We start from the raw sequence: 55,026 nt of genomic DNA, 5'->3' as shown, positions 1-55,026 counted from the left end.
CGTGGGCGCCGCCCCGCGGATAGGTGCACAGCAGAAAGACGGTGGCGAGCACGGCGACGGCCTCCGCGACGACCGTCAGCCGCTTCTCGCCGAACCAGACGGGCTCGTACATGTTGGGGAACGGCCCCAGCCCACCCACGTCGATGTAGCGGTACACCAGCAGGAGCGCCAGGCCGCCCGCCGCGACCAGCCAGGCGAAGACATCGCCGGGCACCCGGCGCCAGACCAGCACCAGCAGCGCCGCGAGCGCCGCCAGCCCGGCCTCGACGCGGAACAGGTCGCCCTGGCTGATACCGGCGGAGACGGTGTCGTACCGGTCCGCGAGACGCGCGTGCAGATACGCGTCCACCGCCAGCCCGGCCGCGGCCAGCAGCCTGGCCACGACGCGCAGCAGACGCAGGGTCCGCCGCGGACGCGGGGGCGCGGTGAACTGGCTTGAGGACATCGTTCCTCCCGGGCTCGGCCGTCCGCACCTCCCCGCACGGCACCTCCCACTACACGGCACGCCCCGCCGCCGGGCCACCGGGGCGGAGCCGTCCGGCGTACCGGCCCGCGGACAGTTCCCGTCCCGCCGAGGTACGTACGCGATGGCCGTGCCCAGCGGGCCCGCTCCGCTGTTGACCTGATGGCCGGTCCGCGCGGCGACGCGCTGACGCGGCGACACCGCAGTGACGCAGTGAGGAGTCTGACGCAGTGAACCCGAGCGACAAGAGCCTGGTGTGGACCCTGCCGGCCCCGCGCCCCCGCCGCCGGATCGGCCGCTGGTTCGCGCTGGCGGCGGCGCTCGTCGTCCTGGGCGCGGCCACCACGGGCGGCTGGATCTACACCCGGCTCAGCGGCAACATCCACGGCGCGGGCGTGGCCGGGGCACTCGGCGACAACCGGCCGCGCGCCACCAAGGGCGGTGAGAACATCCTGGTCATCGGCTCGGACAGCCGGGCGGGCTCCGGTGACGCCTACGGCAGCGGACTGACCTCGATGCAGTCCGACACGCTGATGCTGCTGCACCTCGGCGGCAGCGGCCGGTGGGCCACCGTGGTCTCCTTCCCCCGTGACTCCTGGGTCCCGATCCCCGCCTGCGACCAGGGCGGCGGCGCCACCTCGGCCCCCCACCACTTCAAGATCAACGAGGCGTTCGCGATCGGCGGCTCCGGCGGCGACACGGCCAGGGCCGCCGCCTGCACGATCAGAACCGTCGAACAGAACACCCGGGTACGGGTCGACCACTTCGTGATCGTGGACTTCCGGGGGTTCACGGGCATGGTCGACGCCCTCGGCGGCGTCGAGGTCTGCCCCGTGGAGCCGATCCACGACACGCGGGCCCGGCTGGATCTCGAAGCGGGCTGCCAGACGGTCAGGAACGAGCAGGCGCTCGGATACGTACGCGCCCGCTACAGCCTCGGCGACGGCACGGACCTCGGCCGGATCGGCCGTCAGCAGGAGTTCATGCGGGCGCTCGCCACCAAGGCGAAGGCCGCGCTCCACCGGCCGACCGCGCTCTACCGGTTCCTCGACTCCGCCACCGGGGCGCTCACCACCGACCCCGAACTGGCCGGCCTCGCGCCGCTGCACGAACTGGCCGCCGGGCTCAGGGGTCTGCCCACCGACCGGATCTCGTTCCTGACCGTGCCCAACTACCCCCGGCAGCGCGATGTGCCACAGGACACGGCCAATGTCCTGTGGCACCCGTCCGCCGCCCGGACGCTCTTCACCGCGCTCACCCACGACCGGGAGCTGACCCGCGCCCGGCTCGCGGCGGCGACGCCGCCGCTGCCCCCGGCCGCGGGCGCCGTGGCGGTGACCGTCCTCAACGGCACCGGCGTCCCCGGCCGGGCCCGCGCGACCGCCGACCGGCTGCGGGCGCTCGGTTTCCGTATCGCCGCCACCGGCAACGCCCCCGTACCGGCCGGGAGTTCCTCCCTCACCTACCCCGAGGGGCTCGCGGAGCAGGCGAGGACGCTGGCCGAGCGGTTCCCCGGGATGGAACCGCTCCCCGCCGGCCCGGCGGCCCCGGGGACGGTGACGCTCACCGTGGGCCCGGACCTGCCCGAGCCCGTCGGATGAACGGGGCGCCGGTGGTCAGCCCGGCCGGTGGAGGGTGACCAAGGTGGTGTACGCGAGCTGGAGGAACGCCTGGTCGACGGCCGGGGTGGTGTTCGCCAGCGCGACCACGGCGGTGCGCCGCTCCGGGACGAAACCGGCGAAGGCGGTGAAGCCCCGGGTGCCGCCGGAGTGGTGGTACGCCGCCCCCTCCGGCCGGACACGGATGTTCCAGACCAGTGCCAGCCGCCGGGTGCCGCCCCGCAGGGCGAGCCGGGGCCGTACCGCCTCCGTGAGCGCCACGCCCAGGGGCCCGTCCGCCGCCCCGCGCGCCGCCCCGTCCGCCAGGGCGTCGAGGAGGGCCAGCAGATCGGGCGCACTGGAGCGGAGCGCGCCCGCGCCCGGGAGGCCGGGGATCCGCCAGGACGGGCGCGGTCTGCCGTGCCAGTGGCCGGTGGCCTGGGGGAGGCCGGGATCGCTCCCGGTGCCGTGCAGCCCGAGGGGGCCGAGGACGCGCTCCGCGAGGAGTTCCCCGTACTCCGGGCCGTCCGGGGCGGCCCGGGTGAGGAGATGGCCGAGCAGCCCCACACCGAAGTTGGAGTACCGCACCCGGTCGCCGGGGCGGGCGCCCGGCCGGGTCCTGGCGAGGGAGCGCAGCAGGTCCTCGGTGGAGAACGCGGCGTACGGGTTGGAGAACCAGTGGGACGCCGCCCCGGCGAGCAGACCGGGCGGCAGCCGGGGCAGCCCCGCGGTGTGCGTGGCGAGATGGAGCAGGGTGATGGGGGCGCCGCGCTGCTGTGGCAGCGCCTCGGGCGGCAGGAAGCGGGACAGCGGATCGCCGTAGGCGACCTCGCCCCTGGCGGCCTGCTCGGCGAGGAGCAGCGCCGTGAAGCACTTGGTGAGCGAGCCGATCTCGAACCGGGTGTCCGCCGTGACCGGTTCGCCGCCGCCGAACGCGGTGGTGCCGTACGGCACGACGGCCCGCTCCTCGCCCCGGCGCAGCGCGACCACCACCGCGCAGGCGCCGCGGGCCGCGCGGGCGAGGGCGTCGGCGGGGGCGCGCGCCCACGCGGGCGGTGGCGCGGGCGGCGGCTCGCGCTCGCCCCCGCCGTCCGCGGGCCGGACGGCCGGCGCCGGTGCCGTCACCGGTCGCCGCCGAGGGCGCGCGCGACCGTGAGGGTGCCGGCGACGGCCGCCACCACGGTGGTGTGGTGGTGCGTCTCGAAGCGTTCCCCCGGGTCGCCTTCGACGGGAGCGCCGTCCCTGGGCAGGAGCCCGTCCTCCTGCTGGACGGCGGCGAGCCGCGCCCAGTCGGCCGGGTCGATGTGCGGCTCGGGCAGACAACTGCCCACGATCATCAGCTCGGCCACCAGGTCCCATTCGCCGATCTCGGCCCAGATGTCGATCCAGGCCGGCAGCCAGCGGGCGAGGTAGCCGGACAGATCGTCGGGGAGGTCCCCGGGCAGCCGTCCCCAGTCGGTGATGTGGAAGACGGTGTGCGTCATGTGGTACGCGGTCATCCAGTCGATGAGCCACGGCTCGGGGAGCGCGCCCAGCCAGGTCTCCCGGGTCAGCCGCTCCCAGTCGGCGGCGCGGTCGCCCCCGTCGAAGCCGCTGATGCGGGCCGCGTTGGCGACGGCGAGACGCCGGTTGGGCACCATCTCCATGGCGCGCGCCGAGCGCAGCGAGGTGGTGTGGTCGAGCAGCCGGTCCAGGGCGTCGTGGCGGTAGCCGCTGCGCGCGAAGTGCGCGTACGTCTCCAGCGGGTCGCTCATCAGCGGATAGCGCAGCAGCCGCTCATGGAGCATGTCCCCGCCGCCGAGCTGCTTCCAGGTGAAGTCCAGCAGCTCGCGGGCGAGCCGTAGCTCCGTACTGCCGGCCACCGCCTCCCGCAGGACCAGCGAGGCGGCGAGCGCGGTCTCGCCCAGCGGCTTGTAGACGGTGTTGGGCTCGGCGAGCTCGGCGGTGGTGTCGGGCGGGAGCGCGCCGTGCTCGCGATGGGTGTGCAGCCAGCTCAGGGCGTGCAGGCTGACGCGGTGGGCGGTCTGTGTGACGGACATGGCCATCGGGTCTCGGTCCGATCGGGGCGGTTCGGCGGGGTGCGGGTCGGACGGCGGCGGGGCCACCGGAGTCATACGGTGAGCAGCCTGCGGGCGATCGCGGTGTCCAGCGCGAGCCGGTCACCGCCCGCCAGCAGGGAGATGTGCTCCACGAGCGGCGCCGGGTCGAGCGGTGTCCGTACCCCGACGCTGTGCAGCCAGGCGAGCCAGCGGACGATCCGGGCGGCGGTCGGGTAGTCCCGGCGCAGCACGGCGCGGGTCGCGCCGCGCGCCAGGCCGAGCGGGGAGCTGCGCGCCGCGTCGTGCACCGGTCCGTCGAGTCCGGGCAGGGCCAGGGTGGAGAGCTGTCCCATCGTCACGGACCAGGCGGCCCAGGCGTCGTCGTTCCCCGAGGCCGGTCCGGCGGGCGGGGGAGGCGCGGGCTGAACGGCCGTGAGCCGCCCGTCCGTTCCGCGGACCCTGGCGCCGGTCTCGTCGGACAGCACGGCCAGCAGGGTGACGGTGCCCCAGTCTCGCCAGGCCATCAGCCAGGGGTTCGCGGGCCCGGCGGGCGGCGGTGGGGTGACGTCCCGGGCGGGCGGCAGAGCGCTGAAGGCCAGCGCGACCGCCTCGGCGTCCCGGGGGTGCACGGTGGCTCCGGAGAGCAGGGCGGGGGCGAGGGCGTCCGCGCCGAGGATCCTGATGGCGGCCAGCGCCGCCCCGGGGTCCGGTGCGCTCTCGACGTGTTCGGCGACCATGGCCGTGCCCCCGGCGCCCCGAAGGGCACCGAGGGCACGTCGTGCCAGGCCGGCCGCTGATTCTTGATAGGAGGTCTGCGACCGGTCGGGGCTCATCGGCCCTTCGGCTCCTTGGGCTCCTTCGGGGACAGAAGGGCCAGCAGCAGCAGAACGCCGCCCGCTTCCGGCGCGTACACCGGGGCGTCGCTCAGGGGTGCCTCGGGTTCGGCCATCGCCATACCCAACGCGTCGGTGTCCAGAGTGATTTCTGTCGGCCTCATGGTCTGAGAAAGCATGGTGGGCTCCTCATGTAGATGCCATCGCCCTTTGTGGGCTATGCCGAAGCCAACTTTAGGCATGTATCGACAAATCAACCAGTTGGGACAAGAGTTTGATACTTCATTCCGTATGTCCGTTCTAAGTCGATCGTCCGTCAGGGACGTGGAAGGGAACCGTGGTCACCACGATTTTCGGCAGCGGCCGGAGCGCGCGCCGCAGCCGCCCCGCCAGCCGGCTGTGCAGAACACGGTGCCACCAATGGCGTACGACGAGCTCCGGAATGATGACGGTGATGGTCAGATCCGGGCGCTGACGGTGCAGCGACTCCACATAGCTGATCAGTGGTGTGACGATCGCTCGGTACGGAGAGACGATGATCCGCAGCGGCAGATGGTCGCCCCACAGCAGCCATGCCGCACGGAACCGCTCGGCGTCCTCGTCGCTCGGGCTGACGTGCAGCGCGAGGACGGGCTGCTGGAGCGAGGCGGCGTAGGCCAGAGCGCGCATGCTCGCCCGGTGCAGCGAGTCCAGCGCCACGACGGACAGATGACGCATCTCCTCGGGGGACTCCTCCGGCTCCGCGTCCCGCGTGCTCTCCGTACCTTCCCCGCCTTCCGTACCCTCCGCGTTCCCCGCCGGCTCCCGCGCCCCGCCCGCCAGGGGCGCGATCGTACGGCTCGGGATCTCGATCTTCTGGGGCCGCAGCCGCAGCGCCTCGGCCACCCGCGCGTAGTGACGGTGGATCCGCGTCGTCACCAGCAGGAACACCCCGACGGTGAGGATCGCGAGCCACGCGCCCTCGGTGAACTTGGTGATGCCCGCCGTGATGAAGACGAGCGCCGACAGCACCGCGCCGGTGGCGTTGAAGCCGAGGCTCTTGCGCCAGTGCCGGTCCCTTCGGCGCCACCAGTGCACCACCATGCCGCTCTGCGACAGGGTGAAGGCGAGGAACACCCCCACGGCGTACAGCGGGATCAGCGCCGCCGTGTCGCCGTCGAACGCCACATAGACGAGCGCCGCCGCCACGGAGAGCACGATGATCCCGTTGCTGAACGCCAGTCGGTCGCCCAGCCGCAGGAAGATGCGCGGCGCGTGGTTGTCGCGCGCCAGTAGGAACAACACCCGGGGGAAGTCGTTGTAGGCGGTGTTCGCCGCGAGCAGCAGCACCAGCGCCGTCGCCGCCTGCGTGAAGACGTACATTCCGCCGGAGCCGAAACTGCGGTGGGCGAGCTGCGAGAGCACCGTCTCGCCCGACCGGGGGACGACCCCCTCCAGATGGACCATCGCGATCGTGCCGGCGAACAGGGTGATCAGCAGACCGATCATCCACGACAGCGTCGTTCGCGCGTTGCGCCAGGGGACGGGCTTGAACGCGGGCACGGCGTTGGAGATCGCCTCGATCCCGGTCATCGCCGTCGACCCCGACGCGAACGCCCGCATCACCAGCAGCAGCCCCACCCCCTCCACCGCGTGCAGCGGTGGATGCGGCACCGGCTCGAAGCCGCGCCCCGCCGCGTCGTACAGCCCGAACGCCACCAGCGCGAGGATGGCGGCGATGAAGGCGTACGTGGGCGCAGCGAACAGCGCGCCCGCCTGTCTGACCCCCCGCAGGTTCCCCGCCAGCAGTACGGCGATGACCAGCACCCCGATCAGCACCACATCCCCGGACAGGCCGGGGAGCGCCGAGGTGACCGCGGCCATCCCGGACGACACCGACACCGCCACGGTGAGGATGTAGTCCGTCATCAGCCCGGCCGCCGCCACCAGCCCCGGGATCCGCCCCAGATTGTCCGTCGCGACGATGTACGAGCCGCCGCCGTGCGGGTACGCGCGGATCGTCTGACGGTACGACAGCCCCACGGCCAGCATCAGGAAGACGATCGCCAGCGACACCGGCACCGAGTAGGCCAGCCCCGCCGTGCCGCCCAGCACCAGCACCGCGAGCAGCGCCTCGGGGCCGTACGCCACCGATGACAGGGCGTCCGCCGAGAGCACCGGCAGTGCCACCAGCTTGCGCATCCGCTCCCGCACGATCGCCGTGGACCGCAGCGGCGCGCCCAGGACGGCCCGGCGCAGCCGGGCGCCGAACCCGCCGGCCGCGGCCGGTCCCTCACGGCTCGTGCCCGCCACCGCCGCCGGCGGCCCGCCGACCGTGGTGACATGGACGAACCTGCTGAAGCGCGGCGGCACGATCTGCTCCGGCTCGGGGTAGCTGCCCAGGTCCGGGTCGACGGGCAGCGCGCCACGCCACGCGGCGGGGGCGGCGGACGCCCGCCCCCACTCCTGCCCGATCAGGCGCAGCGTCTCGTCGTCTCTCCCGGATGCCCGGGACGCTTGAGGATCCGTCACGCCGACGAGTCTCCGCGCAGGACCGCGCCCACAGCCCCGGCTGACACCCGCGACACCCGCGCGTACCCGGCGACAACCCGTACGGCCGAACCGAACGGATCCGGTCACGCTGGGTGAGTGAATGGACGCGGGGTGACCGGAAACCTTGGTTTAACGGGAGCGCAACCGGCCGGACCCGGAGCGCCGCGACAGTGACTGGCAACTGTTTACAGAACCTCCTGAACAGGGAGAACGCCAGTAGGGAGCAGTCCGGTGAGAGTTGGAACCACGCGAACAGCCGCGGTGTGCACGGCTGTTGTCCTGATGGCCGTCCTGTCCGCCTGCGGCGGGTCGGGGACGGCCGCGCCGGCCACCCCGGCCGAGGTCGCACCCCCGAAGAACCTCGCCTCGTCCGGCACCCTCACCTACGGCACGGCGGCCACCTTCCCGCCCTTCGAGTCCAAGGCGGCCAACGGCGATCTGCAGGGCTTCGACATCGACATGATCTCCGCCCTGTCGAAGTCGATGGGGCTGAAGGCCAAGCCCCTGGACATCGACTTCGACGGACTCATCCCGGCGCTGGCCGGGAAGCGGACCGACGTCATCAACTCGGCCATGTACATCACGCCCGAGCGGGAGAAGCAGGTCGACTTCGTCCCGTACATGATCATCGGGGAGACCCTGCTCACCCCGTCGGGGAACCCGAAGAAGATCTCCCGGGTGCCCGAGGACCTCTCCGGCAGGACCGTCGCCGTCACCCGGGGCGCGATCGGCGAGACGTACATGAACGAGTTCAACAAGGACCTGAAGAAACAGGGCCGCCCGGAGATGAAGATCATGTCTCTGCCCAACAACCAGGACGCGATGCTCGCCGTCCAGAGCGGCCGGGCCGACGCCTTCGACACCTCCACCCCGGGCGCGGCGGCCACCCTCGCCGGGACGAAGGGCAGGTTCACCCTCGCCGCGACCTTCAAGAACGAGACGAAGATCGGCATAGCCGTCCGCAAGGGGGACACCGCGACCGCCACCGCCGTCAGGAAGGCGCTGGACCGGTTCGTCCGCAGCGGCGGCTACGCCGAGCTGATGGCCGAGTACGAACTGCCCAAGTCCTCCGACTACTTCACCGCCTCCGCCCCGTCGTCCCCCGCCACCACCGCCCCGGCCGGTGGGTCCTGATGGGATTCCTCGACAAGGCGCTCTCCGCCGACTTCCTCACGGCCTCCCTGCTGACCTTCGCCCTGACGGTCCTGTCGATGGCCCTCGGCATCGCGGGCGGAATGCTGCTCGCCCTGGTCAAGGGGGCCCCGTTCGCCCCGCTGCGGTGGCTCGCGGACGCCTACATCTGGTTCTTCCGCGGCACACCCGTCCTGCTCCAGCTCATCTTCGTCTTCAACGTGCTCCCGCTGTGGGGGCTGAGCCTGTCCCCGTTCACCTGCGCCGTGATCGCGCTCAGCCTCAACGAGGTCGCCTACATGGCGGAGATCGTACGAGGCGGACTGCTCGGCGTGGACAAGGGCCAGCGCACCGCCGCCCACATGCTCGGACTCTCCGAGACGGGCATCCTGCGCTGGGTGGTCCTCCCGCAGGCGACCCGGCTGATCCTGCCGCCCACCGGCAACCAGTTCATCGGGATGCTGAAGACCTCGGCGCTGGCCTCCGTCGTCAGCGTCCAGGACCTGATGCTCACCGCCCAGCGACAGGCCGCCGCCGACTTCGACTACGTCGGCTCCCTCGGCGCCGCCGCCGTCCACTACCTCGTCCTGACCACGGTGTTCACCCTCGCCCTGCGGCAGGTGGAGCGACGCCTCGACGTCAACCGGCGCGCCTCGGCCCGCCGCGCCAAGGACCCCGCCCCCGGCCGCACGGCGGCCCTCGACCCGGCGGCCCGATGAGGGCCGCGCGGCCGGCGACCGGGGCCGCCATCGCCACCGGCCACACAGCCGGGACCCGAACCGGAAAGGGCACCGCCATGAGCACCACCGCACCGGGCGCCGCCGTGACCACCAAGGGACGGACCGTCCTCGTGGCGGAGAACCTGGGCCGCAGCTACCACGGCAACGCCGTGGTCAGCGGGGTGGACCTGACCATCCCGGCCGGCCAGACCGTCGCCGTCCTCGGCCCCTCGGGGGCCGGCAAGTCCACCATGCTGCGCTGTCTCGCCGGGCTCGAACCCCTGGAGACCGGCAGCGTGGGCTTCCAGGGCGAACTGCTGTCGAAGGCCGGTACGAAGCCGCGCTCGGTCGGCGGCCGGATCGGCATGGTCTTCCAGCAGTTCAACCTCTTCCCGCATCTCACCGCCACCGAGAACGTCGCGCTCGCCCCCGTCCGGGTGCGGGGCGTCCCCCGGCAGCGGGCCAGGGAGGAGGCGCACACCCTGCTGGAGCGGGTGGGGCTCGCCGAGCGCCGCGACCACTATCCGTACGAACTCTCCGGCGGCCAGCAGCAGCGCGTCGCCATCGCCCGCGCCCTCGCGATGAGCCCGGAGCTGATGCTCTTCGACGAGCCCACCTCGGCCCTCGACCCCGAGTTCACCCGTGAAGTGCTCGCCGTCATGCGGGATCTGGCCGACAGCGGCATGACCATCGTCGTCGTCACCCACGAGATGGGCTTCGCCCGGCAGAGCGCCGACCGCGTCGTGTTCATGGCCGACGGCCGGATCGTCGAGGACGGACCCGCCGAGACGATCTTCAACACGCCCCGGCAGGAGCGAACACGCGTCTTTTTCGAGCAGATCCTCGGAGAGTAGGACCATGACCACCCCACCTCCTCCGGGACGCCTCAACACCACCCGCCCCAACGCCCCCTGGAGCCTGCGCAAGCAGGACTGGGCCTACCAGCAACTGCGCGAGCGCATCCTCACCGGTGCTCTCGCGCCCGGCGAACAGCTCAGCCAGGAAGCCCTCGCCGGTGAACTCGGCATCAGCCGCGGCCCCTTGCGCGACGCCCTGTCCCGGCTGGCCGCCGAGCACCTGATCGTGGACCGCCCGCACCAGAAGTCCATCGTCGCTGAGGTCTCCGTCGCGGACGCCAGGGACATCTACAACGGGCGCGCCGCCCTGGAGAGCGTCCTCGCGGCGGCGGCCGCCCAGGCCGCGTTCGGTGAACGCGGCTCCCTGGCCGCCGACTTCGGCCTGCTGCTGGAACGTCAGCGCATCGCCGTCTCCCTCGGCGACACCGCACAGGTACGGCTGCTCGACCGGCAGTTCCACGACGCCCTCTACGCCCTGGCCGCCATGCCCGCCACGCTGGCCGCGCTCGACCAGCTCCGCGCGAAGAGCGACCGCTACGTGGCGCTCTACCTCGCGGACGCCCACCGCGCGCAGAACTCCGTGGACGAACACACCGCCATCCTCGACGCCTTCCTCGGCGGCGACGCCGAACAGTCCGCCGCGCTCACCCGCGCCCATGTGCTGGGCGGCCTCGGCGTACTGACCGGATCCATCGACCGCCAGCCCGCCACCCTCTCGGACCGGGGCTGACCGCGTCACCCCGACCCGCGTCACCTGACCCGCGTCCCCCGACCGCGTCAACCCCGACCCGCGTCCCCCACCGCCCCCGACGCACGCACAACAGTGAGGAACCAGATCGTGATCAACCAGCCCGAGGCCATCGCGCGACTCTCCCTGCCCGAACACACCGAACGGCTCGGGATGTCCGTACGCGACGCCGAACGCCAGTTGGAGAACGGCCCGGGGCCGGACGTCCTCCTCGACGCCACCTACGCCGACACCCACCGCTTCCCGGCACCCGAGTGGGCGCTGCCCACCTTCACCGCCGCAGCGGGTGGCGACGGCATGACGTACACCCCCTACCGCGGCGACCGCGCCGTACGCGAGGCCGTCGCCCACAACGTCTCCACCGGACTCGGCATCCCCGCCGCCGGGCCCGCCGACGTCATCCTCACCCCCGGCACCCAGGGAGCCCTGTTCACCGCGCTCGCCGCGATCCTCTCGCCCGGCGACCTGGTCCTGCTCCCCGACCCCGACTACCTCTCCACCGAACGGATGCTGCGCTACTTCGGCGCCCGCGTCCGCCGCATCCCGATGATCTGGCCGGACGAGTCCACCGGCGGCGCCAGGACCCGCCCGACCCTGGACCTCCAGGCGCTGGAGGACGCCGCCGCCGAGGGGCCGCGCCTGATGGTCTTCTCCCACCCCAACAACCCGACGGGCGCCATCTACGGCGAGGAGACGATCGAGGCCATCGCGGACGCCGCCCGGCGCCACGACTTCACCGTCATCGCCGACGAGCTGTACTGCCGGCTGGTGTACGAGGGCGAGCGCTTCCACCACCTCGCCGCCTTCGACGGGATGGCCGAACGTACGGTCACCCTCCTCGGCCCCTCCAAGACCGAATCCCTGTCGGGGTACCGGCTCGGCGTCGCCGTCGCGCCCACCGCGCTGGTCGACGCGATGGAGGACGTGCAGTCCTGCACCGCGCTGCGCGCCCCCGCCTACGCGCAGCACCTGCTGGCCCGCTGGATCGCGGAGGACGGCGACTTCCTCGACCGGCGGCTCGTGGAGTACCAGGCGCTGCGCGACACCACCGTCAAGAAGATCAACGCCTCCTCCGTCCTGCGGGTCAACGCGAGTTACGGCACGGCGTACCTCTTCCCCGAGGTGCTGACCGGAGCGAGCGACCAGGCCGTGGCGCTCGCGCTGAAGGAGCACGCGGGAGTCGTCGTCAACCCCGGCTACCAGTTCGGCCTCGCGGGCACCGGCCGTATGCGGCTCTGCTTCGCCCAGGAGGAGACCGTGTGGGACGCGGCGCTCGACCGCATCATCGAGGTCGTGGGCTCGTTGGACCCCGCATGACGCCCGGCGGCCGGCCCACCGCACCACCGGCGGTGACCGGGGCGGAGTACGGCGTCGTCGGGCTTCCGCTGCGGCTGAAGCTCCGTCACCACTCCGTGGACACGGCGGAGTTGACGGAGGTCTTCCTCCGCGTGCGGCTCGCGGACGGGTCGACCGGCTGGGCCGAGACCCGGGGAAACGGCGCGTACGCCACCCACCACACGGCCGACTCCATCAGCGCCGCGCTGGCCGGGCTGCCCCCGGTCGGCGACCCGGCCTGGGCCGACCCCGCCACGCTCGCCACGGGCCTGGCCGCCCACTGCCCACCGGCCGCCGCACTGCTGGACATCGCCTGGCGCGACGCGGCGGCCCGCTCCCGGGGCCTGCCGCTCTGGGCGACGCTGAGGGCGCCGGACGAGCGGGACGACCGGGGCGGCCCGGGGACAGGAGCCGTCCGTATGGAACCGGCCCCCGCGTCCGTTCCCGTACGCGTCGCGCATCCGCCGCTGCCGACCCACGCCCCGATCGGGTTCGGCACACCGGAGGAGGCCGCCGCGCTGGCGGTCGCCGCCGCTGAGGCCGGCTTCGGCCGGGTGAAGATCCGCGTCGGCGGCGACCAGGACCGCGACCGGGCCAGGGTGAGCGCCGTACGCGGCGCCGTCGACCGGGTCGCGGGCGCCGGTGCGGTCGTTCTCGCCGCCGACGCCAACGGCGGCTGGGACGTGGACACCGCCCGCGCCGCCACACGCTGGCTCGCGGACCACGGCGTCGCCTGGCTGGAACAGCCCACCCCGCCCGGCGACCTGGCCGCGATGGCCGCCGTACGCGTCGCCTCGCCCGTGCCCGTCTGGGCCGACGAGTCGGTGCGCGACGCGGCCTCGGTGCACGCCGTCGCCGACGCGGGCGCCGCCGACGGCGTCCATCTCAAACTGGAGAAGGCGGGCACCGTCGAAGCGCTGGCGGCGGCCTTCGGCGCGGCCCGCTCCCGCGGACTCGCCGTCGGCCTCGGCCAGATGGACTGCGGACGCCTGGGCTGCGCGACCACCGCCCACCTCGCCGCCGGCCTCCGTATCGAGGTCGCCGAACTCTGGGGCTGCGCCCATCTCGCGCACGACGTCACCGACGGCCTCACCCTGCACCGGGGCGCCGTCCGGCTGCCGGACGGCGCGGGTCTCGGCGTACGCGTCGGTGTGGACCCGGCGGCACTGACCCCTGTGGGCACGGCCCGCGCCCCTCTTCCGAGCCCTCCGGACCGAGCAAGGACATACTCGCCATGAGCACCACCAGCACCACCAGCACCACTGTCAGCAGCCGCGGGACCGCCACGGTCGACGTGACCGCCCTCCTCACCGCCATGGTCGCCTGCGACTCCACCACCCCGACCGGCGAGGAGGAGTCCACCGCCGCGCTCCTCGCCGACGTGCTCTCCGCCGCCGGATTCGCCGTGGAGACCGAGCAGTTGGCCCCGGGACGCGTCAACCTCACCGCGCGCCGCCGGTTCGGCGCGGGCGGGCCCGTCCTCATGCTCAACTCGCATCTGGACGTCGTCCCCGCGGGCGGCGGCTGGACCAGCCCGCCGTTCGTCCCCACCCTGCGCGACGGCAGGCTGTACGGCCGGGGCACCGCGGACGCCAAGGGGCCCCTGGCCGCCATGGCCTGCGCCGCGATCGAGGTGGCGCGGGCGGCCGACGCCGGCACGGGCCCCGTACGCGGGGAGATCGTCTTCTCCGCCGTGTCGCAGGAGGAGGGCGACTCCCTGGGCGCCCGCCATCTCGTACCCCTGCTGGCGGGTGAGGGCCGGCTGCCCGACGCCGTCATCGTCGGGGAGCCCACCGGGATGCGGCTGCTGACCGCGCACAAGGGCTCGGTCCGCCCGATCGTCGAGGTCGTCGGCCGGGCCGCGCACGCCGCCACCCCGGCGCAGGGCGTCAACGCCGTGACCGCGGCCGCCACCGTGATCGCCCTGCTGGAGCGGTACGCCGACTCCCTCGCCGCCCACGGCCACCCGCTGCTCGGCGCGCCCACCTGCACCCCCGTACTGATCGAGGGCGGCGAGGCACCCAACGCCGTCCCCGAACGCTGCCGGATCACCCTGGACCGGCGACTGCTGCCCGGCGAGACCCAGGAGTCCGTGCTCGCCGAGGTCGGCGCGGTCCTCGCGGAGTTCAACGCGGGCGCGGCGGACGGCGGGCACGGCGCGAGCGCCTCCGTCGTCGCCTGCGCCCCCAGCACCGGCGGCCCCTCCGAGACACCCGACGACCACCCCTTCGTGGCGCTGTGCCGCCGGGCGCTGGCGGCGGCGGGGGCCGACGACAGCCTGGGCGGACTCACCGTCAACTGCGACATGACGCACTTCAGGGCGGCGGGTGTACCGGCCCTGGTCTGCGGACCCGGCCGGCTCGAAGTGATGCACGCGGTGGACGAGCACATCGTCGTCGACGAACTGGTCGACGCCGTCGGCCTCTACCGGGCCGTCCTCACCGAAGCGCTCGGCACGGCGGACGGGACCGGGGCGGAGACCGGGGAGGGACCGGTATGGAGCTGAGGATCGCCCTCGGCCAGGCGCCGAGCACCCCCGGAGACCTCCCCGCCAACCTCGCCCTGGCAGCCAGGCTGACGGCCGGGGCGGGCCGGCGCGGAGCCCGTGTCCTGGCCCTGCCCGAGCTGTTCGCCTGCGGATACGACCCGGAGTCGATCGCCGCCGACCCGCACGGGTGGTCCCTGACACCGCCGCCCGACGGTACGGCGCCCGCCCCGGGCTCGCCGCTCGCGCCCCTCGCGGAGGCGGCGGCCACGGCCGGGGTCTGGGTCCTCCTCGGCGCCGCCGTCGCCACGGCGGGACGGCCGCACAACGCCCTGCTCGTCATCGACCCGACCGGCACCGTGCGCGGCCACTACGGCAAGTCCCACCTGTGGCAGGGCGAAAGCGACGCCTTCGACCCCGGCACCGGACTCGTCCTGATCGAGGACGGCGGAGTCTCCGTCGGGCTCGGCATCTGTTACGACGCCGGCTTCCCCGAACTGACCCGCGCCTACGCCCGGGCCGGGGCCCACGCCGTCCTGTTCGGCTCGGCGTTCGCCACCGGACCGACCGAGTACCGCTACGGGGTCTACCACCCGGCGCGGGCGGTCGAGAACACCGTCTGCGTGCTCGTCGTCAACGCGGTCGGCGACCTCGCGGGGGAGCACTACTTCGGCCGCAGCGGGGCCTGGGGTCCCGACGGCAGGCCGCTGGCCCGGTGCGCCGACGACGTGAGCGAACTGCGCGTCGTGACCGTCTCGGCCCCGGAGACGGCCGCCGTACGGCGCGAGCTCCCGTACCTCGGCGATCTGCGCACCGACCTGCTGGGCGAGCCGCCGACGCCCCCGCTCACCCGCATCCCCATACCGGCCGGCTCCGTAACGGCCGCACCCGCCCCCGCTGTCCCGCACCCCGACCACCACACCACCCCAGGAGCCCTCCATGTCTCCCGTCTTTCCCGCGACTGAGTACGACCGGCGGCTCACCGCGCTGCGCGCCACGCTCAAGGAGAAGGAGCTGGACGCCGTCGTCGTGCACACCCCGGAGAACGTCTGCTACCTCTCCGGCCACGCCACGCCCGGCTACTACACGTACCAGTGTCTGATCGTCACCGCCGACGGCGAAGCGGCCCTGCTCATGCGGGAGACCGAGACCGTCAACGCGGCCGGGACCACCTACTTCGAGCGGATCACCGGCTACCCGGACAGCTCCGACCCCGTTCTGGCCACCACCGCCCTCCTCGCCGAACTCGCCCCCGGCGCACGGGCGGTCGGGGTCGAGGCACGCTCCTGGTTCCTGCCGCCCGAGCCCTTCCTGCGGCTCGGCGCGCTGCTGGACGCCGCGGGCGCCCGGGTCACCCACATCGACGACGCGCTGGCCGCGGCCCGGCTCGTCAAGTCACCGCTGGAGATCGAACAGATCAGGGCCGCCGCGCGGAGCACCAACGCGGGCATGGCCGCCGCTGCCGCCGCCGCGGTCCCCGGCGCGTCCGAGCGCGACGTGGCCGCCGCCGCGTTCGGCGGGCTCATCTCGTCCGGCTCCGAGTACTTCGGCATGGAGCCGTTCGTCGCCTCGGGGCCGCGCGCCGGCACCATCCACGCGAGCTGGACCGACCGGGTCATCGGCGCGAACGAGGCCGTCCTGCTGGAGATGTCGGCCACCACGGGACGCTACAACGCGCCCCTCATGCACACCGTATGGACCGGCGCGCTGACCGGTGAGGCTGCGGCCATGGCCCCGGCCTGCGCGGCGGCCAGGGACGCGGCCCTGGCCGAGGTCGTGCCCGGCGGCTCCCCGGCCGCGGCGCACGCGGCGTGCAAGGCGGCCATCGCGGACGCGGGCCTCGCCCACACGTACCGCAAGCGCAGCGGTTACTCGGTCGGCATCGCCTTCGCGCCGGACTGGGGCGAGGGCCACCTGCTCTCACTCGGCGAGAACGAACAGCGCCGCTTCGCCCCCGGCATGGTGGTCCACGTCGTCCCCACGCTGCGGCTGCGGGACACCGCGGGAATCGGCTTCTCCGCGACCGTCCTGATCACCGAGACCGGACACGAGGTCCTCACCGCCTGCGACACGGAGCCGGGCCGGTGACCCGTACGGTCCCGGACGCGCCCGTCCCCGCGGGCGACTACGCCGCCGCGCGCGTCGCGGGCGGGCTGGTCTTCACCGCCGGGATGACCCCGCGCGCCGGTGGCGCCGTCCTCACCGCGGGGACGCTCGGCGCTGACCTCTCCGTCGAGGACGCCGTCCCGCTGGCCGCGCTCGCGGCGGAGCGCGCCGTCGAGGCGGGCCGGATCGCGGCGGCCGGGGCGGGGCTGCGGCTCGGCCCCGCGGTCTCCATGACCGTCCATCTCGCCGCGACGCCCGCCTTCACCGCGCACAGCAGGGTCGCGGACGGCGCCAGCGCCCGCATCCGCCACCTGCTGGCGGGCCCGCCCCCGGCCCGTACGGCCGTCGGCGTGGCGAGCCTGCCGTCCGGGGCGCCGGTGGAGGTGACGCTCGTTCTCGCCACGGAGACCCTTTAAGTCCGCCCCGTCAGCCCACGCGCTCCTCGGGACCCCGGCTGCGGAAGGCGTGCGGCGCCTCACCGGTGACCCGGCGGAAGACCCGGCTGAAGTAGGCGCGGTCGCGGAACCCCACCGACCTGGCGACGCTGTTGATGGAGTCACCGCTGTGCCGCAGCCGGATCCCCGCCCGCTGGATCCGCAGCCGCGTGAGGTACTCCCACACCGTCACCCCGTACTGCTGGTGGAAGAGCCGGCCCAGGTGGTCGGCGCTGACCCCGGCGGCCTCCGCGATCTGCCAGCGCGAGATCCGGTGCCGGTAGTGCTCGTACAGGAAGACCAGCGCGGCGTCGACCGGGGTACGGGAGCGGGCCGGGCAGGGCGGATGCTCCCGTACCGTACGGCCGAGCAGGGCCGCCGCCCCGTCGAAGCCGAGCACCGCGTGGTCCAGCAGGAGCAGCGCGCGGTGCGGTCCCGCGCGGCGGGCGTCGGCCGGGGTGAACCCCTGGTCGCTGAGGACGACGACGGGGCAGGGCGCGCCCTCGCCGCCGTGGTGCAGGTGGTCGACCACGTCGAGCGCGTGCATGTCAGGGAGCGTCCGCTCCAGGAGGAGGAGCGCGGGCGGCTCCTCGGCGACCAGGCCCAGCGCCGTCGTACCGTCCGGCGCGATCCGCAGCGGATGGTCGGGCAGCGCCGCCGCCACCAGCCGGCCGCACTCCTTGCGGGAGCGCTCCGACGCGGCGACGGCGATCACCGGCTGACGCAGCCCGGCGGGGCGCAGCGCCCTGAGCGTACGGGAGAGGTCCTGGCCCTCGGCGCCGAGCAGCAGGAACGGGGTGTGCCGCAGCCGGGGATGGTCGTGCAGATGCTGCGCGCTCGGCCAGGCGCCGGGCCCGGCCGCCGCCGTGTCCCAGGCGACGGCGACCGGGGCCACCGCCTCCACCAGGGCGTCGATGTCGTCGTCCGCCGTCAGCGGGCGCAGCCGCAGCCCGTGGCGTCCCGCGAGGCCCAGCAGCTCCGCGCCCGGGGCCCGTGGGGCGACGACCAGCAGGGTGCCGCCCGGCTCGGCGGTGGCGGGCGGCGGCCGGCCGGCGGGGGTGGGCAGCGGCAGCTCCAGGGCGAGCCGCAGCCGGTGGCCGGTGTGTTCGGTGACCAGCGAGCCGCCGTGCAGCATCGCCAGCCGGCCGGCCGTGGCGAGCCCGATCTCGGCCGCCCGCAGCCCGGCGGGTGAACGGGCCTCCCCAGAACGGGAGTCGGCGCCTTCGGTGGCCTTCCGGTCCGTCCAGGTGACGGTGACCGTGATACGGACCGCGGCGGGCCCCGGCCGCGCCGCCAGCGCCACCCGCCCGCTCTCCCCGGCATGGGAGTGCGCGGCCGACAGCAGATGGGTGACGATCTGCCCGAGCCGGTCGCCGTCGACCGGGATCGCGGGCAGCCGCCCCGGCACCGCGACCGTCCACCGCCCCGCGTCGCCCGGCGCGCCGCGTCCGGCGCCGGACGCCGCACCACCCCCGTCCGGGGAACGGAGCGCCAGGAACGCCCCGAACGCCCGGACCAGCAGCGGCGCCGGGTCCCGCAGACGGCGGGTCAGATGCAGGTCGTCCGCCTCGGAGCGGGACAGGTCGAGCAGGTTGTCGATCAGCCGCAGCAGATGTACGGCGTCCCCGCGCACCAGATCGAGCGCGGCCCGCGGGTCCGCCCCTGTGTGCCGCAGCATCGTCTCCACCGGGGTGCGCAGCTCGTCGGTGACCTGGTCCAGCAGCCGGGTCTTGAAGCGGCTGGCCTGCTCCGCCGCGTCCCGCGCCCTGCGCACCTCGTCGAAGAGGCGTATCCCCTTCAGCGCCGCGCTGATCTGGTCCCCGAGCGCGCGGTAGAGGGACCCGGCGCGCCCGGCCTCCCGGGCGGTCCCGGCGTCGAAGACCGCGAAGCCGAGATGGTCGTCGCCGATGTGGAGCGGTTCGAGTACGAGCGTGAAGCGCCCCGCGCCCGGCAGGAGTTGGTCCGGCAGCAGCAGCGAGGCCGGGAACGCCGCGTCGGCGGGCGGCGCGCCCCGGCCGCGTACGAACGGCTCGCCCCGCGTGGGCCGTTGACCCCGGGTGAGCAGCACCCGGGCCAGCCCGCGCACCGGACGCTCCGCGCGCCGCCAGGTCTCGTCGTGGAGGACCAGCCGGCAGCGGGGCATGCCGGCCGCGGCCGTATGGCGCTCCAGCACATCGGTGAGCGCCTCCACATCCACCACGGTCGTCAGATCCGTCCCCAGCTCCCGCAGCCGCTGCGACTGCTGGCCCTGTGCCCACCGCTCGTACTCCAGCAGCCGGTGCGCCTGCTCCGCCACCATCAACCGCGCCCGGCCCAGCAGCAGTTCACCGCGGGCGCGGCGCGGGGCGGGCAGCGTGGCGATGACGGGGCCGCGGATCCGCGCCAGCGCCCCGTCCCACGCCGCCACGTCCTCGGCCGTACGGACATGAGCGCCCACCAGCCGTTCCAGCAGCGGCAGGAACACCCCGACGGGGTCGCCCTCGCGCCGCTGCGGGACGGCGCCCGCCCGCGGGACGCCCGCCCTCCGGGTGCTTGCCCGCAGTGTGTCCGCGTGGAAGGCCGCGGCGAGCCCCTGGGCGGCCCTCGGCAGCGGCGCGAACAACTCCGCCTCCGTGGGCCGCCGTACCGGAACGGGGGCGGCGTGCGCGGTACCGTGCGCCGTCGTACCGCTCGCCGCTGTCCCGTCCCCGCGTCCCGGAGAGACCAGCGGCGAGTGACAACCGCAGGACCGGCGTACGACCAGGGTCCCGGGCACGGCGGTACGGGCGGGCGGACGTGTACCCCGCAGGCGGGCCACGAGCGTGTCCACCGCGAGCGCGCCCAACTCCGCGAAGGGCAGGGCGACGGAGGTCAGCGGAGGGTCGGACAGCCGCGCCTCGGGGGAGTCGTTGAACCCGACGACCGCGACGTCCTCGGGCACCCGGACCCCGCGCGCCCGGAGGAACCGCAGCGCGTCCGCCGCCAGTACGTCGCTGCACGCGACCACCGCGTCGAAGTCGGTGCCGGGGGCCATGCCCCGCGCCTCGATCAGCACCCGCATCGCCGACGCTCCCGCGCCCGCTCCGAAGTCCACCGCGGCGCAGGACAGGGCGCGTTCGTGCGGTACCTGGTGGCGCCCCAGCGCCGCGGCGTAGGCGCGATAGCGCTCCTGGGAGACCGGGTTGGCCAACGGCCCCCGGATACAGGCCAGTCGGCGCCGCCCGTGGTGGACGACGAGATGCCCGACCGCCTCGCGCATCCCCGCGTACGAGTCCACGGTGAGGGTGTCCTCCTGCCCGCTGAGCGGCTGGTTGAGGCTCACCACGGGCAGATGGGCCAACTGCCGCATCAGCCGCTCGGCCCGCTCGCCCGACGCCGGCAGCCCGAGGGTGGAGCTCCAGCACACGACCCCGTCCAGCCGTGCGGGGCCCACCAGTTCGTACAGGGCGCTGCGCGGTACGTCGCCGTGGCGCAGGGGCCCGCCGGGGAAACAGATCAGGTTGACGTCGTCCCGTTCCGCGGCGGCGAGCGCGCCCGACCAGAGGGTGGCGCCGACGCCGAGATGGATGTTGGCCGTGACGAGCCCGATCGTCGTCCGCCGCGCCCCTGGGCCGGGTGGGTCGTCCGCCATGGAGGTGCCTCGCTCACCGGCAGGTGCCGTCCGCCGCGGGCCGCGCGTCCACGGGCCCCGGGAAACGTAGACGAGGGGACGGGCCGGGGCAAGACCGGCGGGCGGAGTCGGTGCCCGCGGGTCCTGCCCCGGCCCGTCATGGGCCGTACGGTCAGATCTTGCCGACGCCCGCGCCCGCGGTCACCGACGCCTTGACGGACGAGGCGCTCTCGGCGGAGTAGCTGTACGGGATGGCCGCCACACTGCCGCCGGTCTGGCCGGCCGTGGAGTTCACGAAGGTGTTGTTCCTCGCGGCCAGGGAGCCGGGGTCGGACGCCGCCTCACCGAGGTGGTACGTGTCCTTGACGTTCTCGAAGTAGTTGCCCTCGACCAGGACGCCCGCGCTCTCGGTGGAGGCCACACCGTACGAACCGATGTTGCTGAAGTAGTTGTTCAGCACGTGGACCGGGTTGCCGAAGCGCACCCGCGGGTTGCGCTGCGTCGTCCCGTCGAACCAGTTGTGGTCGTAGGTGACCTTCAACTTGCCGGTGTCCTCGGAGGAGTTGCTGTCGGAGTGTCCGAGGAGCATGTTCTTGTCCTGGTTGTGGGCCCGGTTCCACGACACGGTCACGTTCGTGGACGCCCGCTTGATGTCCACACCGCCGTCGGAGGCGTTGGAGATGTCGTTGTGGTCGATCCAGACATTGGTGGAGTACTCGACGTTGATCGCGTCGTCGTTGGAGCCGGTGAAGGTGAGATTCTGCAGGATCACGTTGTTGACCTTGCTGACATTGAGTCCGCTGCCCGTGATCCGGCCGGCCGTGCCCACACCGACGACGGTCTTGTTCGCCGTCACCTTGGTCATACTGCTCAGCGCGATGGTGCCGTTCACCCTGACGATGAGGGCACCACTGCGCTGGACCGCCTCGGTGAACTGGCTCGCGTTCGTCACCGTGACGGTGCTGCCTCCGGCGCCGCCGGTGGTGGCGGCGCCGAATCCGCGCGGGGCCGCGGCGGCGGTCGGTGCGTCGTCCTGCGGGGCCGGAGCGCCGTTGGCGGCGGTCGCTCCGGTGAGTGCCAGCGCGACAGCGGTCGTCGCGGCGGCGATGGCGAGGGTGTGCCGTGCGCTCGTCCTGCGCATGGGGTTCTCCGTCCGTGGGGTTTCTGGAGAGCGTGTACGGGTGCGCCGGTGCCGCGCGGCTGGCACGCTTCGAGGCTAGGACGAATCCTGTGGACGATGACGCGACCTGTGTGGACTATTCCGCGCGGTGCCCGCGGGACGGGAGCCGGAGGACATCGCGGGACGCTGCCCGGCAGCCCTGCCGGAAACCCTAGGAGGCGGTCTTCGGCAGCCCCTCGGGGTTCAGCTCCGAGGACGGAACCGCCTCGTTCGCCAGCCCCCACCGCTTCAGGACCTTTCCGTACGTCCCGTTCCTGATCACGGTGTTCAGCGCCTCGTGGACGGGCTTGATCAGGCCGTTGTCCTTCTTCGTGGTGGCCGCGATCTTGCCCTGGATCGCGTCCCCGGCCCCCGAGAACGTACCGACGATCTCGGTCTGTCCGGTGGAGGCCGCGTGGTACGCGGCGACCGGATTGGGCCCGAAGTAGGCGTCGAGCCGGCCGGAACCGAGCGCCAGGTAGTAGTCGCTGGTGTTCTGGTAGATCTTGATGTCGGTGGGCTTCAGCCCCTTCTCCCCATTGGACGCGTCCCAGTCGACCAGCACCTTCTCCTGGTTGGTGCCGGAGGCCACACCGATGGTTCGGCCCGCGACGTCGCGCGGCCCCCGCACCTTCCAGCCGGAGCCCTTCTTCGCCTCGAACGCGATGTTGTCCAGCCGGTAGGTCGCGAAGTCGTACTTCTCCTTGCGCTCCTCGGTCACCGTGATGTTGCTGAGCCCGAGGTCGTACTTGCCGCTGTCGAGCCCGACGAAGATGTTCGCCCAGTCGACCGGGTGGTAGCGCAGCTTCAGCCCGAGTACGTCCGCGACGAGCGAGGCGATGTCCGGCTCCACCCCGATCACGGTCCTGTCGTCGGTGGCGTAGAACGTCAACGGGGGCACGGAACCGGCCGAGTTGACGACATCCAGGGTGCCCTTGCGGCGGATCTCCGCAGGGACGAGAGCGGCGATGGAGTCCACCGTGGAGGTGGACACCCGCTTCTGGTCGGGGCCCAGATTGATCTGGAGGCCCTTGCCGTCGCCGGAACCGGACGAGGCCGCGGCCCCGCCCGGTCCGGAACCCGTGCCGTCGGCCGGGTTGCCGCAGGCGGTGAGCGAGAGGGCGGAGACGAGGCCGAGCAGGGCGGCGGTGATACGGAGAGTACGTCGGGGCGGCACGGGACGGCTCCTTGACGGGGTCGGACGGAGAGAAAGCAGGGGGAGGGAAGAGGAGGGGAGTGAAGCGGAGGGGAGGGGGCAGCGAGTGGGGCCGGCGGGCCTCAGAGGACCTTCGACAGGAAGGCTTTGGTACGGGTGTGGCGCGGCCGGTCCAGCACCTCGGCGGGCGGACCCTGCTCGACGATCACACCGTCGTCCATGAAGACGACGGTGTCGGCGACCTCACGGGCGAAGCCGATCTCATGGGTGACGACGATCATGGTGGTGCCGCTGCGGGCCAGGTCCTTGATCACATCGAGCACCTCGCCCACCAACTCCGGGTCGAGCGCGGAGGTCGGCTCGTCGAAGAGCAGCACCTTGGGCTCCAGCGCGAGGGCGCGGGCGATGGCCACCCGCTGCTGCTGGCCGCCGGAGAGCTGCCGCGGATAGGTGTCGGCCTTGTCGCTGAGCCCCACCCGCTCCAGCAGCGCCCCGGCCTGCGCGAGCGCCGTCGCGCGGGGCCGGCGCAGCGCCGAGACGGGCGCCTCGATGATGTTCTCGACCACCGTGAGATGCGGGAAGAGATGGAAGTTCTGGAAGACGAATCCGATGTGGAGACGCTGCTTCAGCACCTCCCGCTCCTTGAGTTCGTGCAGTCTGGAGCCGGAACGCCGGTAGCCGATCAGCTCGCCGTCGATGGAGATGCGGCCACGGTCGAGCTTTTCGAGATGGTTGATGCTGCGCAGCAGGGTCGACTTGCCGGAGCCGGAGGGGCCGAGGACGACGGCGACCTCTCCGGCGCGTACCTGAAGATCGACCCCGCGCAGTACGTCGAGGGGTCCGAAGCTCTTGTGGACGCCGCGTATGTCGACCATCGGACCGCCGCGGGCCGGAGCCGGGGCCGCCGGGGCGGAGACGGGGACCGTGCTCATTTCTGGAAACCTCCGGTGGCGGCGGCAGCCCGCATCCTGTGGGTGAAGGCCCTGGCCCGCTGGAGCGGGGTGGGCGGGGGAGTGCGCTCGGCGCCGCGCGCGAAGTGCCGCTCCACGTAGTACTGGAGGACGGAGAGCAGCGTGGTCAGCAGGATGTACCAGACGGTGGCGACCATCAGCAGCGGGACGACCCGCCCGTTCCGGCCGTAGATCACCTGTACCTGGTAGAACAGCTCGTCGATGGCCATCACCGAGACGATCGAGGTGCCCTTGAACAGCGAGATCACCTCGTTCGCCGCGTTGGGCAGGATCCCGCGCATCGCCTGCGGCAGCAGGATGCGCCGGAGCTGCCGCACCCGGGGGATGCCCAGCGCCGCCGCGGCCTCCAACTGGCCGCCGTCGACGGAGATGATCCCGCCGCGGACGATCTCCGCGGCGTAGGCGGCCTGGTGCAGCGCGAGACCGATGACGGCGGCGGAGAGCGCGCCGACCAGGTTCATTGTGTCGAAGCTCCACAGCACAGGACCGAAGGGGATTCCGATCCCCAACTCCTTGTAGAGATAGGCCAGGTTGAACCAGAACAGGAGCTGGACGATCAGGGGGATCGAGCGGAACGCCCAGATGTACGTCCATGCGACGGTCTGGAGTATCACGCTCCTGCTCAGCCGCATGAAGGCGAGGACGACACCGAGCGCGAAGCCCAGGGCCGTTCCGTAGAGGGTGAGTTGGAGGGTGACCCAGACGGCCTTGAGGACCGTGTCGGCGGTCAGGTAGAGGAAGAAGGTGTCCCACTCCCAGCCCGGGTTGGTGACCAGGCCGTGCGCGAACTGGGTGACGAGGACGAGCGCCGCCACACCGGCCGCCCAGCGCCAGTAGTGGCGCGCCGGAACGACCGTGAGCGACGCGGACCCGTCCTCCTCGTACGGGACCTCGTACGAAACCGGGGAGGGGGCCGGCGGCGAGACGTTCATCAGAGGCTCCTGCCGGTCACTTCTGCTCGGGGGGACTGATCCGGGACTCCTCGATGGCGGACTCCCGTGTCCCCCACCGGTCGAGGATCTTCCGGTACGTACCGTTCTGGATCAGCTCGTTGACGGCCGCCTGGAACGCCTTCAGCAACGGGGATCCCTTCTTGAACGCGAACCCCACGTCGAGCCGGTGGTACTCGTTCAGGAACCGCGTACCGGCGGCGGGTTGGGCCGCCTGGTGGCGCAGCCCGTTGATCGTCGACATCACCACCTCGACCCGGTGCTGCTGGAGGCTGGTGAGCAGCGACCCGTTGTCCGAGTAGACGTGCACCGTGTACGGCTTCCTGCCCGCGGCGGCGCAGACCTTCTTCTCCGCTTCGAGCGTCGCCTCGAACGTGGTCCCCGCGCCCACCCCGATCGACCTGCCGCAGAGCTGGTCGAGCCGGGTCACCCTGTCCAGGCTCGTGTCGTCCTCGCGGACGGCGAACCCCTGCCCGTCGTTGATGTACGTGACGAAGTCGATCGTTCTCCTGCGCTCGTCGGTGACCCCGAAGTTGCCCGTGCCCACGTCGTACTTGCCACTGCCGAGCGCGGGCAGGATCGCGTCGAAGCTCGCCTGCTGCCGCGTCAGCCGCACCCCCAGCAGCTTGCCGACGGCGTCGGCGATGTCGACGTCCTGACCGGCCGGGACCTTGCTCGACGTGCTGGGGAAGTAGGAGCTGGGCGCCGCGCCCACGGAGGCGCCGAGCGTGAGCGTCCCCCGCTTCCGTACCTCCTCGGGCAGCAGCTTCGCCAGCGCGGGGTCCTTCTTCAGGGCGGCGGTGACGTCCGAGGAGGGCGGGGCGGCGCCGGCTTCCTCCCCGGTCGCCGCGTCCGAGCCGCAGCCCGTCAGGAGCGGCAGGACCAGGGCGGCCGTCAGTGCGCCCGCCGCGGCGCGGCGCGCGGTCCGGGAGCGGCCCGGGATCAGGGTGCGCACGCGGTCATCCCTCCCTTTCCACGGAGTTCTCGGCGGAGTCTTCGGTGGGCCGCGCGGCGGCGCCCGGTGCCGGGGCCACCAGACGCTTCTCGAACGGCAGTCGGCCGATGGTCTCCGGGTCGGCCGCGGTGTCGAACCGCGGTGTGTACCCCGCCGCCAGATAGAGCCCCCGCGCCTCCGGCTGGCGCGGCCCGGTGGTGAGGTGGATCCGGCGGTAGCCGCGTACGGCCGCGACGCGTTCCAGCTCCGCGACGACCTGCCGGGCGAGCCCGCGCCGCCGGTGCGCGGAGTGCGTCCAGATCCGCTTCAGCTCCGCGGTGTGCTCGTCGAAGCGGCGGAACGCGCCCCCGGCGACCGGCACACCGTGCTCCAGCAACAGCAGCAACTCGCCGTGCGGCGGGGCGAACTCCTCGGCTGGATACCGGGCCAGCTCGCCGTGCGCGTCCTTGCCGTAGCGCGCGGAGTACTCGTTGCCCAGCTCCTCCAGCATCGGCCGCACCAGCGGATCCGAGACCACGGTCCGCCGCCAGGTCAGCCCACGGGGTTCGGCGACGGAGGTCATCGGCCCGCCCCGACCAGGGTCTGCGGGCCGCGCGGAGCGCCCGCCGCCTCACGCCGGGCGACCTCGGCGCGCACCAGCGGGATCACCTGTCGTCCGAAGTCGATGGCGTCGTCCAGCAGGTCGTACCCGCGGGCCGAGATGATGTCCACGCCGAGGTCGTAGTAGTCCAGCAGGGCCCGGGCGACCGTCTCCGGTGTGCCGACCAGCGCGTTGGAGTTGCCCGCCCCACCGGTGGCGGCGGCCGTCGGCGTCCACAGGGCCCGGTCGAACCGCTCGCCCGACTCGGCGATCGCGATCAGCCGCTGCGCCCCGGTGTTCTCCGGGGTGAGCCGGGAGTGGTGCCGTACGACGGTCGCCGCGCCCCGCGCGGTGTGGTCCTTGATCGCCGCGACCGTACGGTGTGCCTTCTCCCAGGCCAGCTCCTCCGTGGGGGCGATGATCGGCCGGAAGGCCACCTGGAAGCGCGGCGGCGTGGTGCGTCCGGCGGCCCGCGCTGCGGCCTTCACCGCCTCGATCTGCTCCGCCGTCCTCGCCAGCGGCTCGCCCCACAGGGCGTAGATGTCGGCCTCGGCGCCGCCCGCCGCGTACGCCGCCGGCGAGGAACCACCGAACGAGACGTCGGGACGCGGCTGTTGGACCGGGAAGACATCGCTGACGAAGTCGTGGAACCGGTAGTGCTCGCCCTCGTGGTCGAAGGGCTCGTGCGAGGTCCAGATCCGCTTGACGATGCCGATGTACTCCCGGGTACGGGCGTAGCGCTCGTCCTTGGTGAGCGTGTCGCCCTCCCGGCCCTGCTCGTGGTCGTTGCCACCGGTGATGAAGTGGACGGTGAGACGCCCGTCGCTGATCCGGTCCAGGGTGGCGAAGGTCTTCGCGGCGAACGTCGGGTACGAGACGTTCGGCCGGTGGGCCAGCAGGATCTGGAGCCGGTCCAGACGGGAGGCGATGTACGCGGCGGCCGGCGCCGGGTCGGGCGAGCCCGACCCGTACGCGAACAGCACCCGGTCCCAGCCGTGGTCCTCGTGGGCCCGGGCGAGCTTGAGCGTGTACTCCTTGTCGAACGAGGCGCCGGAGCGGGATGTCGTCTCCGACCCGTTGTGGGTGGCGGCGATACCGAGGAACTCCACAGGCATGACGGACCTTTCGTACGGAGGCCGGGGCCGGGGCGCGGCGGGGCAGCGGAAGGCATGCCGAACGGGCCCCGCGGCAGGGGGAGATGAGGGGGTGCGTGACGACGGAGGTGCGTCAGGTGAAGCCGGGGGAGAGCGGCAGCGTGCGCCCGGTGAGAGGGTGGAGCTCGGCCCGCGACGGGGTCACCGAGGGAGGGAGGGGCCGGTCAGGCGGCCCGCTGCCGGGTCAGGCGCAACAAGAGGCGGACCACACGCGACCGAAGTCGATGTGGCCGCGGGTGACCAACGGCTGCTGCTTCTGCATGGTGTCAATTGAGCACGGGACGTCACACGAAGTCAACACGTGCTCGCACCGTGGGCCGACGGCCGGACACCGCCCCGGTGCGCCCGGCCCGTCCGGCGCACTTGACAGCGCTCCGTCGTACACCCGTACGATCCAGGGGTGTGCGGCACCGGCCGGCACGGACGGCCGCTGGGCCGCTTCCGTGCGAACTCCGGTACGCACCGGCCGCGTTGAGGGACGCGGTGCGCGTGACGACCCCTGCCGCCCGGTCCGTGCCATCGACCCCTGCCGCCCGGTCCGTGCCATCGACCGCACCCCGCCGCCTCCCCGCCGGAGCCCTCACATGTCCCTCTCGCCCTCGCTCGACGGCCCCCGAACCACCCGCGCGTCCGCCCCGCCCGGAACCTCCCCGCGGCTCACGGCCCCGGAGGAACCCGACGAGATCACCCGCATCGTCCCCCGCCGCCACCCCGGACGCGTCCTGTCGGCCGCCGTCGCCCTGCTGGTTCTCGCGATGGCCGTCCACTCCGTCATCCGCAACGAACGCTTCCAATGGGGCGTGGTCGGACGGTACTTCACCACCCCCGCCGTCCTCGACGGCCTGCTGCTCACCCTGTGGCTGACCGCCGCCGTCATGGTGCTCGGCTTCCTCCTCGGCACCGCCCTCGCCGTCATGCGGCTGTCCGCCAACCCCGTGCTGAACACGATCAGTTGGGGCTACATCTGGATCTTCCGCGCCACACCGCTGCTGGTGCAGCTCCTGTTCTGGTTCAACATCGGCGCGCTCTACCCGACCCTGGGCATCGGCATCCCCTTCGGCCCGGAGTTCCTCACCATCACGACCGTGAACCTCTTCGGCCCCGCCCTCACCGCGCTGATCGGACTGACCCTGCACGAGGCCGCCTACGCGGCCGAGGTGGTGCGCGGCGGCATCCTCTCCGTGGACGCCGGCCAGTCGGAGGCCGCCGCCTCGCTCGGCCTGAGCCGGTGGCGGGTGCTGCGCCGGGTGATCGTGCCGCAGGCGATGCGCTCGATCGTCCCCACGGCGGGCAACATGCTCATCGGCACCCTCAAGGGCACCAGCATCGTCAGTGTGCTCGCCGTGCAGGACCTGCTGTTCTCCGTACAGCTCGTCTACAACCGCACGTACCAGATCATCCCGCTGCTGATGGTCGCGACCCTCTGGTACGTCATCGTCACCACCGTGCTGTCGGTGGCGCAGTTCTTCGTCGAGCGCCACTACGCACGCGGCGCGGCCCGCGAACTGCCGCCCACCCCACTGGACCGGCTGCGCGCACAGCTCACCGCGGTGCGCGTCCGGGTCGCGGCCTCGCGCCGCCGGGGAGAGCCTGGAAGGGGGAGTCCCCGAGGCGACGACGGAGAGGAACGATCCACGTGAACAGTGCGGACGAGGCCGGAGCGGCGGACCACGCGGGGGCGGAGGTCGTCGTGGCCCTCACCGGCGGGGCGAAGGAGGACGCGCACGCGGTGTTCGGCGCGCTCCGTACGGCCTACCCCTGCGACCGGGCGCCCGACGACCTTCCGCAGGACGTGCCCGGCGTCCGCTCGACCGTGTGGATCGCCACCTTCGACTCGACGGAGCTGCGGCACGACCCGGCGACCACCCGGCTGACGGCGCCGGTCGAGGCCACCCTCCAGGGCGGCTACACGGCGGTGGAACATGTGCGCAAGACCCTGGCCTCGGCGTTCACCGTACGGGTCGTGGGCAAGGCATCCGGCGACCAGGAGGAGGAGATCCAGGTACGGCTGGAGAACCACTGAGAGTACGGCTGGAGAACCGCTGAGCCGGTTCGCGTCGCCCCGTTCGGCCGCACCCTTACGGACGCGGCCGCGAGGTCACTCCCCGTCGCCCTCGGGAGCCTCGGCGATCAGATGTACGGCGGCCTCCTCGGCCGAGGCGGCCGCGCCGTCGATCCCCACATCGCTGGCGATCATGTCCTTCTCGGCATCCTCGTGGGCGCCCTCGTCGGGGGCCACCAGCCGCCCGGACCGGTCGTCGCCCACCTCGTCGTCCAACTGCTCGCCCTCGCCGTACGGCAGGTCGCCGATGCCGTCCCCGTCCAGCGGGCTCAGCTCCGGGACCTCTTCGGCGAGCCGCTGATCGAGCGACTCCCCGGCGGAGCGTTCGGCGGCGGTCGTCCCCGTGCTCTCGACGCCCAGGGGCCGTTCGGGCGGCGACCAGCCCTCGTCGAAGGGGTCGGAGCCGCGGTCCAGCAGCGTGTCCTCGGCGTCGAGGATGCCCTCGTCCTCGACGATGTCGGAGCCGTCGGGCTGGTAGACCTCGTCCCCCATCGCCGGGCCGCTGTCGCCGCTCACGTCGCTCTCCGTTCTCCTCGCTCCCGTGGCCAGGACGGGCCTGGCCCGTCCCTCCGTCCTCCCACCCTCCCACCTCTCACCACCGTGTCAAACGGCCGGTGACCGGCCGTACGGCGCCGCCAGGACCCGTACGCCGTACCTCCCCTGTTGCGCGCCACGGCGAGTCGGGGAAGGGTCCTGAAGAGCCGGGAGTACGGGGCCGACGGCCGAATTCGAGGAGGAATCGCCATGCCCATCGCGACGGTGAACCCCGCCAGCGGAGAGACGCTGCTGACCTTCGACCCGCTGGGGGCCGACGAGATCGAGGCCCGCCTGGCGGCGGCCCACAGCGCGTTCCGGCAGTACCGTACGACCGGTTTCGACGAGCGGTCGGGACTGCTGAACCGCGCCGCCGACCTGCTGGAGCACGACGAGGCCGACATCGCCCGCACCATGACCACCGAGATGGGCAAGCCGGTCGCCGCCGCCCGTGCCGAGGCCGCCAAGTGCGTGAAGGCGATGCGCTGGTACGCGGACCGCGCCGCGGAACTGCTCGCCGACGAACACCCCTCGGACGCCGACGTGAAGGACTCCGGCGCCGCCCGGGCCCTCGTCCGCCACCGTCCGCTCGGGGTGGTTCTCGCCGTCATGCCGTGGAACTTCCCCCTCTGGCAGGTCGTACGGTTCGCGGCCCCCGCCCTCATGGCCGGCAACGTGGGCCTGCTCAAACACGCCTCCAACGTCCCGCAGACCGCGCTCTACCTGGAGGATCTCTTCCGCCGGGCCGGCTTCCCCGAGGGCTGCTTCCAGACCCTGCTCGTGGGGTCGGACGCGGTCGAGACCGTCCTGCGCGACCCCCGCGTGGCCGCCGCCACCCTCACCGGAAGCGAACCGGCCGGCCGCGCGGTCGCGGCCGTCGCGGGCGACGAGATCAAGAAGACCGTCCTGGAACTGGGCGGCAGCGATCCGTACGTCGTGATGCCCTCGGCGGACATCGAACGCGCGGCGCGGACCGCCGTGACCGCCAGGACGCAGAACAACGGCCAGTCGTGCATCGCCGCCAAGCGCTTCATCGTCCACGAGGACGTGTTCGACACCTTCGCCGCCCTGTTCACCGCCGGGATGCGCGATCTGACGGTCGGCGACCCGCTGGACGAGTCCACGGACATCGGCCCGCTCGCCAGCGAACGGGGCCGCGCCGATCTGGAGGAACTGGTCGAGGACGCGCTACGGCAGGGAGCGACCGCGCTGTGCGGCGGACAGCGCCCCCACGAGTACGGCAAGGGCTGGTTCTACGAGCCGACCGTCCTCGCCGGCATCACCGACGCGATGCGCATCCACCACGAGGAGACCTTCGGCCCCGTCGCCACGCTCTACCGGATCAAGGATCTGGACGAGGCCGTGGCACTCGCCAACGACACACCGTTCGGCCTGAGCTCCAACGTGTGGACGCGCGACGAGGCCGAGGCGGACCGTTTCGTACGTGACCTGGAGGCGGGCGGTGTGTTCTTCAACGGGATGACGGCCTCGCACCCCGCCCTCCCCTTCGGCGGCGTGAAGCGTTCGGGATACGGGCGTGAGCTGTCCGGGCAGGGCATCCGCGCGTTCTGCAACACGACCACGGTGTGGCACGCCCCGGACACCGTCGACCCGTGACAGGACCTCTGCTCCCTGTCACAGCGCTAGATTGGGCGCCATGAGCAATCTTGATCGTCAGGCCACCGCCACCGTCTGCGGCGGTCGCGGCTTCGTCGTCGCCGAGCCGGTACGAGAACTGCTGAGCCCCCGCGCGGTCCGGCTGGGCGAATCCACCGAAGTCCGCAGACTGCTGCCCAACCTCGGCCGCCGCATGGTGGGCGCGTTCGCCTTCGTCGACCACTACGGGCCCGACGACATCGCCGACGAGCCCGGCATGCAGGTCCCGCCGCACCCGCACATGGGGCTCCAGACCGTGAGCTGGCTGCACGACGGCGAGGTGCTGCACCGCGACAGCCTCGGCAGCCTCCAGACCGTACGCCCGCGCGAACTCGGCCTGATGACCGCGGGCCGGGCGATCTCCCACTCGGAGGAGAGCCCCCGCTCCCACGCCCGCTTCCTGCACGGCGCGCAGCTCTGGGTCGCGCTCCCGGACGCCCACCGCGAGGTCACCCCGCACTTCCAGCACCACGCCGACCTGCCCGAAGTCACCGCCCCCGGCCTGACCGCCACCGTCATCCTGGGCACACTCGACGGCGCTGTCTCACCCGGCACCACCTACACCCCCCTGGTCGGCGCCGACCTCGCACTGGCCCGCGGCACCGAGACCCGGCTGCCCCTCGAACCCGACTTCGAGTACGCGGTCCTGTGCATGTCCGGCGAGACCGAGGTCGACGGCGTGCCCGTACTCCCCGGCTCCATGCTCTACCTGGGCTGCGGCCGCACCGAACTCCCGCTGCGCGCCGAGTCCGACGCCGGACTGATGCTCCTCGGCGGCGAGCCCTTCGAGGAGGAACTGGTCATGTGGTGGAACTTCGTGGGGCGTTCGCACGAGGAGATCGAGCAGGCCCGCAAGGACTGGACGGAGACCTCCCGCTTCGGAGAGGTCACCGGCTACGACGGCGCCCGGCTGCCCGCCCCGGAACTGCCCCCGGTGGCGCTGAAACCACGGGGCCGGGTGCGCTGACCCGCGGCGACGTCGCCCCTCGCGCTACGCCCGCACCGGGGTGGTCGGTCGTGTCGCGTAGCGGCGGCGCATGGCGTCGCTCGCCGCGGGACCCGCGGTGAAGACGTAGGTGTCGCTGTCGTCGAGCCGGTGACCCGTCCTGGCGTCGACGACGACGGGCTCGACCTCCTCGCCGCTGTGCGCGTCGATGAGGATCATGCTGCGTTCGTCCGGTGCGAGGCGGGAGTTGCCCCACGCGGCCAGGGCGACGACGACCGGCCGGAGGGAGCGCCCGAGTTCGGTGAGGACGTACTCGTGGCGTACGGGGTTGGTCTGGTACGGCCGGCGCTCCAGCAGTCCGTCGGCGACAAGGCTCATGCACGACCGCCGGCCCCGCACCAGCACCCCGGACACCCTGCCCGAGGTGATCACCCGCTACCTGACGGCGCACCGCGCCCACGACACCGCCGGCGCCATCACCGCGTTCGCCAGCGAAGCCACAGTGACCAACGACAGCTGCGCCAGTGCCGGGACCCGATCCACCGTTCCCGGCATGACCGTGTCCCCTGGTCGAAGGCATGACGGTGCCGTCGGGGCGTTCGACGTCGTGCGCCTCCGCTTGAGCACTCCAGATGCAGTTCATGGTGACCCGTGGGGCAGAGTAGGGCCCATGTCTACCTACGAGACGATGTCGTTCCACCTTGAGACCGAGCGGTTGATACTGCGGCCGTGGGCCGAGTCGGACGCCGCCGAGTTCAGCGCGCTCCTCGCCGAACGCGGCAACGGGACGCCCACGGTTGAGCACACCCGGACGTCCATCGCGGAGCTGCTCGCCGCGACGGCGGCAACGGGGATCGCCCTGCTGCCCATCCAGCGCCGTGACGAAGGCGACTTCATCGGCTATTGCGGGTTGATCGTCGGTCGTTCCACCGTGGAGGAGCCGGAAATCGCGTATGAGCTGTTCCAGCGCGCGCACGGGCGTGGTTACGCCACCGAGGCGGCCGGTGCGGTGCTCGACGCCGCTGTTGCGACGGGGCGGAAACGGCTCTGGTCGACCGTCGGTGTGTGGAACACGCCGTCGCTCCGTGTCCTGGAGAAACTCGGGTTCGAGCGGGATCACGTCTCCACGGAGGACAGCGGTGAGGTGGTGTGGCTCACACGCTCGTTGCCGTGACACAGGGGCGTTCAGGGCCTGCGGCCGTGGAAGGTGCGGCGCAGGTCACTCACCCAGGCGTCGGGGTTCTCCCAGGGGATGAAGTGGCCGCCGTGGCCGTGGGCGTTGACGTTGACGTGGTTGAACCAGTCGGCCTGTGGGCCGGTCTTGAACGCCTGGATGCGCTCGTCGGCGGTGTGGATGCCGGGCGGGTTCTCGTACCTGACGAAGGTGAGGCCGACCGGGGTCTGCACGACCGGGGGGCGGTTGTGGGCGGGGCGGTCCAGGGGTAGCGGTTGGCATTGACGTAGTAACGCATCGACGTGGCGATGGAGTTGTTCACCCAGTAGATCGTGGCGTGGGTGAGCAGGTCGTCCTTGGTGAAGACGGACTCCACATCACCGCCGTTTTCGCTCCAGGCGTTCCAGCGCTCCAGCAGCCAGGCGAGCAGTCCGGCGGGCGAGTCGCTCAGTCCGTGGGCCAGGGTGGCGCCGTCGAGCAGGTGCACGGCGAGGTGGGACGCCGAACGGTGGTCCAGATCGATGACGCGGGCGCGGACGTCGGCGGGCTGGTCGTCGGTGAGGGGCCGGTTCCGGGCGAAGTCCCAGGCGCGGTGGCCGGTGAAGAAGTCGAGTGGCAGCCCGGAGCCGATGTGGATGCCGTACAGCTCGTCGGCGTACTTGTGGCCGAGCCGGCTGGAGACGATCCCGCCGATGTCGCAGCCCCCGGCGGCGTACTGCTCCTATCCCGGGGTCGCGGTCATCAGGGTGTGCCAGAGGTCGGAGACCTTCCAAGTTGATGTCCGGGAAGCCGGTGAGCGGGCCGGGGAAACCGAAGCCGGGCAGGGACGGCACGATGACGTCGAACGCGTCGGCGGGGTCACCGCCGACCGCGGCCGGGTCGGCGAGCGGGTCGATCACCTTCGACCAGTGCCAGAACGTCCACGGCCAGCCATGGGTGAGGATCAACGGGATCGGGCGAGGGCCGCGGCCGGGCTTGCCCATGAAGTGCACCGGGACACCGGCGACGCTCGCCTGGTAGTGCTCGTAGACGTTGATGGCGGCCTCGGCCTCGCGCCAGTCGTAGCCGTCCCGCCAGTGGGCGACCAGCTCACTGAGATAGCTGTTCGGAACGCCGTAGGACCAGTTCTCATTCCCTTCGTCCAGCGGCGGACAGGTCAACGCGAGACGCGCGCAGGTCGTCGAGGACCTTGTCGGACACATGGATCGGGGTGGGCTTCAAGGGGAAGGCGCGAGGGGTGGTCATGGCGTGGTTCCTTTCCGGTTCAAACGTAGGGAATCGCACGACTGTGCGATGTCTGCCTGTGCCGCCCCGGCGGGCTCCCCGCGCCGATGGGGCGACACCCGTAGGGGGATGCGGCGCTGTTCCCGACCGCTTTCGAGGCTTTTGCCGCCAGGGGTGGCCAGCGGCCCTCCGGCAGCAGCACCATGGAAGGACGAGGGGGGGGTGGTTGGAGGAATCCCTCATGATGGAAGTCAAGACGATCGAAAAGCCCGATGAGCGGCGAGACTTTCCGAAGGGCCACCTCGAAGCTCTTCACCTGACGGGGCTGGACTTCGCCGTGGCCACGTTCGAGCCCGGATGGCACTGGACCGAGTCGGTGGGTCCCCTGGCCGGTACGGCGAGCTGCGAGGTCCATCACAACGGCTTCGTGGTCCAGGGCAGGATGGGCCTGCGGATGGACGACGGCGCCGAGTGCGAGATCGGCCCCGGGGACGTCTTCGTCTGCCCGCCCGGTCACGATGCCTGGGTTGTCGGCGACGAACAGGTCATCGTGTACGACTTCGCGGGCGCGATGGCGCAGGAGTACGGCCGGCCCCAGCAGAGCTGAGGGCGTCGGAGCGCTGACGGCAGGTCCGGCAGCCGTCGGGCACGGTGCGGCTTCCCGCGTACCGCGCCCGACGGCCAATGGACGAGTGCGTTCACACGCACGGTTCGCCCAGGTCGCGCGTTCCGCGCCGTGGGGGTCCCCTTGTGGGCATGAGCGACGATGGCGACGCCGGGCTTTCCGAGCGGGAGCGCGGCGAGCTGGACGCACTGCGCAAGCGGTTGAGCGTCCTGGAGAAGGCCGGGCCGCCGAGGCACCACCGGCTCCGTTCGCTCAGCTCTGCCTTGTTGATCCTTTTCGCCGCGCTGCTGTCGCTGCTGTCCGTCGTGGCGGTGTGGGCGAACAGCATCGTGCGGGACACCGATCGCTACGTCGCCACCGTCGGGCCGCTGGCCGGCGACCCCGCTGTGCAGAAGGCGGTCACCAACCGTGTCACCGCCGTAGTGCTGGCACAGATCAACGTGGACGCTCTGGTCAAGGAAGTGTCGACGGCGGCTTCGCAGAAGGGCGTCCCGCCACGGGTGGCGAAGTTGCTGAAGAGCCTGGACGGGCCGATCACCAAGGGTCTCGAACAACTGATCGGCGGCACGGTGGAGCGGGTGGTCACCAGCAGTGCCTTCGAGACGGTCTGGGTGAAGGGCAACCGCCGTGCGCACGCCGCTTTCGACAAGGCGCTGACGGGGCATGCCGAGGGCGCGGTCTCGCTGAAGGACAACCAGGTCGCCATTGACGTGGCTCCGATCGTCGCTGAGGTCAAGAACCGTCTGGTCGGCGCCGGCTTCGCTCCCGCCGCGAAGATCCCGGCCGTCCATACGAGCTTCGTCGTGTTCGAGTCGGAGGATGTCGGCAAGGTCAAGACGTGGCTGCGGGTGCTGCAGATCCTCGGCGGCTGGCTGCCCGTCATCGCCCTGCTGGTCGCCGCCGCCGGGGTGTACGCGGCGTTCAACCGCCGTCATGCGCTGATCGGGGCCGCGCTGGCGGTGTTCGTCGCCATGCTGGTCCTCGGCGTTTCCCTCACCGTCGTACGCGACGTCTACCTCGGCCATCTGCCTTCCGGGGCGTCCCAGGCGGCTGCCGGAGCCTTGTACGACGCGCTGGTCACGTTCCTGCGCGCCGGTGTGCGGTCGCTCGCCGCGGTCGCTCTCTTCACCGCCGTCGGCGCCTTCCTCGCCGGTCCGTCCCGGGTCGCCGTACTCACGCGTACGGGCTGCCGCAGAAGTGTTGCCGCTCTGCGCGAGGTGGCGGTGTCGGCGGGACTTCCTCTGGGTGCGGTCGGGCGGTTCGTGCACCGCTTCAAGCGCTGGATCGGGGTCGCCATCCTGCTGGTCGCGGCGATCGTCCTGTTCACCTGGACCTACCCGACCACGATGGTCGTGGTGTGGACGGCGGTACTCACACTGGTCGGCTTCGCGATCCGCGAATTCCTGGATGCCGGCACCACCCCGCCCGCCGGAACACGTGCCGGTGACGCCGCACGCTGAAGCGCCGCGGGAGTCTGCTCGACGCTGCCGCGTGGCACAGCGCGATATGTCGAAGCGACCAGCGGCCAATCGGATGATCTTCATGGCGGGTCGCCGGAGGAGTTGGCCATGACCGTGGTGACAATGCGGCCATGACCCCCAAGGCGGACACGGGCGGGCGTTCGACATCGACGCGGGGCGTGCTGCTGACGCTCGCGGCGGGCCAGTTCCTGATGGCGCTCGACAGCTCCGTCATGAACGTGTCGATCGCGACGGTGGCCGACGACGTGGGCAGCACCGTGACCGGGATCCAGGGCGCGATCACCGCGTACACGCTCGTGATGGCGATGCTCATGATCCCCGGCGGGAAGGTCGGCGCGCTGATCGGCCGCAAGCGGGCGTTCATGATCGGCTGCGGCCTCTACGGATGTGGGTCGCTGACGACCGCGCTCGCTCCGAACCTGCCGGTGCTGCTGGTCGGCTGGGCGTTCCTGGAGGGGGTCGGGGCGTCGCTGATCCTGCCCGCGATCGTGGCGCTCGTCGCCGGGAACTTCGCCGTGGAACGCCGTCCGGGCGCCTACGGACTCGTCGCCGCCGCCGGGGCCGTGGCGATCGCGGTGGGGCCGCTCATCGGGGGTGTGGCGACGACGTACTTCTCCTGGCGCTGGGTGTTCGCCGGTGAGGTGGTGCTCGTGCTCGGCATCCTGGTGCTCGCCCGGCGGGTCGCCGACGCGGTGCCCGACAGGCGTCCGCGCCTCGATCTCGTCGGGGTCGTGCTCTCCGCCCTGGGGCTCGGGATCTTCGTGTTCGGCGTCCTGCGCTCGGACCAGTGGGGCTGGTTCCGGCCGAAGCCTGACGCTCCCGCGTGGCTGGGGGTCTCGCCGGTCGTGTGGCTGATGCTGGCGGGCCTGTTCCTGATCTGGGTCTTCCTCCGCTGGGAGGCCCGGCTCGTCGCCCGGGGCAGGGAGCCGCTGGTGGACCCGGCGCTGCTGGGCAACAGGCAACTCACCGGCGGCCTGACGATGTTCTTCTTCCAGTACCTCGTACAGATGGGCGTGTTCTTCGTCGTACCGCTCTATCTGTCCGTGGCGCTCGGCCTCTCCGCGCTCGACACCGGCGCGCGTATTCTTCCGCTCTCGCTGACGCTGCTGGCCGCCGCGATCCTGATCCCGCGCCTTCTCCCGGACGTCTCGCCGCGGCGGGTGGTACGGCTCGGAGTCCTCGCCATGTTCGCGGGGGCCGTGTCCCTGATGGCCGCGCTCGACGCGGGCGCGGGGGCGGAGATCGTCACGGTCCCGCTGCTGCTGATCGGGCTGGGCATGGGCGCGCTGGCCTCCCAGCTCGGCTCGGTCACAGTGTCCTCGGTGCCGGACGAGCAGAGCGCGGAGGTCGGCGGCGTCCAGAACTCCGTCACCAACCTCGGGGCCTCGATCGGTACGGCACTCGCCGGGTCGATCCTGATCGCCACGCTGACCACGTCGTTCCTGACCAGCATCGAACAGAATCCGGCAGTCCCGACCGAGGTCAAGACCCAGGCGAACGTCCAGCTCCAGAGCGGCGTGCCCTTCCTGTCGGACGCCCAGCTCAAGACCGCGCTCAAGGACGCCGACGCGAGCGCTGACGTGACCGCCGCCGCGCTCGACGCGAACGCCGCGGCGAGACTCGACGGTCTGCGCGCCGCACTCGGCGTCCTCGCGCTCGCCGCCCTCGTCGCACTGTTCTTCACCCACCGGATCCCGACGGCCCAGCCCGGCTCGTCGGCCGGCGGCGGATCCCCCGGCCGCGGTCCCCGCACCTGAGCATGGGCCCGTACGTCACCCACCCTCCCCGAGGGCGCCTGTGACCAGCGGATTTCTCCATTCGCCGGTCACAGGCTTGACCTTGACACGGTGATAGGGTCTTCCATCGGGCGCTGGAGGTGGTCCTGATCAACACGACCAACGTAACCCCGCGGAACACCCGCGTGGCCCATGCCCTGGGCGCCGAGGACTCGTCGGTCCGGCTCCAGGCGGCTCTGGCGGTCGGCTCGAACCCCGACCCCGTGTTCCTGGAGACGCTTGTCGAGCGGTGCGCGGTCGAGCCGGACTTCTACGTACGCGACATGCTGTCCTGGGCGCTGACACGCCTCTCGCCGGAGATCACCCTGCCCCGGATCCGCCAGGAGCTCGACTCCGAACGCACCCAGGCCCGCAGCCAGGCGCTGCACACGCTCTCCAAGATCGGCGACCAGGACACCTGGGCCTGGATCACCCGCGCCATGCTGCGTGACGCCGACGACGAGGTCGCACGGACCGCGTGGCGCGTCGCGGTCGTCCTCGTGCCCGAGGGCGAGGAGAAGGGCCTGGCCGACGAACTGGTTGTGCAGCTCGGCCGCGGCGACCGCGGGGTACGGATGAGCCTGAGCCGGGCCTTCGTCGACCTCGGCGACGTGACCGGGCCCGCCCTGGAGAAGGCCGCGGGGCATCCCGACCCGGCGGTGGCCGCGCACGCCCGTGCCACCGAACTGCTCCGGCAGAACCCGGAGGCCGGATTCGACGCGGCCGTCGAGGAGGCGAAGCGCGTGGTCACCCTCGGCCCGGACCAAGCCGCTGCCGCCGCCGTGGCCGCGTCGGCGGGCACCGAGACCTCGGGGACCGCGGATTGCTGATCGGTGAGGTGGCCCGCCACTCCGGGGTGAGCACCCGGATGCTTCGGCACTACGACGCCCTGGGGCTGGTGCGGCCGACGGGCCGCACCACCGGCGGCTACCGCGAGTACTCCGCCGAGGACGTCCGCAGGATCTTCCATGTGGAGAGCCTGCGGTCCCTCGGGCTCTCGCTCAAGCAGGTCGCGCGGGCGCTGGAGGACCCGGCGTTCACGCCGTCCGCCCTGGTCAGCGACCTGATCCGCTGCACGGAGGACCGCCTGGCGCGGGAACAGGAGCTGCTTGAGCGGCTCCGTGCGATCGACGCGTCGGCGCCCACCGGCTGGCAGGGCGTCCTGCGCACCGTCGAACTCATGCGGGCACTCAGCTCGACCAGCGCCGCGCGCAGGCAGCAGGCCGTCCTGGCCCGGTCGGAAGGCGCGTCGGTTCCCGCCGAGCTGCTGGCCGCCGCGGTCCTCGCCGAATCGGACCCGCACGTCGCAGGTGCCCTGCGCTGGGCGCTCGCCCGATCGGGCGGCGATGTCGTGGCGGCCCTGGAGGCCGGCGCGCACGCGCGGGACGTCGACATCCGGCGGCGCGCGGTGCGGGCGATCGCCGAGACGCCCGAGGCTCCGGGTGCGACCGCGGTGCTCGCGGACGCCCTCGGGGACCCGGACACGACGGTGCGCGGCCATGCCGCTCTGGCTCTGGGCAGGCATGGTGTGGCCGCGGCCGTGCCCACACTCGTCGCCATGGTGGTCGAGGGCTCCCACGACGTGGACGCCTCGGAGGCGCTGGGGACGCTGTTCCAGGACCCCGGGTGCGCGGACCGGATCACGACCGCCCTGGTCGACGAACTCGCCGCGCCCACCGCGGACTCCGCGACGCGGATCCGCCTCGCCCAGGCGTTCTTCGAGCTCGGCGGAACCACCGCGCGGGAGATCCTTCACCAACTGGCCCAGGACGACGACCGCGCCGTCGCCTTCGTCGCCTCGGCCTTCGCCGGAGTTCTCGAAGAGCGGTCATTCGAGGACCGGGCCGACCAGGATTCCTGAGAGCGCGTCACCAAGGCGCGCCGGGCGGCCCCGGCGATGCCTGGGGCCGAGGAGCCCACGACACCGCGCACGATCCGGCCGGGGTGAGCGAGGCGGTGGCCCTCGTCAGGCTCCGTGGACGGTCAGGACATAGCCCTCGGGGCCGACGAAGGAGAACATCGGGCCGAACGGGCTGGCGGTGACGGGGGTGAGGACCTTGACGCCGTCCGTGGTGAGCTGCTGGTGCAGGGCCTGAGCGTCGGGCGTGCTGAACCAGAGCGCGACGCCGAGACCGGCACGGCCGGAGTCCAGATCGGTGCCGGGCAGCGGCTCGCGCACGGCGAACGGGGTCGGCTTGGTCTCGAAGACGACCGCCCCCGGGGGCGAGGCGGCACTGCGGCGCAGGCCGAGGTGTTCCTCGCAGAAGGCGGCTGCTGCCTCGACGTCGCGAACCTGTAGGGCCACGAAGTCAGGTCCGTCGATGCTGATGGACACGAGTCCTCCTCGATCAATGTCAGGGCTTTGACATCACCGACGATAGGATCATGGCCCCCGCATGTCAAACTATTGACATGCGGGGAGGTGGCCCGCAGGGCCTGCCGAGGTCCGGGGCGGGGAGTCCGCCGCGCGTCCGTACGGGGTCGGGTGGTCAGTCGGACCGCCCGTTCGCCGGTCGACTCGGAGCGCCGGCCACCGCGTGGCCGGCGCCGCGGCCGTCCGCCCGTGCCACGATCAGCCCGTCACGCACCCGGACCGCGACCTCCGTGAAGTCGTCGACCGAGTTCCGGTCGAGGGCCGAGGCGACCGTGCCACCGTCGTCGAACACGACGCGCAGCCGGGGCAGGTCCCCGGCCGGGAACACCCGTCGCAGACAGCCGACGAGATCGGCGACCCGGAGCCGGGCCAGCCGGCCGATCTCGGAGGGATCGCCCGTCACGATGACGAGCGTCACCGCGTCCCGCTGGAGCGTCGAGCGCAACGCCTCGTCGGCCGCGGACAGGCGTCTCACACCCAGCACCACGACCACGCCGTCCTCGCCGAGGTCGACCCGGCGGCCGCTGACCTCGTCGCGCAGTCCCCGGGGTGCCGCCCACCGGTCCTCCGCCGACCGGGCCGGCCCGACGAAGGGCAGGTGTGACGGCTCCGTGTCATGGAGGAGGGCGATGCCGGCCAGGTGCTCGGCGGCGCGGGCCACGTCGAACGGATCGCCCGCCCCGGGGGCGTTCTCCGCGAGACCGGCCGCGCCGTGCAGCAGGGTCAGTACCAGCCCTGCCTGTCGTACCGTCCGGGTGCGCACCGCGGAGCGCGGTTCGAGTGCGAGGGCGAGCAGCAGGGCTTCGAATCCGACGAGCTCGGCCAGCGCTGCCCGGGCCGCGTCGGTGTCGACCACGCCGGACAGCGAACGTAGCTGAAGATGCCCGCTCGCCGGTGTGTCGCCGGCGAGGGGCAGTCGTTCGAGCCAGACCCGGGCGAACGCGCCGAGTGCTCCCGCCACGGAGCCGGGCGACTCCACCGGCGATTCGGCGGAGTCCCTGGCCCGCTCGGCGGTGTCGGCGAGGACCGCGAGGTAGAGCGCGCGCTTGCCGGTGAAGTTGGAGTAGACCGCCCCCCTGGTCAGTTCGGCCCGCTCGGCGATCCGGTCGATCTTGGCCTCGCCGTAGCCGTACTCGGCGAACTCCCGCAAAGCCGCGACCAGCACCGCCGCACGGGTCCGTTCCTGCTGCTGCGCCCGGGTCAGTCTCACCATCGTGTCCCCTTCCGCTCCTGATGTGCCATGATACAGACGTCATCCAGATGATGACGTCATCGGAAAACTATGAGCATGGGAGATTCGCCGTGGGTGACACGGGGTTCGAGGTCGAAGGACTGACCAGGAGATTCGGCCGGACGGTCGCGGTCGACGGAGTGAGCCTCTCGGCTCCCCGAGGACACGTCCTGGGACTGCTGGGGCCCAACGGCGCCGGTAAGACGACCGTCGTCCGGGTGCTGGCGACCCTGCTGCGTCCCGACGCGGGCCAGGTGCGCGTGGCCGGGATCGACGTTCGGCGGGACCCGGCTCAGGTCCGTCGGCGCATCGCGCTGTCGGGGCAGCACACGAGCGTCGACGACGAGCTCTCCGGCCGGTCCAACCTGGTGATGATCGGCCGGCTCCTCGACCTCGGACGGCAGGACGCTCGTCGGCGGGCCGACGAGCTGCTGTCCCGCTTCGGCCTCGACGACGCGGCCGACCGGCCCGTCGCCACGTACTCCGGAGGGATGCGGCGCCGGATCGACCTCGCCGCCGGCCTGGTGGGGCGGCCCGAGGTCATATTCCTCGACGAGCCCTCGGTCGGGCTGGACCCCGGAAAACGCGACGAGTTGTGGCAGATGATCCGCGGGCTCACCCGGGACGGCGTCACGGTCCTGCTCACGACGCAGTACCTGGAGGAGGCCGACGCCCTCGCCGACGAGATCACCGTCATCGACCACGGACGGGTCATCGCGTCCGGCACACCCGCCGACCTCAAGCGCGAGGTCGGCGGGCACACGATCGTTCTCCGGCCGGCCGATGCCGACGACCTCGACTCCGCCGCCGCGATCGTCACCCGAGTCGCGGGGCGGGAGCCCGACCGGTCACGCCGCCACGAACTCGTCGTGCCGGTCTCCGGCGACACGGAGTTCTTCGAGATCACCGCCCAGCTCCGAGGGCACGGCATCGACGTCGGCGAGCTCGCTTTCCGCCTGCCCAGCCTCGACGAGGTCTTCCTCTCCCTGACCGGGGCTCCCACCACCGACACCAAGGACGCGGCATGACCACGACCCTTTCCGAGGCCGCTCGGCGCCCGCGCCTCTCCACCCTCCGGCACAGTGCGGTGCTCGCCCGGCGCAGTCTCGTCAAGACCACCCGGAACCCGGGCCCGATCCTGAACGGCGTCGTCACCCCCGCACTGTTCATGGTCCTTTTCCTCTACCTGTTCGGCCGCCCGGTCGCCGGTTCCACGGCCGAGTACCTCCAGTACCTGTTCCCCGGAATCCTCGTCATGGGCGCCGGGTTGGCAGGCATGATCTCCACCGGGGCGGCCATCAACCTCGACCTGAGGAACGGCGTCACCGACCGGTTCCGCAGTCTTCCGATCAGCCGTACGGCACCGCTGCTCGGCTCCGTGCTGGCCGACCTCGTCCGCTACCTGATCGCTGTGGCGATCCTGTTCGGCCTCGGCGCACTGCTCGGGTTCCGTATCCAGGGAGAGCTCCTCGCCGCGCTGGGGGCGGCCGGGCTCGCCATCCTCTTCGGGTTCTGCCTCAGTTGGCTCACCGTGTTCATCGGTGTCCTCGTCAAGAGCGCCGACGCCGTACTGTCGTTCAGTTTCATCGCCTTCCTGCCACTCCAACTGGGCAGCAGCCTGGCCGCCCCGACCGACACCCTGCCGGGATGGCTGCACGCCTGGGCGGACATCAACCCGGTCACCCACGTCATGGACGCCTGCCGCGCTCTGCTGAACGGGAGACCGGACACCGGCAGCATCGGCCTCACCCTGCTGTGGTCGGCCGTCCTGTTCGTCATTTTCTGCCCCCTCGCGGTCCGCGCCTACGGACGCCAGGAGTGACGACGCCGACCGACGTGTCAGCGTCCCTCGGCCGGCTGATCTCCGCCATCGTCTCGGGGAACCCGGAAGCGTCCGAGACCAGACACCTGGCCGCGGCGACCGCGCTCGCCGCCGAACTGACCCGCACCGCCGGACAACTCGTCGAGCACTTCGTCAGGAACGCGCGCCGGGAGGAACGGTCATGGAGCGCGATCGCGGCAGCCCTGGACGTGTCGAAACAGGCCGCACACAGAAGATTCGCGCGGCGAGTCGCCAACAACCCTCCTGCCGACCGACGTCACACCAAAGGGAGCACGACATGAACTGGCCCGAAACCCGCACGACGGACACCAATCTGCTGGTGCTGCACGCCCTGCGCTGCACCGGCGCCACCGGACCCGCCCGACTCCGCCTGGTCACGGGGCTCGACGAGTCCGATGTCGAGTCCGAGCTCATCGATCTCGGAGCCGAAGGTCTTCTCACGTACCAGCCCGGACCCATGTCCGCCTGGTGGCTCACGGACGCCGGGCGCGCCGCGGACACCGAGCGGATCGCCGCCGAACTCGACTCGGCCGATGCCCGCGGGGCCGTGGGGGCGGCATACGACCGGTTCCTCGTTCTCAACCCGGAGCTGCTCGATCTCTGCGCGGCCTGGCAACTCCGGAAGGTCGACGGCATCGTGGTCGCCAACGACCACAGCGAACCTTCCTACGACTCCCGGGTCCTCGACCGATTCGCCGATCTCGACCGGCGCGCCGCCCCTGTCTGCGCCGAACTGTCCGCGGCGCTGCCCCGGTTCGGCCGCTACCGCGAACGCCTCGCCGGTGCCCTCGACCGCGCCGCCTCCGGCGAGCTGGAGTACGTCACCGACAGCACCGCTTCGTACCACACCGTTTGGGCAGAGCTGCACGAAGACCTGCTCTCCACACTGGGGATGCGGCGATGAGGTGGATCCGCGCGATCTCCGCCCAGGTCGAGGAGACGGCGGAAACCCTGGGCGGCAAGGCGCTCGGCCTCGTCCTCCTGCACCGTCTGGGGTTGCGGGTGCCGGCCGGATTCGTCATCACCACCGAGGCGTGCCGCGCTCTCCTGCGAGCAGGACGTCTTCCCGACGGACTCGACGCCGAGCTGGCGACCGCCGTCGCCGACCTCGAACGCTCCACCGGGCGCACCTTCGGCGGACCTCGGAAACCGCTGGCCGTCTCCGTCCGCTCCGGAGCCGGTGTGTCGATGCCCGGCATGATGAGTACGATCCTCAACCTCGGCCTCACGACCGGAGCCACCGCGGGCCTGGCCGAGGAGACAGGGGACCGGTCCTTCGCACAGGACGCGCGGCTGCGCTTCCTGTCGAGCTTCGGCTCCGCGGTCACGGACACGGACACGGACGGTGCGGGATGCGATCAACCGATCCCGGACGACGCGCCCCGCCAGTTGGAGCGGGCGGTCCGGGCCGTGTTCTCGTCCTGGGACACACCACGCGCACAGACCTACCGCGCGGTGAACGACATCCCGCACGACCACGGCACCGCCGCCATCGTCCAGACGATGGTGTTCGGGAACCGCGACGATCACAGCGGCAGCGGAGTCGCGTTCAGCCGCGATCCCAACACCGGCGAGAACATCCCGTTCGGCGAAGTCCTGTTCGGGCACCAAGGAGAAGACGTCGTCTCCGGCCGATCCACGACCCTGCCGCTGCGCGAACTCGCCGAACGGGAACCGGCGGTGTGGACGGAACTGCTCGACGCCCTGAACCGGATCGAAGGGCACTACCGCGACGCCTGCTACGTCGAGTTCACGTTCCAGTCCGGCGAGCTCTGGATGCTGCAGGTCAGGCCCGGCCGGTTCGTCGGAGGCGCCGCGGTCCGCGTCGCCACCGAACTCGTCGACGAGCGGGTCATCGGGCGTCACGAAGCGCTGCTCAGGGTCTCGCCGCAGCATCTCCGGCACGCCCGCACCCCACGTATCGCGTCGTCCGAGGAGACCGACGTCTTCGCCCGGGGGATCGGTGCCTGTCCCGGTGTGGCGGTCGGCCGGGTGGCGACCACCGCGGACGGAGCGGTGCGCATGGCCCGGGACTCCCCGGTCGTCCTGATACGCCCGGAGACCTCCCCGAACGACATGCACGGCCTGGCCGCCGCCACCGGGATCGTCACCGCCCGTGGCGGGCCGGCCAGCCATGCCGCGGTCGTCGCGCGGGCCATGGGAAAGGCCGCGGTCGTGGGCGTCGCCGGCCTCACCGTCGACGTCGACAACGGCTCGGTGACGGCCGGCGGGCGCACCATCGGCGACGGCACCCCCGTCACCATCGACGGGACCAGCGGTGAGGTCGCCCTCGGCGCTCCCCACGTCGTCACGAACGCGGCCGGTGACCACCTCCACCGGCTGCTCGCATGGGCCGACGACATCGCGGGGGACCACTCCGAACGCGCCGACTCCCAACGCCTCGACGCGGCCCGTACCGCGCTGGGCCACTCCGGGCGGCTCGGCTGACGCCGAACCGCTTCATGACGACGAGCAGATCCTGGAAGGGAGAACGACGATGGCGACCCGGCACACGTACCTGATACGACACGGAGCGGCGGACCCGTTCGGTGAACTGACCGACGTCGGGCAGCGGCAGTCGGAACTGGTCGGGCAGCGCCTGGCCGGCCTTCCGATCGACGTGGTGTGGCACTCGCCCCTTCCCAGGGCGGTGCGATCCGCTCGGATCGTCGGCGGATACCTTCCCGACGCCCCGGTACGGGAAGCGGCCGAACTGGTCGATCACGTACCGCACATCCCGGATGAAGCGCCGTCGGCGTGGGCGGCGTTCTTCGACGGGTACGGCGCGGAGGAAGCCGCGGAGGCGGAACGCCTCGCCGATGCCCTGACCGACAGGTTCGCGCGCCCCGCCGAGATCGAGACCCATGAGGTCCTGGTCACCCACGCCTATCCGGTGGCCTGGCTGGTCCGGCACGCCCTCGACGCGCCACCGGTGCGATGGCTCGGTCTGAACTGCGGGAACACGGCACTGACGGTGATCGAGTATCGCGACGGCACGGAGCCGACGGTGCTGCTGTACAACGACATGGGGCACCTGCCGACCGCTCTGCGCTGGTCGGGGTTCGGGGCCGGTGTGCGGCCATGAGGCGGTGCGGCGGGGTGCCTCCGCCAGGTCACAGACGCGCACCGGTGCGCATCCTCACGTACCGGAGACCTGGCTGTGGCGATCCTGGGACATTTCCCGCGCGGGAGGGCGGGCAGGGATGGCGTCGACCATGGTTCTGACGGACAACATCTGACGGACAACAACGGACACCGTCCGCAGGGCCGACGAGCAAGGCAAGGAGCGTTCAGGATGCGTACCGACCGAAGGATCGCCGTCACCCTCGCCGCCACGGTGCTGGCGGGCGCCGCCGGTGCGGGAGCCGCGCAGGCATCACCGACCGCGGGCAGCGGTGCCGCCCCCTCGTCCTGCCGTCCGGCCAACCACACCGCGAAGATCACCGAGGCGGCCGCCAGCTCGGGGCACCGTCACTACCGTGTCACCCTGACCGCGCCGCGTGGGTACGAGCCGTGCACGCTGGCCGGTTCGCCCACCGACGTACGGTTCTCGAACGACGGCTCGGACAGCGGAGTCACCGCCGGCCGCTACGGCGGCCAGGAAACCGCGGTGACCTTCGGCCCGGGCCACCCGGTGCACTTCGACATCCAGGTTCCGAGCGCCGGCCTCGGCACTCCCGCCAACGAGGCGTCGTTCACCCTCCGGGCCCCGGGCGGGCAGATCCCCGGCACATCGTTCGCCGAGGGAGCGCTCACGGTGGCCGACGGCACCGTCATCGGCCCCGTCCAGCACGGCGCCTGACCTCCTTCCGCCCTGTTTTCCTCGCCTACGCCACCGGCCGCGGACGCACCCTGATCGACCGGCGGCTTACCTGCCCACCTCCTGGACGGATGACCGGGAGCGCTGCCTGTGGGCGGGCATCGACGACACGGTCGGCTTCGAGACGAAGGTGGCGATGGCCGAGGAGGCGGTCCGCCGGGCATCGCCGGCCGGGTCCCGTTCGGATGGGTCACGGCGGACGCCGCCTACGGCTACAGCAGGGGCCGGCGGTTCGAGTTGGAGCAGGCGGATGTCTTCCCGGGAACGATCAGCTGTGACTCTCGGCGGCCTCGGCGGGCTGGGCGTTGGCGCGGGCGTCGTATTGCGCGCGGGCGTCGTCGATGTGCGCCAGGTGCTCGATGGTCCACTTCCGGAGGGGCGCGGTGGCTTCGTAGAGCATTCTGCCCATCGGGGTGAGCTCGTAGGTGACGTGCGGCGGCATGACGTTGTGGACGGTGCGGATCAGGATGCCGTCCCGTTCCAGGCTCCGCAGGGTCACGGTGAGCATGCGCTGGCTGATTCCCTCGACAGTTCGCTTCAGTTCGGTGAAACGGCGCGGCCCCGGATCGAGGCGGCACACGACCAGGAGCGACCACTTGTCCCCGACCATGCCGAGGACGACGCGGGCCCGGCCCGCGTCCTGCTGCGACTGGCTATCGGTCGGGGCCATCGTTACCTCCGGAGAACCGGGACACCAAAAAGTGCCTTATTGATCGGGATGCGGCTGGCACACCATGCTGGTCGCGGTTCTTAAAGAGTACCGAGGCGCGAAAAGTAACCGTGCCGTTCTATCTCGTTGCCCCATCCCAGGAGCCCCCCCCCATGCGTGCTACGCACATCACCACCTTCAAGGGTCCCGACGCCATAGAGCTCGTCGAAGTCGATGACCCGACGGTCGATGCCGAGTCGGTCGTCATCGACGTGCACGTTGCCGGCGTGACCTTTCCGGAGGTTTCGCAGAGCCGCGGTGAGTACCACCTGCGGCGCACCCTTCCCTTCATCCCGGGCACCGAGGTCGCCGGAGTCGTCAGGTCCGCCCCCTCGGACAGCGGCCTGACGGCCGGGCAGCGGGTCGCGGCCTTCCCCGGGGTCGGCGGGTACGCCGAGACGGTGACTGCCCCGCCGGCAGCGGTCTTCCCGCTCCCCGACAATGTGTCCTTCAGCGCGGGCGCGGCCCTGCCCATGAACTATCTGACCATGCACTTCGCCCTGGTGCGCCGGGCGCAGATGAAGCCGGGTGAGACGGTTTTGGTGCACGGAGCGGCCGGCGGCGTCGGCACCGCCGCGGTGCAGTTGGCCGCGGCACTGGATGCCAGGGTGATCGCGGTCGTGTCCGCGCCGGGAAAAATCGATACGGCGAAGGCGGCCGGCGCCGATGAGGTCGTCTTGGCCGACTCCTTCGAGGACGCGGTGCTGGAACTGACCGGAAATCGCGGCGTTGACATCGTCGTGGACCCGGTCGGAGCCGACCGGGTCTCCGGCTCGCTGCGCATCCTCGCGCGCGAGGGCCGCCTTCTGGTCGTCGGCTCAACGGGCGGCGACGTTGCCCAGATCAAGGTCGACAGCCTTATGCGTAACAACCTCAACGTCTCAGGAGTCGGCTGGGGCGCGTTCTGGGCGGAGCAGCCTTCCTATCTGCAGGAGCAGTGGGCCGCGCTACTGCCTCTCCTGCGGGCCGGCAAGCTTCAGCCCGTGATTGGGCGGCGCTTCCCGCTTGAGCAGGCATCGCAAGCTCTGCTCGAACTCGACGAGCGCCGCGCGCAGGGGAAGGTGCTGCTGGACATCCAGTGAGAGACCGCCATCGTGTTCTTCGCTGGTCAGCGGGGCTGATGTGATGTTCGGCGAGCAGGGCCCGCAGGAGGGGGTGCGATCAAGCCTCCCAGCGCCAGGACGAAACCGACGGTTCAGCCTTTCGCCGAAGCGGCATCCTCAGACTCTGGTCGCGCCGACCTGGTCGCGGATGGCGGTGTCAAGGTCGGTGGCGGTCAGGCCGAAGGTGTCAGCCGTCTCCGTCGCGTCCATGTGGAACGGCGCGTACCACTGGTAGTCCATCTCGGCCACCTCCCGGGCGATCGGCACGATCACCCCTGCTGTACGCATCACGAAGCGCGGTATCTGGATCAACTTGACCGGTGGCAGGCCCGCGGCGTCGGCGCAGCGCCGCGCCAACTCGCGGATGGTGACGGCGGGCGGGGACGGAACGTGCCAGGCTCGGCCCCAGGCGCGTTCGTCCTGAGCGAGTGTGACCAGGGCCTGTGCCATGTCGCCGTTGACGGTGAAGGTGTGCGGCATGTCCAGGTGGCCGGCGATCCAGGCGGCGCGGCCCCTCTTCAGAGCCGACTCGATGAACATGGAGTAGATGCCTGCCGCGTCCTGGCCGATGTAGTCGGCGCCGCGGACCTCGACCGTACGGATACCGGCGGCGAGGGCCTGTTCCCACATCCGTTTGCGCAGGCGGCCCTTGCGCCCGGTGGCGGCCATGGGTGTGTGCTCGTTCATCCGGCCGTCGGGCTGCCGGCCGTAGGCGTAGAGGCTGCCGGTGAGCGCCAGGACGGCGTCGTGTGCCTTCGCGGCGGTGATCGCCGCCGTCTGCAGCGGCGGCAACTGGCGTTCCCACATGGTGTACGAGGGCGGGTTGGCACAGTGGTAGATCACCTTTGTGTCGCGGGACAGCTCGGTGAGGCGGGACGGGTCGGAGGCGTCCGCGGCGACCCGCTCGATCATCGGATGCACAGGGCCTGAGCCACTGCGCGTGACGATCCGAACGCGCTCGCCGCGCTCGGCGAGCAGGCGGGCGACGTTCGAGCCGATCGAGCCGGCGCCGATGACAACATGATCGGTCATGACAGGCACTTCTCCTGGATTGGATTCCTGGCGAACGTCCTGGGTGCACTGCCGCACCCGGGGCGGGGCGGCTCGGTCAGTCGTTCACGCCGGAGCCGGAGTAGGCGGGCACGTCGGCAAGCAATCCCGCGACCTCAGGGTTGAACTCGTTGCGGCGCCGGTGCAGTTCCTGGATCTTCGCGTTCAGTTCTGGATCTTCGTCGTCACTGACGTCGAAGATTTCGAGTCGCTCTACCAGGTTCAGACCGAGGTGGTCGGTCCGGTAGGTGGTCGGGTGAGTGAGAAACGCGAAGAGTCCGTCGAGGTCCTCGACGACGAACATCGCGCTGTATTCGTAGTCGCCGCCGTGGTCGCGGCCGACGACGAAGGACTTGACCGCAGGGTTCGAGCGGCCCTGCTCGCGCCAGCCCTCCAGCGCCGCCTCGATCTGCTCGGGTGTCGCGGTGGCCTTCATCGTGGCCCGGTTGATGTGGTGAATCACGCCGCGCGCTTCCTAACGTTGTTAGCTAACTTAACGTCGTTAAGATAGCTATGCTGTGACGGCGTCGTCAAGGGGCGTGGGAGTAGTGTTCGAGGGGACCGACGGAGCGAAGAGACGGGCCATGTCCACCAGCACAAGACGGGCCCGTGAACGGGCGAGCACCCGTGAACGGATCATCGAGGCCGCGCTGCATGTCCTTGAGACCGACGGCGCTGCTGCACTCACGATCCGGCGCATCGCGACCGACATCGAATACTCCGCGCCTGTCGTCTATCAGCACTTCGCCAACAAGGACGCGCTCGTACTGGAGCTCGTCGACTACGGCCATCGCCTGATACTGGCCGAGTTCGAGCAGGCCGCCGAGGAGCCCGGTATCGATCGGCGCATGATGCGGATCGCGTCCGAGTACGTTCGGTTCGCCGGCGAGCATCCACACCTCTACGGAGTCATGAACGGCACCACGGTCGACGCGGACGAACGCCGCCGCGTCGCGGAACCGGCCATCGGCGTCCTCAAGGAACTGCTCACCACCTGGTCCGACACCCACGACGTGGTCCTCGCCGATCCCGACGAGGCGTGCGAGATCATCTGGGGCACCCTGTACGGCATCGCGTCGCTCGGCCACCTCGGCACCATCGGCAGCCGGCGCGCCCGGCGGCTCGCCGAGCAGGCGCTCCACGCGATCCTTCTCGGCTGGCGGGCCGAGGCGCCGGGGAACGGGTAGTACGGCGCCGGCTCAGTATCGCGGCCTGCGGCTGGACGCGTCAGCACGCCCTGCGCTGAGCCATCCCGGTCACACTCCCGGTGAGATCAGCACGGGGCGGCGGGGGCGAGGGGGACGGTGTTCGTCAGGGTGTCTTCGGGTGCGGGGCGTCTGCCGGCCTGCTGTGTGCTGTGTCGGTGGGTTCGGTCTGTGAGAGTGCGGCGAGGAGTTGCAGCTTCTCGTCGCTGTCGCTGTCCTTGTCGGGGTAGTAGACAACGAGGATGACGTCGTCGATGGGGAGTTTGTCGCGGTGGAGCCGCAGTTCACCGACGATCGGATGGTGGACGGTGGTGGTACCTCCGTCGAGGTTGCGGACGTCGTGTCGGGCCCACAGGGTACGGAACCGCTGACTGGACAGTGCGAGCTCTCCGACGAGTTCGACAAACCGGGGGTTGTCGGTGTCGTCCCCGATGGTGGTGCGAAGAGCGGCGACGAAGCTGGCGGCGGCTTTGGCCCAGTCCTGGTGAAAGGCTTCTTCCTCGGAGTCGAGGAAGAGGGAACGAAGCCGGTTCCGGCCGGGCCGCAGGCGCGGGGAGAGCGCGACAGCCATGGGGTTGGAGGCCAGGACATCAAACGCACGCCCTTCGACGAACGCGGGAATCTGAAGGTGGGCGAGGAGTTGGTGCACCCGTGCCGGTACGTGCTCGGGTCGCTTGCGGCGCGGAGCCCTGGGGCGTGCTGCCGTGAGGCCGAGCAGATACGTCCGCTCGACGTCGTCGAGGCGCAGGACACGCGCGAGTGATTCGAGGACCTGAGGTGAGGGGTTCTTGTCGCGGCCGCGTTCCAGTCGCAGGTAGTAGTCGGGGCTGATTCCGGCGAGCAGGGCGACTTCCTCACGGCGCAGGCCGGGCACTCGGCGGTTGCCGCCGGGCGGGATTCCTGCCTGTGCCGGTGAGATCAGCTCTCGCCGGGCGCGCAGGTAGCTGCCGAGCCGGTTGCCGGATTCCTCATCCTTCATACCGACACCGTAATGCGCTGTGCGTGACTCGGAAGGGGCCCTGGGAGGACCAGGGAAGACGGGGGCACTGTCACAACCCGGCGGATGCCGCCAAGACTGCGGTAGCACTGTTCACGAAGGACAGAGAACATCACTGAATGCGCCGCGGGCCTGAACGCCGTCGGCGTCCCGGACTGAAGGGAAGATCTCGTGGATCTCTCCAATCGCACCGTTCTCATCGTCGGCGGGACCTCGGGTATCGGGCGAGAGCTGGCCCGCCGGTTCGCCGCAGCGGGCAGCGCCGTGGCCGTGGGCGGCCGCAGCCCGGAGGCACTCGTGGAACTCGCCGGAGAGGGCTTCGGCACGATCAGCGTCGATGTCACCGACAGTGCCTCCGTCGCGTCTGCCCGTGACGCGGTGCTCGCCCGCTACCCCGAGCTGGACACCGTGGTGACGATGTCGGGCGTCATGCTCCTGGAGGACCTGCGCGACCCCGCGCACTTCGAGGCGGCAGAGACGACGATCGACACCAACCTGGTGGGCACCATCCGGGTGATCGACGCCTTCACCCCGCACCTGGTCCGGCGGGGCGCCGGCACCTTCATCACCGTCACCTCCGGCATCGCCTTCCTGCCTTTCCCGCCCATGCCCACCTATGCCGCCTCGAAGGCCGCGGTGCACGCCTACTCCGAGGCACTGCGCGCGCAACTCGACGGCACCGGCGTCAGCGTCGTCGAACTCGTCCCGCCGGCCGTCGCCACAGCAGGCCAGGAAAAGGTGAACCCGCACGCGCTGCCGCTCGGCGACTTCGCCACCGAGGCCATGCAACTGCTCTCAGCGGACCCCACCCCCCGCGAAATCCTGGTGAAGGGGGTCCTCGGGCACCGCTGGGCCGAGCGCGACGGCACCTACGACGACCTCGTCGCACAGCGTTCTCAGGCCCTGGCCATGCTCCCCGGCCGCGAAGGCTGACCCGCTTTCCCCATCACAGGAGCCGCATGGATCATTGTCCCTGTCCCTGTCCCTGCTGGCGGGTGGAGAACGTCACCACAGGTGATGGATCAAGCTACCGCGGATATCGGGCTGTTATCTGCGGGAAGACCTCGCGGACCGCTCACGGTCGGCACCGCAGCGGGCGCCCACCAGCTTGTAGGGCCCGCGCCGTCGGCGTCCGCGCCGGGAGTGGATCGGAGATTCCGACGGACAAGGGCAGGCCGGTCCGCTCGGTGATCAGGTGGATCTTCGAGCCGTACTTGCCCCGATCGACAGGATTCGGACCGAGCCGTCGCCCCCGACGGACCGAACGACGCGGACGGCAATGGCTGCCACGTGCAGCCCGACGTGGCCACGAACACGATCGCGGCCGGCAATGGCTGCCACGTGCAGCCCGACGTGGCCACGAACACGATCGCGGCCGGCAATGGCTGCCACGTGCAGCCCGACGTGGCCACGAACACGATCG

52 protein-coding genes and 3 pseudogenes (1 of these 55 running past the window's edge) are annotated in these 55,026 nt (G+C 71.8%); 32 read left to right on the top strand and 23 right to left on the bottom strand.

Annotated features, from left to right (window positions below; genetic code table 11):
- Positions 1 to 445, bottom strand: partial view of a hypothetical protein gene (locus tag ACIO3P_RS31850; protein ID WP_329826529.1) — the 5' portion only. The gene continues 23 nt to the left of window position 1, outside the view; only the first 445 of its 468 coding nucleotides appear in the window; the start codon lies at positions 443 to 445; the stop codon falls past the left edge of the window.
- A 248-nt stretch (positions 446 to 693) separates the two neighbouring features.
- Here ACIO3P_RS31850 and ACIO3P_RS31845 point away from each other — a divergent pair, with 248 nt between their 5' ends.
- The gene (locus ACIO3P_RS31845; RefSeq protein ID WP_329826530.1) at positions 694 to 2,064 is read left to right on the top strand and encodes an LCP family protein; all 1,371 of its coding nucleotides are present in this window, start codon (positions 694 to 696) and stop codon (positions 2,062 to 2,064) included.
- A gap of 15 nt (positions 2,065 to 2,079) precedes the next feature.
- On the opposite strand, the gene ACIO3P_RS31840 is transcribed toward ACIO3P_RS31845, so the two are convergent.
- From ACIO3P_RS31840 to ACIO3P_RS31820, 5 genes are all read right to left on the bottom strand, one after another.
- Positions 2,080 to 3,186 (bottom strand): serine hydrolase domain-containing protein, encoded by a 1,107-nt coding sequence (locus ACIO3P_RS31840; protein ID WP_329826531.1) that lies wholly within the window; start codon positions 3,184 to 3,186, stop codon positions 2,080 to 2,082.
- Positions 3,183 to 4,106 (bottom strand): DUF6895 family protein, encoded by a 924-nt coding sequence (locus ACIO3P_RS31835; protein ID WP_401849997.1) that lies wholly within the window; start codon positions 4,104 to 4,106, stop codon positions 3,183 to 3,185. The genes ACIO3P_RS31840 and ACIO3P_RS31835 overlap by 4 nt, the downstream gene beginning before the upstream one ends.
- 65 nt (positions 4,107 to 4,171) lie before the next feature.
- Positions 4,172 to 4,933, bottom strand: coding sequence for a hypothetical protein (locus ACIO3P_RS31830; RefSeq protein ID WP_401849995.1), 762 nt, complete (start codon positions 4,931 to 4,933; stop codon positions 4,172 to 4,174).
- Positions 4,930 to 5,097 (bottom strand): hypothetical protein, encoded by a 168-nt coding sequence (locus ACIO3P_RS31825; protein WP_329826534.1) that lies wholly within the window; start codon positions 5,095 to 5,097, stop codon positions 4,930 to 4,932. The genes ACIO3P_RS31830 and ACIO3P_RS31825 overlap by 4 nt, the downstream gene beginning before the upstream one ends.
- Before the next feature lie 136 nt (positions 5,098 to 5,233).
- Positions 5,234 to 7,114: an APC family permease gene (locus ACIO3P_RS31820; RefSeq protein ID WP_401787616.1), complete on the bottom strand. Its 1,881-nt coding sequence runs from the start codon at positions 7,112 to 7,114 to the stop codon at positions 5,234 to 5,236.
- 633 nt (positions 7,115 to 7,747) lie between these two features.
- Between ACIO3P_RS31820 and ACIO3P_RS31815 the strand changes: the two genes are divergently transcribed.
- The 10 genes from ACIO3P_RS31815 (at position 7,748) to ACIO3P_RS31770 (ending at position 17,262) form a co-directional block, all read left to right on the top strand.
- Positions 7,748 to 8,599 (top strand): ABC transporter substrate-binding protein, encoded by an 852-nt coding sequence (locus ACIO3P_RS31815; RefSeq protein WP_401849994.1) that lies wholly within the window; start codon positions 7,748 to 7,750, stop codon positions 8,597 to 8,599.
- Positions 8,599 to 9,315: an amino acid ABC transporter permease gene (locus tag ACIO3P_RS31810; RefSeq protein ID WP_401786786.1), complete on the top strand. Its 717-nt coding sequence runs from the start codon at positions 8,599 to 8,601 to the stop codon at positions 9,313 to 9,315. Before ACIO3P_RS31815 ends, ACIO3P_RS31810 begins: the two co-directional genes overlap by 1 nt.
- A gap of 77 nt (positions 9,316 to 9,392) precedes the next feature.
- Positions 9,393 to 10,169 carry an amino acid ABC transporter ATP-binding protein gene (locus tag ACIO3P_RS31805; RefSeq protein WP_329826537.1) on the top strand — a complete coding sequence of 259 codons (777 nt, stop codon included), beginning with the start codon at positions 9,393 to 9,395 and terminating at the stop codon, positions 10,167 to 10,169.
- Between the two features lie 4 nt (positions 10,170 to 10,173).
- Positions 10,174 to 10,902: a GntR family transcriptional regulator gene (locus ACIO3P_RS31800; RefSeq protein WP_401786788.1), complete on the top strand. Its 729-nt coding sequence runs from the start codon at positions 10,174 to 10,176 to the stop codon at positions 10,900 to 10,902.
- A 108-nt stretch (positions 10,903 to 11,010) separates the two neighbouring features.
- Positions 11,011 to 12,237, top strand: a complete 1,227-nt coding sequence (locus ACIO3P_RS31795; protein ID WP_329826541.1) for an aminotransferase class I/II-fold pyridoxal phosphate-dependent enzyme — start codon at positions 11,011 to 11,013, stop codon at positions 12,235 to 12,237.
- Positions 12,234 to 13,493 (top strand): mandelate racemase/muconate lactonizing enzyme family protein, encoded by a 1,260-nt coding sequence (locus ACIO3P_RS31790; protein WP_401849992.1) that lies wholly within the window; start codon positions 12,234 to 12,236, stop codon positions 13,491 to 13,493. The genes ACIO3P_RS31795 and ACIO3P_RS31790 overlap by 4 nt, the downstream gene beginning before the upstream one ends.
- Positions 13,490 to 14,761 (top strand): M20 family metallopeptidase, encoded by a 1,272-nt coding sequence (locus ACIO3P_RS31785; RefSeq protein ID WP_401849991.1) that lies wholly within the window; start codon positions 13,490 to 13,492, stop codon positions 14,759 to 14,761. The genes ACIO3P_RS31790 and ACIO3P_RS31785 overlap by 4 nt, the downstream gene beginning before the upstream one ends.
- On the top strand, positions 14,752 to 15,705 hold the full coding sequence (locus tag ACIO3P_RS31780; RefSeq protein ID WP_329826545.1) for a carbon-nitrogen hydrolase family protein: 954 nt from the start codon (positions 14,752 to 14,754) through the stop codon (positions 15,703 to 15,705). The genes ACIO3P_RS31785 and ACIO3P_RS31780 overlap by 10 nt, the downstream gene beginning before the upstream one ends.
- Entirely contained in the window at positions 15,680 to 16,828 is a 1,149-nt protein-coding gene (locus tag ACIO3P_RS31775) for a Xaa-Pro peptidase family protein (RefSeq protein ID WP_329826546.1), read from the top strand. Before ACIO3P_RS31780 ends, ACIO3P_RS31775 begins: the two co-directional genes overlap by 26 nt.
- Positions 16,825 to 17,262 carry a RidA family protein gene (locus tag ACIO3P_RS31770; RefSeq protein ID WP_329826547.1) on the top strand — a complete coding sequence of 146 codons (438 nt, stop codon included), beginning with the start codon at positions 16,825 to 16,827 and terminating at the stop codon, positions 17,260 to 17,262. The genes ACIO3P_RS31775 and ACIO3P_RS31770 overlap by 4 nt, the downstream gene beginning before the upstream one ends.
- Before the next feature lie 10 nt (positions 17,263 to 17,272).
- On the opposite strand, the gene ACIO3P_RS31765 is transcribed toward ACIO3P_RS31770, so the two are convergent.
- From ACIO3P_RS31765 to ACIO3P_RS31730, 8 genes are all read right to left on the bottom strand, one after another.
- Entirely contained in the window at positions 17,273 to 20,890 is a 3,618-nt protein-coding gene (locus tag ACIO3P_RS31765) for a substrate-binding domain-containing protein (RefSeq protein WP_401849989.1), read from the bottom strand.
- 151 nt (positions 20,891 to 21,041) lie between these two features.
- Positions 21,042 to 22,010 (bottom strand): right-handed parallel beta-helix repeat-containing protein, encoded by a 969-nt coding sequence (locus tag ACIO3P_RS31760; protein WP_329826550.1) that lies wholly within the window; start codon positions 22,008 to 22,010, stop codon positions 21,042 to 21,044.
- 190 nt (positions 22,011 to 22,200) lie between these two features.
- Positions 22,201 to 23,205, bottom strand: coding sequence for an ABC transporter substrate-binding protein (locus ACIO3P_RS31755; RefSeq protein WP_401849987.1), 1,005 nt, complete (start codon positions 23,203 to 23,205; stop codon positions 22,201 to 22,203).
- A 101-nt stretch (positions 23,206 to 23,306) separates the two neighbouring features.
- The gene (locus ACIO3P_RS31750; RefSeq protein ID WP_329826553.1) at positions 23,307 to 24,116 is read right to left on the bottom strand and encodes an amino acid ABC transporter ATP-binding protein; all 810 of its coding nucleotides are present in this window, start codon (positions 24,114 to 24,116) and stop codon (positions 23,307 to 23,309) included.
- Positions 24,113 to 25,087: an amino acid ABC transporter permease gene (locus ACIO3P_RS31745; protein WP_401849986.1), complete on the bottom strand. Its 975-nt coding sequence runs from the start codon at positions 25,085 to 25,087 to the stop codon at positions 24,113 to 24,115. Before ACIO3P_RS31745 ends, ACIO3P_RS31750 begins: the two co-directional genes overlap by 4 nt.
- A gap of 16 nt (positions 25,088 to 25,103) precedes the next feature.
- Positions 25,104 to 26,060 (bottom strand): ABC transporter substrate-binding protein, encoded by a 957-nt coding sequence (locus tag ACIO3P_RS31740; RefSeq protein WP_401849985.1) that lies wholly within the window; start codon positions 26,058 to 26,060, stop codon positions 25,104 to 25,106.
- 4 nt (positions 26,061 to 26,064) lie between these two features.
- Positions 26,065 to 26,622, bottom strand: coding sequence for a GNAT family N-acetyltransferase (locus tag ACIO3P_RS31735; RefSeq protein ID WP_329826555.1), 558 nt, complete (start codon positions 26,620 to 26,622; stop codon positions 26,065 to 26,067).
- Positions 26,619 to 27,755, bottom strand: a complete 1,137-nt coding sequence (locus ACIO3P_RS31730) for an LLM class flavin-dependent oxidoreductase (protein WP_329826556.1) — start codon at positions 27,753 to 27,755, stop codon at positions 26,619 to 26,621. The genes ACIO3P_RS31735 and ACIO3P_RS31730 overlap by 4 nt, the downstream gene beginning before the upstream one ends.
- 623 nt (positions 27,756 to 28,378) lie before the next feature.
- Here ACIO3P_RS31730 and ACIO3P_RS31725 point away from each other — a divergent pair.
- Entirely contained in the window at positions 28,379 to 29,434 is a 1,056-nt protein-coding gene (locus tag ACIO3P_RS31725) for an amino acid ABC transporter permease (protein ID WP_401849983.1), read from the top strand.
- Positions 29,431 to 29,817, top strand: a complete 387-nt coding sequence (locus ACIO3P_RS31720; protein ID WP_401849982.1) for a hypothetical protein — start codon at positions 29,431 to 29,433, stop codon at positions 29,815 to 29,817. The genes ACIO3P_RS31725 and ACIO3P_RS31720 overlap by 4 nt, the downstream gene beginning before the upstream one ends.
- A 75-nt stretch (positions 29,818 to 29,892) precedes the next feature.
- Here the strand turns inward: ACIO3P_RS31720 and ACIO3P_RS31715 are convergent, their stop codons facing one another.
- Positions 29,893 to 30,348: a DUF5709 domain-containing protein gene (locus ACIO3P_RS31715; RefSeq protein ID WP_329826701.1), complete on the bottom strand. Its 456-nt coding sequence runs from the start codon at positions 30,346 to 30,348 to the stop codon at positions 29,893 to 29,895.
- Between the two features lie 252 nt (positions 30,349 to 30,600).
- Here ACIO3P_RS31715 and ACIO3P_RS31710 point away from each other — a divergent pair, with 252 nt between their 5' ends.
- A complete protein-coding gene (locus ACIO3P_RS31710; protein WP_329826560.1) occupies positions 30,601 to 32,007 on the top strand; it encodes an NADP-dependent succinic semialdehyde dehydrogenase in 1,407 nt (468 codons plus the stop codon).
- Between the two features lie 40 nt (positions 32,008 to 32,047).
- Positions 32,048 to 33,013 carry a pirin family protein gene (locus ACIO3P_RS31705; protein WP_329826561.1) on the top strand — a complete coding sequence of 322 codons (966 nt, stop codon included), beginning with the start codon at positions 32,048 to 32,050 and terminating at the stop codon, positions 33,011 to 33,013.
- 24 nt (positions 33,014 to 33,037) lie between these two features.
- Here the strand turns inward: ACIO3P_RS31705 and ACIO3P_RS31700 are convergent.
- Positions 33,038 to 33,367: pseudogene (locus ACIO3P_RS31700) on the bottom strand (winged helix-turn-helix transcriptional regulator); the annotation flags it as partial.
- A 295-nt stretch (positions 33,368 to 33,662) separates the two neighbouring features.
- Here ACIO3P_RS31700 and ACIO3P_RS31695 point away from each other — a divergent pair.
- Positions 33,663 to 34,166: a GNAT family N-acetyltransferase gene (locus ACIO3P_RS31695; RefSeq protein ID WP_329826702.1), complete on the top strand. Its 504-nt coding sequence runs from the start codon at positions 33,663 to 33,665 to the stop codon at positions 34,164 to 34,166.
- Between the two features lie 11 nt (positions 34,167 to 34,177).
- Here ACIO3P_RS31695 and ACIO3P_RS31690 read toward each other — a convergent pair.
- Positions 34,178 to 35,411: pseudogene (locus ACIO3P_RS31690) on the bottom strand (epoxide hydrolase family protein).
- A 220-nt stretch (positions 35,412 to 35,631) separates the two neighbouring features.
- Here ACIO3P_RS31690 and ACIO3P_RS31685 point away from each other — a divergent pair.
- The 5 genes from ACIO3P_RS31685 (at position 35,632) to ACIO3P_RS31665 (ending at position 41,132) form a co-directional block, all read left to right on the top strand.
- A complete protein-coding gene (locus ACIO3P_RS31685; RefSeq protein WP_401849981.1) occupies positions 35,632 to 35,997 on the top strand; it encodes a cupin domain-containing protein in 366 nt (121 codons plus the stop codon).
- Between the two features lie 149 nt (positions 35,998 to 36,146).
- Entirely contained in the window at positions 36,147 to 37,475 is a 1,329-nt protein-coding gene (locus ACIO3P_RS31680) for a hypothetical protein (RefSeq protein WP_401849980.1), read from the top strand.
- 131 nt (positions 37,476 to 37,606) lie between these two features.
- On the top strand, positions 37,607 to 39,253 hold the full coding sequence (locus ACIO3P_RS31675) for an MFS transporter (RefSeq protein ID WP_329826564.1): 1,647 nt from the start codon (positions 37,607 to 37,609) through the stop codon (positions 39,251 to 39,253).
- A gap of 164 nt (positions 39,254 to 39,417) precedes the next feature.
- Entirely contained in the window at positions 39,418 to 40,101 is a 684-nt protein-coding gene (locus ACIO3P_RS31670; protein ID WP_401849978.1) for a HEAT repeat domain-containing protein, read from the top strand.
- The gene (locus tag ACIO3P_RS31665) at positions 40,095 to 41,132 is read left to right on the top strand and encodes a MerR family transcriptional regulator (protein ID WP_329826566.1); all 1,038 of its coding nucleotides are present in this window, start codon (positions 40,095 to 40,097) and stop codon (positions 41,130 to 41,132) included. The genes ACIO3P_RS31670 and ACIO3P_RS31665 overlap by 7 nt, the downstream gene beginning before the upstream one ends.
- A 105-nt stretch (positions 41,133 to 41,237) precedes the next feature.
- Here ACIO3P_RS31665 and ACIO3P_RS31660 read toward each other — a convergent pair whose 3' ends face one another.
- On the bottom strand, positions 41,238 to 41,606 hold the full coding sequence (locus ACIO3P_RS31660) for a VOC family protein (RefSeq protein WP_329826567.1): 369 nt from the start codon (positions 41,604 to 41,606) through the stop codon (positions 41,238 to 41,240).
- Positions 41,607 to 41,760: 154 nt separating this feature from the next.
- Positions 41,761 to 42,858, bottom strand: coding sequence for a helix-turn-helix domain-containing protein (locus tag ACIO3P_RS31655; protein WP_329826568.1), 1,098 nt, complete (start codon positions 42,856 to 42,858; stop codon positions 41,761 to 41,763).
- Positions 42,859 to 42,908: 50 nt separating this feature from the next.
- On the opposite strand from ACIO3P_RS31655, the gene ACIO3P_RS31650 reads away from it, so the two are divergent.
- From ACIO3P_RS31650 to ACIO3P_RS31615, 8 genes and pseudogenes are all read left to right on the top strand, one after another.
- On the top strand, positions 42,909 to 43,904 hold the full coding sequence (locus ACIO3P_RS31650) for an ATP-binding cassette domain-containing protein (protein ID WP_401849977.1): 996 nt from the start codon (positions 42,909 to 42,911) through the stop codon (positions 43,902 to 43,904).
- Positions 43,901 to 44,698 (top strand): ABC transporter permease, encoded by a 798-nt coding sequence (locus ACIO3P_RS31645; protein WP_329826571.1) that lies wholly within the window; start codon positions 43,901 to 43,903, stop codon positions 44,696 to 44,698. The genes ACIO3P_RS31650 and ACIO3P_RS31645 overlap by 4 nt, the downstream gene beginning before the upstream one ends.
- Positions 44,695 to 45,000, top strand: coding sequence for a hypothetical protein (locus ACIO3P_RS31640; protein WP_329826572.1), 306 nt, complete (start codon positions 44,695 to 44,697; stop codon positions 44,998 to 45,000). Before ACIO3P_RS31645 ends, ACIO3P_RS31640 begins: the two co-directional genes overlap by 4 nt.
- Positions 44,997 to 45,623 carry a transcriptional regulator gene (locus tag ACIO3P_RS31635; RefSeq protein ID WP_329826573.1) on the top strand — a complete coding sequence of 209 codons (627 nt, stop codon included), beginning with the start codon at positions 44,997 to 44,999 and terminating at the stop codon, positions 45,621 to 45,623. The genes ACIO3P_RS31640 and ACIO3P_RS31635 overlap by 4 nt, the downstream gene beginning before the upstream one ends.
- Positions 45,620 to 47,167: a pyruvate, phosphate dikinase gene (locus ACIO3P_RS31630; protein ID WP_329826574.1), complete on the top strand. Its 1,548-nt coding sequence runs from the start codon at positions 45,620 to 45,622 to the stop codon at positions 47,165 to 47,167. The genes ACIO3P_RS31635 and ACIO3P_RS31630 overlap by 4 nt, the downstream gene beginning before the upstream one ends.
- A 49-nt stretch (positions 47,168 to 47,216) precedes the next feature.
- Positions 47,217 to 47,804 carry a histidine phosphatase family protein gene (locus ACIO3P_RS31625; RefSeq protein ID WP_329826575.1) on the top strand — a complete coding sequence of 196 codons (588 nt, stop codon included), beginning with the start codon at positions 47,217 to 47,219 and terminating at the stop codon, positions 47,802 to 47,804.
- Between the two features lie 210 nt (positions 47,805 to 48,014).
- Entirely contained in the window at positions 48,015 to 48,521 is a 507-nt protein-coding gene (locus ACIO3P_RS31620) for a DUF4232 domain-containing protein (protein ID WP_329826576.1), read from the top strand.
- A pseudogene (locus ACIO3P_RS31615) lies at positions 48,440 to 48,848 on the top strand (transposase); the annotation flags it as partial. The gene ACIO3P_RS31620 and the pseudogene ACIO3P_RS31615, both read left to right, overlap by 82 nt.
- Here ACIO3P_RS31615 and ACIO3P_RS31610 read toward each other — a convergent pair.
- Entirely contained in the window at positions 48,808 to 49,209 is a 402-nt protein-coding gene (locus ACIO3P_RS31610; protein WP_329826577.1) for a helix-turn-helix domain-containing protein, read from the bottom strand. The pseudogene ACIO3P_RS31615 and the gene ACIO3P_RS31610 sit on opposite strands and share 41 nt — an antisense overlap.
- 152 nt (positions 49,210 to 49,361) lie before the next feature.
- Between ACIO3P_RS31610 and ACIO3P_RS31605 the strand changes: the two genes are divergently transcribed.
- A complete protein-coding gene (locus ACIO3P_RS31605) occupies positions 49,362 to 50,330 on the top strand; it encodes an NADPH:quinone oxidoreductase family protein (RefSeq protein WP_401849976.1) in 969 nt (322 codons plus the stop codon).
- A 138-nt stretch (positions 50,331 to 50,468) separates the two neighbouring features.
- Here ACIO3P_RS31605 and ACIO3P_RS31600 read toward each other — a convergent pair whose 3' ends face one another.
- Together ACIO3P_RS31600 and ACIO3P_RS31595 are read right to left on the bottom strand one after the other, a co-directional pair.
- Positions 50,469 to 51,383, bottom strand: coding sequence for an NAD-dependent epimerase/dehydratase family protein (locus tag ACIO3P_RS31600; protein ID WP_401786885.1), 915 nt, complete (start codon positions 51,381 to 51,383; stop codon positions 50,469 to 50,471).
- A gap of 76 nt (positions 51,384 to 51,459) precedes the next feature.
- Entirely contained in the window at positions 51,460 to 51,864 is a 405-nt protein-coding gene (locus ACIO3P_RS31595) for a Dabb family protein (RefSeq protein ID WP_329826580.1), read from the bottom strand.
- Between the two features lie 121 nt (positions 51,865 to 51,985).
- Between ACIO3P_RS31595 and ACIO3P_RS31590 the strand changes: the two genes are divergently transcribed.
- A complete protein-coding gene (locus tag ACIO3P_RS31590; RefSeq protein WP_329826581.1) occupies positions 51,986 to 52,588 on the top strand; it encodes a TetR/AcrR family transcriptional regulator in 603 nt (200 codons plus the stop codon).
- Between the two features lie 124 nt (positions 52,589 to 52,712).
- On the opposite strand, the gene ACIO3P_RS31585 is transcribed toward ACIO3P_RS31590, so the two are convergent.
- Positions 52,713 to 53,585 carry a helix-turn-helix transcriptional regulator gene (locus ACIO3P_RS31585; protein WP_401849974.1) on the bottom strand — a complete coding sequence of 291 codons (873 nt, stop codon included), beginning with the start codon at positions 53,583 to 53,585 and terminating at the stop codon, positions 52,713 to 52,715.
- A 189-nt stretch (positions 53,586 to 53,774) separates the two neighbouring features.
- Between ACIO3P_RS31585 and ACIO3P_RS31580 the strand changes: the two genes are divergently transcribed.
- Positions 53,775 to 54,536: an SDR family oxidoreductase gene (locus tag ACIO3P_RS31580; protein ID WP_401849972.1), complete on the top strand. Its 762-nt coding sequence runs from the start codon at positions 53,775 to 53,777 to the stop codon at positions 54,534 to 54,536.
- The last annotated feature ends 490 nt before the right edge of the window (positions 54,537 to 55,026 follow it).

The organism is Streptomyces sp. NPDC087310 (genome assembly GCF_044744405.1).
Classification (GTDB): domain Bacteria; phylum Actinomycetota; class Actinomycetes; order Streptomycetales; family Streptomycetaceae; genus Streptomyces.
Note: the sequence above shows the minus strand (reverse complement) of the source record. Positions and strands in the feature narration are given on the sequence as shown.

What these genes read in the sequence shown, in the direction of transcription:
- ACIO3P_RS31835 (WP_401849997.1), bottom strand. Translation starts at nt 4,106, where the DNA reads ATGGCCATGTCCGTCACACAGACCGCCCACCGCGTCAGCCTGCACGCC.
- ACIO3P_RS31830 (WP_401849995.1), bottom strand. Translation starts at nt 4,933, where the DNA reads ATGAGCCCCGACCGGTCGCAGACCTCCTATCAAGAATCAGCGGCCGGC.
- ACIO3P_RS31825 (WP_329826534.1), bottom strand. Translation starts at nt 5,097, where the DNA reads ATGAGGCCGACAGAAATCACTCTGGACACCGACGCGTTGGGTATGGCG.
- ACIO3P_RS31820 (WP_401787616.1), bottom strand. Translation starts at nt 7,114, where the DNA reads ATGCGCAAGCTGGTGGCACTGCCGGTGCTCTCGGCGGACGCCCTGTCA.
- ACIO3P_RS31815 (WP_401849994.1), top strand. Translation starts at nt 7,748, where the DNA reads ATGGCCGTCCTGTCCGCCTGCGGCGGGTCGGGGACGGCCGCGCCGGCC.
- ACIO3P_RS31810 (WP_401786786.1), top strand. Translation starts at nt 8,599, where the DNA reads ATGGGATTCCTCGACAAGGCGCTCTCCGCCGACTTCCTCACGGCCTCC.
- ACIO3P_RS31805 (WP_329826537.1), top strand. Translation starts at nt 9,393, where the DNA reads ATGAGCACCACCGCACCGGGCGCCGCCGTGACCACCAAGGGACGGACC.
- ACIO3P_RS31800 (WP_401786788.1), top strand. Translation starts at nt 10,174, where the DNA reads ATGACCACCCCACCTCCTCCGGGACGCCTCAACACCACCCGCCCCAAC.
- ACIO3P_RS31790 (WP_401849992.1), top strand. Translation starts at nt 12,234, where the DNA reads ATGACGCCCGGCGGCCGGCCCACCGCACCACCGGCGGTGACCGGGGCG.
- ACIO3P_RS31785 (WP_401849991.1), top strand. Translation starts at nt 13,490, where the DNA reads ATGAGCACCACCAGCACCACCAGCACCACTGTCAGCAGCCGCGGGACC.
- ACIO3P_RS31780 (WP_329826545.1), top strand. Translation starts at nt 14,752, where the DNA reads ATGGAGCTGAGGATCGCCCTCGGCCAGGCGCCGAGCACCCCCGGAGAC.
- ACIO3P_RS31775 (WP_329826546.1), top strand. Translation starts at nt 15,680, where the DNA reads ATGTCTCCCGTCTTTCCCGCGACTGAGTACGACCGGCGGCTCACCGCG.
- ACIO3P_RS31765 (WP_401849989.1), bottom strand. Translation starts at nt 20,890, where the DNA reads ATGGCGGACGACCCACCCGGCCCAGGGGCGCGGCGGACGACGATCGGG.
- ACIO3P_RS31760 (WP_329826550.1), bottom strand. Translation starts at nt 22,010, where the DNA reads ATGCGCAGGACGAGCGCACGGCACACCCTCGCCATCGCCGCCGCGACG.
- ACIO3P_RS31750 (WP_329826553.1), bottom strand. Translation starts at nt 24,116, where the DNA reads ATGAGCACGGTCCCCGTCTCCGCCCCGGCGGCCCCGGCTCCGGCCCGC.
- ACIO3P_RS31745 (WP_401849986.1), bottom strand. Translation starts at nt 25,087, where the DNA reads ATGAACGTCTCGCCGCCGGCCCCCTCCCCGGTTTCGTACGAGGTCCCG.
- ACIO3P_RS31735 (WP_329826555.1), bottom strand. Translation starts at nt 26,622, where the DNA reads ATGACCTCCGTCGCCGAACCCCGTGGGCTGACCTGGCGGCGGACCGTG.
- ACIO3P_RS31730 (WP_329826556.1), bottom strand. Translation starts at nt 27,755, where the DNA reads ATGCCTGTGGAGTTCCTCGGTATCGCCGCCACCCACAACGGGTCGGAG.
- ACIO3P_RS31725 (WP_401849983.1), top strand. Translation starts at nt 28,379, where the DNA reads ATGTCCCTCTCGCCCTCGCTCGACGGCCCCCGAACCACCCGCGCGTCC.
- ACIO3P_RS31715 (WP_329826701.1), bottom strand. Translation starts at nt 30,348, where the DNA reads ATGGGGGACGAGGTCTACCAGCCCGACGGCTCCGACATCGTCGAGGAC.
- ACIO3P_RS31710 (WP_329826560.1), top strand. Translation starts at nt 30,601, where the DNA reads ATGCCCATCGCGACGGTGAACCCCGCCAGCGGAGAGACGCTGCTGACC.
- ACIO3P_RS31705 (WP_329826561.1), top strand. Translation starts at nt 32,048, where the DNA reads ATGAGCAATCTTGATCGTCAGGCCACCGCCACCGTCTGCGGCGGTCGC.
- ACIO3P_RS31695 (WP_329826702.1), top strand. Translation starts at nt 33,663, where the DNA reads ATGTCTACCTACGAGACGATGTCGTTCCACCTTGAGACCGAGCGGTTG.
- ACIO3P_RS31685 (WP_401849981.1), top strand. Translation starts at nt 35,632, where the DNA reads ATGATGGAAGTCAAGACGATCGAAAAGCCCGATGAGCGGCGAGACTTT.
- ACIO3P_RS31680 (WP_401849980.1), top strand. Translation starts at nt 36,147, where the DNA reads ATGAGCGACGATGGCGACGCCGGGCTTTCCGAGCGGGAGCGCGGCGAG.
- ACIO3P_RS31675 (WP_329826564.1), top strand. Translation starts at nt 37,607, where the DNA reads ATGACCCCCAAGGCGGACACGGGCGGGCGTTCGACATCGACGCGGGGC.
- ACIO3P_RS31655 (WP_329826568.1), bottom strand. Translation starts at nt 42,858, where the DNA reads ATGGTGAGACTGACCCGGGCGCAGCAGCAGGAACGGACCCGTGCGGCG.
- ACIO3P_RS31650 (WP_401849977.1), top strand. Translation starts at nt 42,909, where the DNA reads ATGACGTCATCGGAAAACTATGAGCATGGGAGATTCGCCGTGGGTGAC.
- ACIO3P_RS31645 (WP_329826571.1), top strand. Translation starts at nt 43,901, where the DNA reads ATGACCACGACCCTTTCCGAGGCCGCTCGGCGCCCGCGCCTCTCCACC.
- ACIO3P_RS31635 (WP_329826573.1), top strand. Translation starts at nt 44,997, where the DNA reads ATGAACTGGCCCGAAACCCGCACGACGGACACCAATCTGCTGGTGCTG.
- ACIO3P_RS31630 (WP_329826574.1), top strand. Translation starts at nt 45,620, where the DNA reads ATGAGGTGGATCCGCGCGATCTCCGCCCAGGTCGAGGAGACGGCGGAA.
- ACIO3P_RS31625 (WP_329826575.1), top strand. Translation starts at nt 47,217, where the DNA reads ATGGCGACCCGGCACACGTACCTGATACGACACGGAGCGGCGGACCCG.
- ACIO3P_RS31620 (WP_329826576.1), top strand. Translation starts at nt 48,015, where the DNA reads ATGCGTACCGACCGAAGGATCGCCGTCACCCTCGCCGCCACGGTGCTG.
- ACIO3P_RS31610 (WP_329826577.1), bottom strand. Translation starts at nt 49,209, where the DNA reads ATGGCCCCGACCGATAGCCAGTCGCAGCAGGACGCGGGCCGGGCCCGC.
- ACIO3P_RS31605 (WP_401849976.1), top strand. Translation starts at nt 49,362, where the DNA reads ATGCGTGCTACGCACATCACCACCTTCAAGGGTCCCGACGCCATAGAG.
- ACIO3P_RS31600 (WP_401786885.1), bottom strand. Translation starts at nt 51,383, where the DNA reads ATGACCGATCATGTTGTCATCGGCGCCGGCTCGATCGGCTCGAACGTC.
- ACIO3P_RS31590 (WP_329826581.1), top strand. Translation starts at nt 51,986, where the DNA reads ATGTCCACCAGCACAAGACGGGCCCGTGAACGGGCGAGCACCCGTGAA.
- ACIO3P_RS31585 (WP_401849974.1), bottom strand. Translation starts at nt 53,585, where the DNA reads ATGAAGGATGAGGAATCCGGCAACCGGCTCGGCAGCTACCTGCGCGCC.